Here is a 57,095-nt window from a genome sequence, read left to right as displayed (position 1 = left end):
TGACATTGAAGAGTTAAAGCTGATGCATGCAGATGCAGCAGCTTCTATCAATGAAGCACTTCAGGATGCGGCAGAAGAGATTAACGGTTATATCGGTGGCCGTTATCCTCTACCTCTTCCCAATGTGCCCAGTAATCTGAACCGCATGGCCTGTGATATTGCCCGTTACCGGCTTTATTACCAGCAACCCACTGAAGAAGTACGTAACCGTTATAAAGATGCAATTAAATTTCTTGAACGGGTACAGGACGAGAAAGCACATCTACAGATCCAGACCGCAACCAATGAAATTGTAGATGATCAGCCCAAGGGCCGGCCTACCACAATGCCCATCGGAACCAGTTATGTAGGAGGCGTGTTTGGTGATGAAACGCTAGACAAGATGCCTTCATTTAAATAAGGAGGAGGTATGGCTGGTGTTGTAATAAAGATCGATGCTGATGGCGAGTCAGCAGTAATGCAAGCACTCCATCGTCTTTCAGGTCTTGAAGAAACGCAACAGAGACTGTTCGATACGATTGGCCAAACAATAGTAAGCAATATCCGTAATAGATGGACGCAGGGCGAAGGACTTGAAGGGAAATGGCGTTTGTCTGGCCGAGTTAAACGTGAAGGCGGTACCACTTTGCGTAAGACCTCACGGCTGATGGATTCCATTACTCATAATGTGCTGCAAAGTGGAGTAGAAATTGGTACTGACGTGATTTATGGCGCAATTCATCACTTCGGTGGTGAAATACGTCATGAAGCCAGAATGCGTCGTACCTATTTTCGTCAGGGACGTGATGGCACGGTGGGTAACAGATTTGTCCGTAAATCCCGTTCTAACTTCATGCAGGAATCTATGGGTAAGGCTTACATCATCAATATGCCAGCCCGTCCATTTTTGGGTTTAACCGAACAGGATGAGCAGGATGTATTAAATGATATCGTGGAGCATTTAACTGATGAGCGATAAAAACTTCTTTGCGGTGCGCGATGAAATTGCAGAGAAACTCAACGGGATTTCAGGTCTTAAAAAGATTTATACCCCGGCCAACTCTGCAAATGTTACAGAGCTATCACAGGTTACACCAAATGCCCAGGTCTATTACCGCCGTATCCGAAAGCTGGATGATGTTGCAAAGTCATCAATGAACATGCTGGCCCAGCAATGGGAAGTTACGGTGGTTGAGCGTCATGCTTCGGCACAGCTTAATGATGGCTCTGCAGTTCTGGATCGTGCTGGTGCACTGACGCAACAAGTCCTGGAATTATTATCTGGTTGGCAGCCTGCTTCAAGTGCACGACCTTTAAACCTGATTGCAGTTGAAGAGGACTACTCTCCAACATGCGTCTATATCACTCTGGTGTTTGAATCCAAAATGTTTATCTAGGAGCCAGTCATGGCAGCAAAGCAATATGTAGCCCAGCAACCTTTAGGGCGTTTCAAAAAAGGGGATTTCGTGGGTGGACTCACCGATGCTGAAATCCGACAGCAATTAGATGCTGGTACGATCAAAGAGGTAGAACAGCCCTCTGAAGAGCCGAAACCAGCTGCAGCAAAAACTACAAAAGAGGTAAAAGCAGATGGGAAATAAACCAGATGTTATTTCGTTACAGGGTGAACTGTTTTTGGCTAAAATTATTAATGGTGCAGTATCAGGTATGTTTCCGGTAGGAAGTATGCCAGCCCTGCAGCTTCAAATTACTTCGGATTCAACCGATCACTATGAGTCCAAAACAGGTTTTCGTACGAAAGATGCAGTACTACGCAAACAGACAGGAGTATCTGTAAGCGGTACCCTGGAAGAGGTAACCAAGCAAAATCTTGCCATGGTGATGAGTGGTAAAGTTACTGAAGTATCTGCAAGCACTATTGCTGATCGCTCACTAGGTACTGTTGAAGCTGGGACCATGGTTGATCTGGGTGAGCGTAATCTGTCAGAAGTTAAGTTTAAAGACGGCGCTGATACAGATATTGATACCAGTACCTATGTACTCGATTCGGCATTCGGTACAGTGATTTTTAATATTGCACCGACTGGTGACGTTAAGTGGTCAGGTAAAGCCGGAAAATTAACACGTACTGCGATTGCAAACGATATCGGCAATGAATACCGCTTCTTCTTTAAAGGTGTTGATACCTATAAAGGAGATAAGGTTGCCGTGACTTTATGGCGTGTGGAGTTTTCACCGGAAACGGAATTTGATCTGATCAATGAAGATTTCTCTAGTTACGATATTGAAGGTGAATGTCTGGCTGACATTACCAAGGTAAATGATGCTGAACTTAGCATGTTTGGCCACATTGATCGTTTTAATGTAGCAGTTTGATACTAAAGCTGAGTAACTGAATCCAAAATACAGGCACAGGGGCGCATAAGCGTCTTTTTTTGTGCCTGTGTTTATAGCATATCGTCTTGTATATGGCTCATATACAAACCTATGTAATTTACTACCCTGATGACAGAGAAGTATATTTTTTAAAGCGAAGCCGGCCTAACAAGTCGGCTTTTTTAATGCACGGAACTTAAGTAACAAAACAAGAAAATTGGACGATTAGACAATTTTCTAACTGAAAAAATAAGCCTTGCAGTAATGCAGGGCTTTTTTTTACGCCTGTTTTCAGGCAAACCACTGGCTAGGCTGATCCCCGAAAAGAAGATGGTCGTTTCGACTATTCATTGCATCTTCTTGCCAGTGCTTCTTTTTTAATGAGTAGTCGGAGCAGATCAATGAATGCAATCGTAAAAATTGAAAATCAAACCCCATTTGTCGAAGTCGAATTAAATGGAAAAGTTCAGCTCGGCGTGAATGCGCGTGACCTACATAAAATGCTAGAGGTTAAGACGGACTTTTCGGATTGGATTAAGCGACGCATTAAACAATGTGGCTTTGAAGAGAATTTTGATTTTATTAAGCTCCTCAAAAAAGAGGAGCTTTCAAAAACAGGACAAAACCTAATTGAGTACATCATCTCAGTGGATATGACCAAACACCTTGGGATGATGGAGCGCAATAAAAAAGGTCATGAGATCCGCAAATACTACATCGAGCAAGAGGAATTGGCTCGTCAACTCAAGGATGGGCTACAGGTGCGCATTGGCAAGCTTTCAGCACAACTTGAGGTGATTACTCAATCTCTGTCAGGTGCAGCAAGCTTCCTATCAATCCACGGCAAACAAACTAAGCCAGCATTACTAAAAGAACTGGATAATCTAATTAAGGAGGCTCAGCCATCCTTAGATTTTAAAGATGATGAATAAACAAAAACTATTCTGGATTTTAAATACGAAATTCAAACCAACGCCACCTTCGGGTGGCTTTTTCGAGATCCCCTCATGAATAATTTTTTTCTGGCAGCTAATCGCTCTATTACAGTGAATGATGTTGAAGTACACCAGATCCAGATGAAAGATTTTGACCAATGGGCAGTGCATGCCGAAAAGGTTAAAAGCTTTCTAAAGGGAAAAAATTATTCAGATGAAATTTTAACCGAGCTTTTTAAGGCTCATTCAATTGAGGTACTGGGAATATGCAGTTTGGCCACTAAGCTTCCAGCAACCAGTTTGATCGATCTGGCCACAACATCGGAACAGCAATTTAAAGAAGTTTTATCAGCAGTACTGCAGGTCAACGGTACTTATTTTAAAGAAGACCAGCCTAAACGCCGTAATAAAAAGCAGGCAGCAAAAGACAATGATTCAACCTGGTTTGATTCATTCCAGCTACTGATCAGTGCTGGCCACACTCATACCGAAATCATGAATATGACTTATGGTGCTTACAGTGAATACCTAAAATCAGCCCAAAAGGATTACCGGAACAAGCTTTCGGCACTAACCAGTGTAGTGAGATCCGCTCAGCATGCATCTGCTAAAGAACTAAAGAAGTTTCTTGATGAGCTAAAAGAAGAAATAGTGTGAATTATGTAACATTTTCACATAATTAAATTTACCATTTCCGATTAGAATGGTCGGTATTATAAAAGTGCACTTGAGCTTAATCATGAAAAGAGTATTAACAGCGGAAAGTAGAGCAGCATATAAGAAATGGTTTAACTCATTCAGCAGTGACGAGCAGAGAGAGTTGATAAATATGGGTGTGGCATGCGGTGCCGACTCAAAGTTTTTTAAGCATGAGATACTAGACCTCCTGAGTCATCTTGATAATGAGAAACTTAAAAGCAATAGAATTTTATTCAAGAAATTTGCTGAAAGATATATTGCTTTAGTCCCTGATCATATTCGACCTCATGTGAACTGGACACTACTGGAAAATAGTCGTGATTATCGCTCCTGGTTTGCAAATAGACAGATGTTTGTTTTTAACTGTCTGGTTGTTAAAGATATTTATGAGCATAGCAAGGATAAGAATTCGAGCTACTTATTATGGGCCCCCATCATTGATGACCATACCCCGGAAACTTGTAAAAGTTTCAGTAGCAAAGTATTTAATATTCTTGATAAGGAGTTTCAAGAACATGCTGTTGAGCATTGGAGCAGACCACAAGAAGGTTGTAGATGCAGTTTGATTTCGATTACTCATGCACAGGCAGAGAAATACCTGATGGACATGAACATGAGTGCATAGAATAAAGAGGTATAAGTGAACAAGGATGTTCTTTCACATTGCGATAATTTAGACCGTTCGGTTAAGATGCTCAAAAATATCTCAAAAAAAGGCATGAGAATGAAAAAGTTAATTTTAGCAGTGGTATTGGGGATAGGTATTGCAACAAGTTTGTATGCTTCAACTGATATTAGCTCAATTCGTGGCAGTACTGAGTTTGTAGAGATTGGAAACACTCAGGCTCGTATGGTAGATGTTCTGGGAAATCCAGAGTCTTCTTTCAAACATATTATTCATGACCGTAAGGGATGGCCTCACGCAGCTGTCAGCTATATTTATTCGGTAAATGGGCAACGCTATACAATAGTTGTGGTTGATGGAAAGATTTATCGCATTATTTGGGAGCGTTAATTATGGAGTTCTCAAAACAACAATTAATTGGTCTGGCAGGCGGATTATTACTATTGCTTGGTGTTTTTCTGCCAATAGCCAGTATGCCTATTGTAGGTTCAGTCTCTATATTTAGTAGCGGACGTATTGATGGCTATATTTTACTAGGTTTAGCTATCATTAGCTTGATCTTGGCTTTTGTTAATGCTTTAAAATTATTAAGAATTACTGGCGGCATATCAATCCTAATAGTGGTAATAGATTTTATCTATCTCTTGTATAAACTAAATAGTATTAAAGGAGAGGTTGCCGATAAATTAAAAGGTAATCCCTTTGGTGGTATGGCAGAAGCAATGATGAGCACGGTACAAATACAATACGGTTGGGTGTTCTTGTTTATCGGAAGCTTTATGGTGATTTATTCCGCTGTAGCAAAACCTTTAGTTCAAAACATAGAGGATAATGATTTAGATATAAAAAGAAATTTAGCTACCCCATCATTCTCAAAGCCAAGTAGACCTAGAACTAAGCTGGTTGCTGATGACCTTTTTACCCATAATGCTGGAAAACCATTAAGTACCAGTGTGGATGAATTCAAGAACTGTCCATTTTGTGACGAGCAAATAAAAGTAGCTGCAATAAAGTGTAAGCACTGTGGAAGTATGGTAGAAGAGTGAATCTTAAATTTTTATTTATTGGTGCTCTGGTTGTTACTTGGGCTTAAATATGCAAGGGGTATTAAATAATGGCTACTAAAGTGGCACAGCAAATGATGTTTTGTAAGACGTGTGGTAAGCAGACACTACACCAAAAAAACATTAAAGAAATGAGTTGGTTGATGCATTTAGTGTTAGCTATTTTTACAGCAGGTATTTGGTTATTTATCTGGGTGCTAACATTCTTGTGGCATATGATTGCAAAACCTGCCTCATCTGTTGCAAATCGGTGGGTTTGTTCTCAATGCGGTAAATGAAAAAAGCACCCTAGGGTGCTTTTTTCATTCTCAGATCTGAGCATCATATCGAGATACTCAAATTAAGGGTAGTTAGTATCGACCTTCTAATGCATCGATTCTTCGGCCGTGGTCATTTTGATAATACTCCATGCTGTCAATAGCTTCTTCTAGTTTTTCAATTCTATCTACTAAATCTTGCAAATGATCATCCTGCTCAAAAGTCGTCTCTAATCGAAGGATAAGTTCAGCGGTTAAAGTTCTTCCGTTGTCCTTAGCAGCTTGATCGAGTTTATCTTTTAATTCAGCAGGTATTCTAAAATTAACTTGAGGATCGGTGCGTGCCATAAATATTCAAATGTTCAAATGTTCAAATTACTCAAACTATAGAGTGCTATAAATAAATAGTCAAAAATAGTTGACATGCAATAAAGCACTTGCTTTAATGTGATTGTGATGTTTTTTTAAATCACGTGCTATATAGGAGGATTTATGGCAAGACAAGACCCGCAGGTAAATGTGCGTATACCTGAAAAAACTTTAGAGCGATTCAAGATTGAAACAATTAAGGATCGTAGAACTATCACAGCTCAGCTAAATATGATCATTGAAGAATGGTTAGAAAAGCGAGAAAACCAAGAGAGTGCGAAAGCATGAAACCAACAGACAACAAAAAAGCCCAAGACTTTGACGAGCAGGGCTTAATTGATTGTCAACAAAGGAATATTAACAATGTCTAGTTTAACACAAAATTTAGCGAATCCAAATACTCAACCGTTGGTTATTGGTGATTTCCAGATTCGTCAGGATGAGAATGGTCGTTATTGCTTAAATGATCTACATAAAGCAAGTGGTGATGATAAAAAACATTTCCCTGCTTATTTTCTTCGCAACCAGCAAACCAAGGACTTGATTGAGGAAATAGAGCGATATGCAAATTCTCATATCGGTCAAAATATAAACTCTGAAAATTTGCAAAGTGCTGTAAAAGTAATTAAGGGTGGTGCGGAAAAGCAAGGTACATACGTCGTAAAAGAATTGGTTTACTCGTACGCAATGTGGATCTCTGCAAAATTCCACTTACAGGTAATTCGTGCTTATGATGCGATGGTGATGCAATTCAGGGTCAAGGCGCGTCAAGCTATCTCACCCGAACAACAAGCTTTACTTCATGAAATTGTAGATCGTCGCTCTCAAGGCAATCGCAAAATTTATGCAGAAATGTGGAGTCGCCATAATCGGCACTTTAAAATTCCGCGCTATGCAGAGCTTTTAGAAATTCATTTTGCCGAGTCAGTTCATTATCTGGAAACAATGGATTTAAAGGCAAAAGTGGAAAAACAGGAAGTTAAAGCTCTGCCTTATCCGCAAGAGGTTATCCAAGTAGCTCAGCAGATTAGCAATGAGTTTAATAACTCTCGGTATGATTCTTGGCATGTGAGTGCTAGGGATGGTGTTTTATCAGTAATGCCACTACCGCCGGGCTTTTATCCAACAATGGATATTGCTGAATTTACCAAGCGTTTTGATAGTGTGTTAGATCTGTTGTATGGAACGGATACATTGAGAATGGGGCGCTACTTCTTGAAAGAGCGCAATTCTAAATAAAACAAGAACCTCCTTCGGGAGGTTTTTTAATACCTAATTTTACCCGCTTCGGTGGGTTTTTTATTGCGAGTAAGAACATGGCCGGTAAAGAATTAACCTTTAAACTTGTGATGGAAGCTGATACTAAAAATTATGTATCGAATATTAAGGAATCTGAAAGTGTCACTAAGGCCATTTATGCCGCAATAAAACAGGAATCTGAAAGACTAAAAGCTGCATCTGAACAAGCAGCTCAGGTAGTTGGAAAAATAGTTCCTGATGATTTGCAGAAGAAGGCAGATCAGGCTAAAGGAAAGTTGAGTGAAGTCTCTCAGGCGGGTGGCGAACTTGAAGGGCAGGCTGTTCAGACAGCCGGTAAGATTGATGGTTTAGGTAATGAACTCCAAGATACGGCAGCCAAGGCAAATAAGGCAGGCTTTGAGATTGGTGAAGCTATTCCAGGTGATGCGCTTCAAATTGCAGAAATGCTGGGTACTAAATTCTTTTCTGCTGCCAAAGAAATTGAAGCATTAGGTGATAAATCGGTTATTAGCGCTGGTGAGCTACGTTCAATGTCGAGCACTGGTGAACAAGGTCTCAATGAGCTTAATTCAGCCCTAAAAGCTGCTCAGGCTGAATTGGTTCGTTTGCAAAGTACGGATGGTACCTTAAAAGATATTGAAATCGCCAAGCAGCGTGTTTTAAGTATTGAAGATGCCATTAAAGAAACGTCCAGTGCTTTTAATTACTATCAGGACGTTGCCATAAATGCTATGCGTGGCGTGGACAATGCCACACAGTCTTCGATTAATCAGTTACAACGTTTTAGCTCGGTAGATCTTGGCCAAGTAGTAGGTGAAGCCCAGACTGCGACCCGTGCAATTCAGTCAATGGGTGAAGGGGCCAATCTCAGCACTAAAGAAATTGAGCGAATTGGTAGTATCGGCACTAGCAGTATTAATACGCTTGAAAGCGAGCTGCTGGCAGCTAAGAATGCTTTCTCCGCATTAGAACAAAGTAGTGAAGCTGTTACTCTTGATGAAATTAAGGCTGCAGGAGAAAAGATCAAAGGTCTTGAACAGGCAGTTGATCTGACCAAAGCAGCATTTGCAGATTTTGATACACAAGCATCCTCTGCAATGCGTAGTGTATCGACCAGTGCAGATAAGGCTTCAACCAGCGCAAAGCAGACCGGACATGAAATCTATGAAGCTTTAGGCATTAAGCCGCCTACAGTTATTAATGATGCAATTACTGCGCTTGAACGAAAACTAGAGGATTTTAAGGCTAATAGCAAACTTCCTGCAGAAGAAGTTGAGCGTGTAACTAAAATTACCGAGCAACAGATTGAGAAGCTTAAAGATGAGCTTCACGGTGTTGAACCGGCGGCAGAAAAAGCAAATTCAGGTGTTTCCAATCTTTCTAAAGGGATGGGAGCGGCTAGATTTGCAGCGACTGCTCTTGCGGGAGCTATGGCCGCCGTTGGTATTGGTATCGGTGTGAGGGAAATTGCTCAGGCAGCGGATTCGTATACTACACTTTCAGCACGAATCAATATTGCAACCAGCGAAGGTGGTAACTTTCAGCAAGCTATGGCGGGTGTGCATCAAGTGGCACTTGCTACCAATTCAAGTTTAGAAGCTACTGCCAGCCTGTTTACCAAGGTGAATGATGTTGGCAAACAGATGGGAATGACCCAGCAGCAAAGTCTGGAACTGGTAAAAACCATCAATATGGCCATTCAAACAGGAGGTGGATCAGCACAGGCCAGTGAAGATGCTATTGTCCAGTTTACCCAAGCACTGCAATCTGGAGTACTCCGTGGTGATGAGTTCAACTCAATCATGGAACAGGCTCCAGGAATTTCTAAAGCCTTGGCTCAATCCCTTGGTGTGACTACAGGTGAGTTACGTACTATGGCAGAAAACGGCGAGTTATCTGCTGAGCGCGTAATCAAGGCCTTACAGAAACAATCCGCTGCAATTGAAGCTGACTACAATAAGTTTCCAACTACGATAGGTAATGCATTACAGCGTATCCAGACCCAATGGCAAATCCTGATTGGTACCATGGATCAGTCCACTGGCGCATCTGCAACAGTTGCACAATGGCTGGTAACTATTGCTGACAATATGGATGTCGTTGAACGGCTTTTAACCGATATTGGTAATGGTTTTATCTGGGTCGGTGATCAGCTTAAAAAAATTGATCCGGCAACTATCGAGGCTCTTAAAGAAGCCTTAAGTACTGCCTATGAAACTTTAAAGTCTTTAGTTGAATCACTTGGAGAGGTTTTTGGAACAGCTACTCAAGTTTTAGATACTGCACTTACGTCTATATTTAATTTCAATAGTGGCATAGACAGTGCCGTTGATAAAACAAATGGTTTTACAAAAGCACTTGAGGCAGCAGGTGTAGTATTTGCCTTATTTAATGACGGTTTTAAAGGCATAGCAATTGTTGTAAATCTTTTTGCTGGCGCTATGTATGAGGCTACTGGTGCATTTATGTACTGGAAGTCTAAATTTATGTTTGGTGATGCAAAAGAGGCGGCCTTTAAAGAATTTCAAGATCTTACCGCCAAAGCTCAGCAGCTTTATCATCAAGCAGATGAGTTGGCTATTAACCATGAAGTCCAGGTTATACAAGCTTTAGACAATATTGCGAAAACGCGAGAACAGAAGAATCAGGAGGCAATAGCCGGAAGTACTGCAACGTTTGCTGAGCTGATTGAACAAAACAAGGGACTTAACCAGAAAACCAAGGAGTTAGCAACAGAACGTGCTGCGCTCGATACACAGCTGAACCAGGCTAGAAAGGATGGGAACCAGTCAACAATTGATGCCATTATCCAGAAATCTGGCGAGTTAGAAAATCGAGAGAAGGAGCATGCCACCAGTAAAGCTAAGCTGGATAAAGACATGCTGGTTTCTGCCCAAGCTTATGCTGAAGCTGCCATTAAAGCTAATGGTGGGGTCATTGACGGTACCATGCAGGCTGATCTAATGACGAAGGGTTATATCGTCACAATGGATAAGGCAGGCAAGGTTAGCGTGGCGGCTTGGGGGGGTGCTGCTCAGGCTGCAGATAATGCAGCCAAAAAGGAAGAAGCTGTCAAGCTGGCCAAAGAGAATCTACAAAAGGCAGATGAGGCATATCTGGCTTTTCAGAGACAATCCGCCGTTGAACGTGCAGTTCTGGAACAACAGATTGCCGAGGCTAAGCGCACTGGTGATTTAAGTGCATTGAAATCTGCACAAGATTCCCTTCGGGGTATTGACCAGAAGGAAACTGAACTTGCCAATAACCGCAATGTACGTGCTGCGGAACTGGATGCGGCTAATTCCGGATCTGGACAGGTGGCAGAAAATGCATATTCGAGAGCTTCTCTTGCAGCCAAGCAGCTTGGGGTAGATATCGATGTTGCGTTAAATCGAGTCTCTAAATCCTTTACTGAGCAGGGTAATAATGTCACTGATCTGAAAGGTAAGTTAGCTTCTGCAGGTATTACCGGTAAAGCGGCAGGAGATATAATTTATCAGTCTTGGTCAAACTGGTTACAGACGGCTAAAAGCCAAGCTGAAATTGATTACGCAAGGTCCAAGCTTGAAGAATTTGGTGATCAAGGTGAAATCTCAGCTGAACAAGTCGAACAGGGCCTAATTGCTATCAAGATGCAGGCTTTAGAACTGCCGGATGATATTGATCCGGTGACAGAGGCATTTAAACGGCTAGGCATTGAAACCAAGGAGAATTTAAAGCTTGCTGCACAACAGGCTTTGATGGATTACATCACTGTCAGAGATAGCGGAAAGGCGACTGCTGAAGGTATCCAGAAAGCATATGAGAAAGCTGCTCAGTCTGCAGCAGCATCGGGTGATGCAGGTGTGATTGCTGCGACTAATGCTGCGAATGCAGGCCGCAATCTGGAAATCCAGATTGATGACAGCGGTCAGGCTGTAGTCAAAACCATGAATGACTGGGCCAAAGCCAATAATCGGGTAGAGAACTCAGCCAGTGCCATTGGTGATGGTTACCGTGAAGCTGGCCGGGTCGCAAGAGAGGAGGCCAAATCCTCTACTGAAGCCTGGTCAGAAGCGCTTACTGCCATGCAGGGCAAGCTTAAAGCCTCTAAAACTGGAGTCATGGCTAAAAACGGTTATTCAGTTGATGAGATTGAGCAGCAGCTGACTGAAATGGGTTATGGGGGCAATGTTAAGCAGAAAGCTAAAGAACTGTTCCAGACCGCTCAACAGGGTCCAGGTGGTTATTACCGTTCAGCCTCTCATGAATATGCTGCGCGTTATGGTGTCTCTGCATACGACAACCAGAAACAGACGGGCAATTATATGTACATTGCCGAGCAGCTGGAAAAGCTGGAAGAGTATGCAGGCAAGTCGGGCAGTGTAGGTGCAAGCTCCAAAGCTAAAACAGTTGTGCCTGAGGTGAATATCAACAGCCTGGCTCCGGATGTGAGCTATCCTAAAACCAGTTTACCGGTATCAGATCCAGCCAGAACCGTACGTTATGAGTTTGATCTAGGCAATGGTAAAACCGCAACAATGTATGGATCGCCTAATGATGGTGATGAACTGGAATCAATGCTGAGAAAACTGGAAATGATAAAAAAGAGTAGCTAATGAAATTAATACGAGTGTCTACATCAGAAACCGTCCCGCTTGAGGACGGTTTTTTATGGTCTGATGAATTTGAATGGAAGCCCATCGAGCAGAAACAGAGTCGGGCTATTGATGGTTCTCTAATTATCCAGGAGGGCCGTAAAAAAGCAGGTCGTTCAATTGTGCTGCAACCGGCAGATAACACGATGGGCTGGATCAAACGCCGTGATTTACGCACGGTTCAAGCCTGGTCTGCTTTATCTGAACAATTCATTCTGGCTTTTGAGTATCAGCACGACAGACGTGAATTTCATGTGATTTTTAACCATGAAGCCGGGGCTTTGGAAGCTGCCCCAGTGAAGGGAATTCCATCTGTATCTGACGATGACTATTACAACGTGACTTTACGTTTTATTGAAGTGGGGGAACTATACAGTGGCAATTGAAACTAAAAATCTGGTGCTCTATAAGTCCGAGCGCCTGAGCGATACAGAAGATGGTGGCGGCAAGTACTCTGGCCAGATGATTGAAGATGGCCAGAGTAATAACCTGTTTAATGATGTGAGTGAGCTGGACCGCACCATGGGGGATGTGTCACTGCGTAAACTGTTCCCCGCCGTGACAACGAATGATACAGACCTGCTTATGGGGGCTACGGTCTTTATCTCGGAAAACCCAAAAGATCCCAATGTCTCAGCTTTGCTGTTTAGTACAAAGTCGTGGATCGATGAGCGCAAGTCCGCCCAGAACCGGATTGAAAATTATCTGGCCAAGGGGGGACAGGCAGCAGGGAGTCCACTGGATACACATTATGCCGGTATGAAAACCCTGCAGGTGGCGATGTTTCCAAGTGAAGTCGAAAGCTCGGTGGGCAGTACACTGGTATTGGTCTCGAAAGAAGGCCAGGCACTGCAGCATGAGCAGTATGTTCGCATCACCAAAGTTGAGACCCGTATTGCCAAGATGATCATCGATGATAAGGAAGTTGAATATAAAATTGCGACTTACAGCATTAATGATCCACTCGATCAGGATTATGTCGGGCTGTCTGCCAAGCAATGGTACAGCGGCGATAAGTCTCAAACGATTTTACGGGATACTATCGTAGCCGATACCGGCAAGTATTATGCATCCAGCAATCTCAAGTCTGCTGCAAAAGTCGGTGAGTTTACCGTAAATGCGGAAAGTATCTTTGCCCAGCTGGTCCCATCTGCCCAGACTGAAACGCCAATTGTGGATGTAAACGCAGCCGGGGAAAGTATGGTACTGGTACCGGGTAACACTGCTGCTATTACTGCAACTTACTTGACCACCATTGGTACCGCTCAGAATCTGTATATCGGCTCATCTGTTATGCCTTCCAGCATGTCTTTTAACCTGTTTGGCCAGCAGATCACTGACCAGGGCGGACTGCTTAAAAACATGCAAGGGACGCAAGTCGGAACGATTGATTACCAGCGCGGTGTGATCCAGTGGACACAAGCTGCAGGTGCAGGATCTGCAAACTTAAGTATTACCTTTAAGCCTGCTTCAGCACCCAACCAGTACTTTCAGTCGGAAACCCGGCCCGTCACTCAACAAAACCAGAGTGCCAACTGGACCGGTGTACTGGTACCACCACCCGCCCCGGGCAGCCTTTCAGTTTCTTATATGTCACAGGGTAAGTTTTATGAACTGAAAGATGACGGCTCTGGGCGGTTGTCTGGCTCGAGTGCTTCGTTTGGTTCAGGCAATATCAATTATGAAACCGGTTCCTGGTCTATTACGACGGGTGCCTTACCGGATGTGAATACACCGATTTTACTGTTATGGGGTACACCGCTGGCTACATTTATACGCTCAGGTCTTGCGGTTGAACCGGCAGCATTCGAGTTTGATTTGCAGCAGGCAGGAATAGCCTCAGGCAGCGTGACAGTAAAATGGCTGCTCGAAGGCAAGAGTATGACCGCGACTACTAACACCTTAGGTCAGTTTAGTGGCGATGCCACGGGTACCTTTAACTATGCCAGCGGTCAAGGCCGGCTGGTACCGAATAAACTGCCGCAGAAAAACACGGTCTTTACTATCAATTATAGCTATGGCGTACCGCTTGATCAGATTGTTGAAAATGTCATGCCAACTGATCAAAAGCTGAAATTTACCATTGGTTCAGGTGCTGCAATACAACCCAATAGTGTTGAGTTAAGTGTACCGGTTGCTGATCAAATCGGTTCAGTCATCGGTACGGTGGTTTTAACTGATATTCCAGTGAATGCCGAGGTGGGCAATCTGGTCAATAGTCAGGGCAAGGTACAGGGCACCATTACCTATGCAACAGGTGCGGTAGAAATTATTCCTGAAGCGACCAGCTCGGTTTTCACCAAGTCCTATATACCAACTGCGGTTTATGGAGCAGCATAAATATGTCATTTTATTTACCCGCCACTTCTCAAATTAAGGAAGAAGTAGTGCAGCTCGGGGCATACCGGGCGACCAGTATTAGCGTGAAATACCGGGATAGCTCAGGCGTAAGTGCCGGGGTCAAACAGATTACTGGTGACAAGCTACGTTTTGATTTAACCCGGGGTTTTGATGAGCAGATCCTCTCCGGAGCAGTGCGTTTTATGCTGGGTTCAGACACTTATCTGGACCGTACTGGCACCTTGGTACGCAATGTAAATCCAGCCAATAACAGTGGCACCAGTTCCGGTAGCATTCAGTATGGTACCGGCAAGATTGAAATCGCTAGCTGGACACCGAATACGGATAACCAGCTGGTACTGCAGTCTCTCACTACAACTACAGATATGCCCCCGGTCAACCGTATCAGCTTTAGAACGCCGGTCAGTCCACTGCGTCCCGGTTCATTAACAGTCGTCGTAGCCACTTTAGACTATGGCCAGCTGACATTGCGGGCTGATGACGATGGCATCATTGAAACCAGCCGGGCACATGGCCAGATTAATTACGATACCGGTTTTGTGGATCTGTTTTTTTATACTAAAACCAAGATTACTGAGGCTAACCGTCCTGGGCTGGAGAGTGAACCCTGGTATGACCTATTACTGGAGTATCAGGAAGGCACTGAAACTTATATCAATATACCGGTCTGGGTTGCGCCGGAGACTGTACGTTATAACGCGGTGGCTTATACCTACATCCCGCTGGATGCCGAAATTCTGGGCTTGTCTGCTACCCGTCTGCCGCTGGATGGCCGGGTACCGATCTTCCGGGTGGGTGATATCGGTATTGTCAGTTCCAGCAAAATATTTGAACTGCCAGATCATATCGCTGGCCAGACTTATGAGTTGCCAGATCAGCGCATTTCATGGGCCGAGCTTGAAGATGCCGACGGGGTAAAAGTGCCATTCGATATGTACAGCGTGGACTATGACTATGGCAAGTTTACGCTAGGTGGTGATTTTGCTTTAAATGCGCTGACCGCACCATTGACAATGAAATATCGCTATCAGGACATGTTGCTAATCCGTGATGTGCAGATCAACGGCCAGCTGACATTTACTAAGCCACTTACACATAACTATGATGCTGAAAATACCATTGTCGGTTCAGCGCTAGTCATTGGTGATATGCAGGCCCGGTCTACCGGTAAATTTGTACAGCAGACCTGGAACAGCCTCTGGCGAGATGAGCCATCTGAAGGGGCGATTTCAGCCAATTACAATGATGCCTTGTATCCAATTAAAGTTACAAATAATGGCGCGATTCAGGAACGCTGGGCCTTGGTTTTTACTGGAGATCAATCGTTCCGCTGCATCGGGGAATACTCGGGTCAGATTGGTACAGGGACTGTGAATACGGACTTTGTACCGATCAATCCGGTCACCGGTGTACCATATTTTGTGGTGAAAAAGGAAGGCTGGGGGCAGGGCTGGGTAAGTGGCAATGTACTGCGCTTTAACACGGTCGCTGCAACTTTCCCAGTCTGGGTGATCCGCACGGTGAAGCAATCTGAGCCTACAGCAATTTCAGACCAGTTTCAGATCATGCTGCGTGGTGATATTGACCGCGTTATTTAAAATTTAAATCAGCTATGACCGCTTTATGCGGTCTTTTTTTATGGATCAAATAAAATGGTAACAGAAGTAGATGTGCAATTTTTTAGCCACTTGAATGGTTTAACTTTAAATAATGAATGGGGTGAAATGATCCGTATGTTGGATAAAACCCTTGTGAATGGGGTTGAATTACCAGCAATCACGGCGGCCTCAATAGATGTGGATGGAAGCGTCCATTTAACCTTTTTTGCAAATCATAAAGCATTAATTTTGCAAGTGGTTGAGCTTTCTGGTTTTGCCCCGTCGGTGCTTAATCAGCGATATCGCGTAAAAGGTGTGCCGTCCGCAAATCAACTGATTTTAAAGCCTAAAAACCCAATTACAGAAACAGCAATAATCACAACTGGTGGGGCAATTTTACCACCATTGGGTTATGAGATTGTTTTTCGCGACACTGGGGATGTCAAGCGGGTCTATCGTGCGAAAAATGCCACAGAAAAGCACCCATACATCCGGGTTGATGAAACCTTGTCCGATGGCACAAACACATATAATTCCACTTATGCCAAATATGCAATGGTCGGACTATTGGAGCACATGGATCACATAGACGACTATCTAAAACCCGATGTTCACCAAATCCCAGTTAAGTCAGGAGAGCTAGATAAAAACTGGAAGATTACAGGCACAGGATCAACTGTAAAGCGTGGCTGGTCGCGGTGGTATTGGTCGAGAAATTCAGAAACAGTTGGGTATAGAAATGATAACTCAGCCCCGCCAGCCGGAAACCGTGGTTTTACGTTAGTCGGGGATTCAGACGCCTTTTATTTTCTGGTATCCATGGTATCAAGCACCGATGGATTAAAAGGTAAGGTTTTAAACGGGGCGGGGATTTATATTGATCCAGATGACAACACCTTAATGCCACCCTGGTTTTTAATGTCTACTGTTGCTGACATGGCGGCTGATTTCAATTTTAGTTTTTTTTACTCTGCAAGCACTTACAACGGGATTTTGCCACTATCTCATTCTGAGCAACATTCTTACTTTTACATCCCTAAAAAAACACTTGACGGATTAACCAAAGCCCAAACATTGGCCCGGCCAATTCTTCTTAATTATGCCAGCGGAGCATCCACCATATATAACAAGGGGGCTAACAGTTTTATGAATGTGCCTTTTGGTGATTCTGATGGATATTTGCGCGGCAGTTTGCCACATATTTTGTATAGTTGCTCAGCCATTTCTGTAAATGAAACAACGCCAGTTTTATCTAATACTTCAATGTATGTTACAGAGGCAGCTTTCACGGTAAACCTAGGCGGCGGGTATAGTTTTTATTTAGGGGAGTTTGAATGAAACCGGTAAGGAGGCAAGTTTTTAAAACGGCGCCCGCTTTTCAAATTATTCCTATTACACCAGTAATTTGTAAAATTAGCGGGTCAGTAAAAAAGCTGGGGGTTCAGTATAGTGACGCAGTGGTTGGACTTTTTAATAAAGATAACTACATGCCTATAGCCTTCAGAAGACCTAATAAAAATGGGGATTATAGTTTTTTAGGGCTTAACCAAGATTTAAAAACCTTTGTTGTGGCTTTTGATTTAAAGCAACAATTTAACGCAGTTATTCAAGACAACATGAGGCCGAAATGAGTAAAACTTCAGTTAATGCTCGGCTTGCTATGATTCAAGCCTTTGCAAACTTTATGGATGACGGTAGCCAAAGCGCTACCGTTATTTTTTATGAAGGTGTGCAGCCTGCCAGTCCTGCTATTACAGCAGACTCAAACAATGCTTTAGTGACACTCACATTTCCTGAGCCATGTATCAAAGAAACTACAGCCACTTATGTTGAGCTTCATCCAACTGATACGGCAACGGTGATTAAGTCAGGCACAGCAACATGGGCACGTATTTATAACGGTGCTGGTGAGGTAGCTGCTGACCTAACCGTAGACATTGATATCACCCTGGCGAATACCAATCTTGCACTGGGTGGTTCATTGTCGATTACATCAATAAAACTCAGACCTTGAATTAAAAGGGTGCTCATGTGGATTTTAAAAATAAGCTCGGCACCGTTGATGCTCACAACCTAAACCTAAATTTTAAGCCTGATAATACCGATAGTCACAATATCATTCTGAATTTTGAGCATCTGGCCGATGGTTCAACCAATCTTAATTTTGGTGATGATGTTGCAGCTGTAATCGATACAGTACTCGAAACTGAATTTTCATTTGAAGTTACTGCTATCTATGCCGACAGTAGTACCAATACTGCAGTTATAGATACGGTATTAGATACTGAACTTAGCTTTGATGTAGTTGCTGTATTTAGTGAAAATACACATGTTGTTGGACAGATCGAAACTGTCTTAGACACTCGTTTTAGCTTTGAGATTAATGCTGAGTTTGCTGAAAATCTGTGCACGATTGATACAGTGCTGGATACCGGATTCAAGACTGAGATTGCAGCAATTTTCGATATCAACTTTATTCGTGGCATTGAGGTTTATCTCATAGCTGGCTATCAGGGAGCTTTGCCTTGTTTAAGTGTAATTGAAATCCCTTGGGCTAAACCGGTATTACGGGCGCATCACAGCGCCTTTTATTTTGAGCACAGTTTAGGGTTAAGCAACCAGGCATTACTTGGCTTTGAAAAGGCTGCCTTGCTGTACCGCTCGGTTCAGTTACAGCATGAGCAGGCGACTGGTTTATCTAGTGATACGTACTTTATCTGGCAAGAAAACAAAAGACTGGCCAAAGCGCGAACCTTGGTATTTGAAGAGGGCAACAAGCTCAGGATTAACCGTATTACAGATTGGGAGGAGCTGGTACGGAAGCGCCGAAACTTTACCTATTCGCATCAAGTAGCCCACGTCTTTGAAAAGTGTTTTGCATTCGAGTGGGATAAAGGTCTTGAACTGATCACGACCAGTAGCATTGCATGGGATAAAGCCAAAGCCATTCATTACCGAAAGCATCCGGTTCAACCTTGGCCACAACCTGAGCTTCCTGAATACGTGGGCAGGACTGACCTCAACTTTACTTGCTTGTGCAGTGAGTCAGATCCACACAACCTTATTTTAAACTTTGGGGCAGATGACTGTATTCCAGCCCTGCCAAACCGCAACTGGTGGTATATCGTGAATGAATTATCCGTAAGCCGTCTGGACAATGGTCAGAACATCCAAGTGTATGATGGCAGTTATAGTACAGATCGTAGCCGCTGGTGCTGGTCATATAGCCTGAGCGTACCTGCGTCTGAAATACCAAAGCTCGAACCGGTTAATGGTCAGCCTGTGATTTTAAGAGTTATGGTGAATGGTACCGAACATCACATGCTGCTTGAAAACCGTAGCCGCTCACGTCGCTTTGCCGAAACCACTTATACCCTGAATGGCCGTAGCCAGTCCGCTTTACTGGACGCTCCCTATGCACCGACACGCTCATTTACCCAGGAGAATGAAAGGACCGCACGGCAGCTCTGTCAGGCTGAACTGGATCGGGTCAACAGCTCAACAACACTGCAGTGGGGGCTGATCGATGAGCTGAGCTGGATTGTCCCAGCGGGCAGCCTAAGCTATTCCAACATGACCCCCATTGCTGTAATCAAAATGATAGCCGAGTCTGCAGGTGGCTTTGTCTACAGCGAGAAGGGCAGCGATACCATCACTATAAAGCCCAAGTACAAAAAAACATTCTGGGATTCAATCACGGTTGAAGAATATGACCGGCTGATCCCTGAAAGCCTGGTCACAGAGCAGTCTACCGATTATGAGCCTTATCCTGATTATAACGGGATTACTTTGACCAATGACCGCTCTGGCTTAAGTGGCCAGATTAAACGTACTGGCACTGCAGGTGATACTTTGCTGGAAACAGCGAACAATCCACTGTTTACCGTTGAGAGCATGGGGTCTTATGGCAAAGCAGTTCTGGCCAAGTCAGGTCTGGTCGAAACCCACAATCTGGTGATGCCGATTGGTCCGGATGTGAGTGAATGTGTACCTGGTGATTTAGTGGCATTTAATGCTGAATGGTGGGGCATTATTGAGGGGGTGAACGTGTCATTCAATCATGCGGTGATTAACCAGAGTATTAAAGTGGAGAGCATCAATCGTGAGTAATCCATTACAGCGTTTAATCGACTTATTGCCCAAGGCTCCAGAGTTCATTGGCACCATCACCTCAGCAGATCATCCCAATTATAAGGTTTTAGTGGTCGATGGTAGCGGATTGGTTCTGTGCACCAGCAGTACCAAATACTCCACCGGTACCCGGGTATTTGTATCTAACAACGAAATCAAGCGTCCAGCGCCTGAAGGCAGGGTGTTACAGATAGAAATTTAAGAAAGCTAAAACAGTTTAAGCACCCTACGGGGTGCTTTTTTTATATCTAAAAAATGAGGGAGAGCTCATGCAGGAGCATGAAAAAACCGTCCTGATGCTGGTTTTTATCGGCGCAGTTATTGGCTTGGCCAAACTGCTGGCATCAGATGAAAAGCTGACAACACGGCTGGTATTGGGCCGTTCCATTCTGGGATCAGCATCTTCAGTACTGGCAGGAGGTGTACTGCTACAGATTCCCGATATTCATCCACTGGCACTCATTGCCATCGCAACGGCCTTAGGAATTATGGGCAGTTCATTTATCGAAAGCTGGTTAAAAAACAAAGTAACTCACTGGAGTGGAAAATGATTTTAATGAATGAAAATGCATTGAGATATCTTGCGGTAAAACTACCCTATCTGGGCGCAGTCATTTCACTGTTGCTCTTTGTACTGCAATGGGCACTGGATTATCACATTATTCCTTTGCAGTACCATTTTATTATTACATGTCTGGTATTGCCGGGCTTGGCTCATATCGGTAAAAAATTTGCACAACCGGAACTTGCTGAAGGTCCACAGTTGACAGGTATTAATACGCTGCTGGCTGCTACTCCACAGGTTACCCAAAGTTATGATTTACCCTGGATCATTGAAGCTAAAAAGCACATTGGTTTACGTGAGAATACCAGCAAGACAACCCATAACCCGACTATTCTAAAATGGCTAAAGAGTCTTAAAGCGTGGTGGGCTGAAGACGAGACAGCGTGGTGCGGCACTTTTATTGCGTGGTGCTTAAAACAGGCCGGAATAGCTTATCCAAAACACTGGTACCGCGCATTAGATTATGTGAATTATGGTACACGTCTATATAAACCGGCTTATGGGTGTGTGGCAGTGAAAACCCGAAAGGGTGGTGGCCATGTGTGCTTTGTGGTTGGACGTGACCAGAAAACTGGCAAGCTGGTCTGTCTAGGCGGCAACCAGTCTAATATGGTCTGCTATGCACTGTATGCCGAATCCGAATTTCAGGAATTTCGCTGGTATGGCAAAACTTCACGACCGGCTGAGCATCGCTATAATCTGCCCCTTATGTCAGGAGTAACAGCGACTCAGGTTACTGAAGCGTGATTACTTATAGAAAAGCCCGCTGATGCGGGCTGTTTCTGTGTTAGTTTTTTTACTTTTTAATATTATTTAAAATTTTTAAATCTAAATTAAAGTCTACTGCTCTACCTAGACGTGCAGAATTTCTCATCTGATAAACTTGAATAGTATAAATGCCAGTTTCTGGCAGAATGATCTCACCTGTGGAGTCTGCTGATGTCGAGCCAATATAAATTGCCTCCGCTTCACCTGGTTTGTCACCCGGAGCATAGACATTAACGTAAGCTAGGTCTCTTGTACTTAAAATATTAAATTTTAAAATTTGTCCACGCTGAGCACGCACTGTATATCGCGCATCATTATACCCTTTAAAATTCCCCTTAATCTTTGTGCCATACGTACCTTTTTTAAAAACTATAGGTGTTTCGACAGGTTTTGCAAATGTATGAGCTACTCCAATTGAAGATAAGACTAAGATTGCAACTTTTAAAATATTTTTCATATTGGCATCCAATTTAAGTTTAAAAATATAAATATTTTTGAATTGGTTTCTATTTTAAATTTCAATCGAATCATTAATGTTTAAATTCGTTTATAACAAGTAATCAATACCTATAGGATTTGGTACGATTACTTCAGCTGCAAATAGTAACTGTTATCTGTAATAGATGGTCATTGAGGTTGATACTTTTATTACCGTCGTCTTGGACAATGAGTGCCATTCCCACCTGGTAGGCAATCACAAGCACTACCATCCTTATCCCGATCTAATCGCTTATAACCAGGTTTCTTGGCATTGAAATAGTTTTGTGCTTCTTTGTGCGTCTTAAAGTCAGCGCACTTTACAGCGAAAGCAGAAGTAGTCGATAACCCCAATAAAATTATCATTAAAAATTTCATTATATTCATCCGTCATTTTTTTCTTAAACTTATCACAACTTTTATGTAGATTATCTGCTTTCAACTAAAGAAGAATAAAAATGAAGATTTCAAAGGGTTTCTGGGGAATGCTCTCAGTCATATTGGTTGTAGGTATAGCTTTCTACAGTTATCTAGCTATTGCATCCAAACCTGAAATATTAAATGGGTATAAAGAAGGTAGTGAAGAATATAAAGGTTATACCTTTGCAAGAGACAACCAGCTCAAGTCTAAAGAAGAATGCTCAATAGCAACTATAGAATTTCCAGAACTTCCCAAAGTCAGTGTCAACTTTATGAGTGGTTGTAAAAGTTATTTTAAAAAGCCTTCCAAGTAAGGGCTAACTATTTGTATGAATTATTTTTTATATATTTCTAATACTAGAAATATCACTTATTTTAATTAAAATAGATAAGACCATGATTACTATATGAAAAACTATACTAGGAAAATACAAAATGCTTAAAAACAAAGCCGCCTTGAGTAGCTCTATTTTTATTAATAAAATTTAATTTTTCTATTGAAATATATAAGAATTATTTTAATTGATTTCATTGTTAATAGAAGTCTAGATAGTAGCTAATATATAAAAGTAATTAAAAGTAACTTTAGGTTAAAAATGTAATTCTTATGTTTTTAGTAATTTTAGAATTTTTTGTTTAATAGTTAGTTAGTTTTTTAAACAATTTACATTTTTTTATTTTGAAACATTACAAAGATATATCGTTAGCACAATCAGGTATTCTATATAGGCTAGATAGAATTCTAGTTGTTAATTTTAAACTTATAGGAAGTATTATAATGACTAATCAACAGAATGATCAACAACGTCACCAGAACCAGCAAGGTCAGCAAAACGATCAACAACGCCAAACAAATCAACAAATGCCAGGTCAGCAGAATCAACAAAACGATCAACAACGCCAATCAAATCAACAGATGCCAGGTCAGCAGAATCAACAAAATGATCAACAACGCCAATCAAATCAACAGATGCCAGGTCAGCAGAATCAACAAAATGATCAAAATCAAAAAAATATGTAACATATAGTGTTATATAAAGTGAATTTGATTCTTTAGCTAGTAAAGTCCTCCAAGTGAGGGCTTTTTATAAAACTTAAAAACTATATAAGCTTAAATTTCTTATTCACAAAATATAAAGCTAATATGATTCCTAACCAGAATAAGTAATCTAGAATAAAGTAGTTAAAGAGGAACTCATCTAGATCCCAAAAAATAAATAATGCGCTTATACTGTTACCAGGTGAGGTAAAATCTCCATCAATTAAAAAGACAAATGGAAAGCCGCCTGCGAGTCTTGGTACTTCCTCAATTCTGTCTACAATTGTACGTTCAACAGGGATATATCTTTGATAAAGCAATGACATCGAGGTTAATATAAAAGCCAAGATACCGATGTAGCATGCATACAATATTTTTCTCATAAACTTGACCTAAGGCTTCATTATAATTCTAATAAGATTTAGATTACCTCAATTAGGGCTTTTTGATAACTTTGATCCATATCTAAATTTTCTTAATTACTATATTGATTTTTATTTATGCGTTACAGTTTGCGTTACAAGAGTTTTTATTATTAAATTATATTTTATATAACAATTACTTATAATTTTAATTAGATGCACGCCGAGCGCACCATTTTTATATATGATAAGAATCGATAACATCCTATAAACCTCGCTAGATAAGGCTTATTAAGAAGAATGACTATGAACAGCCGAAATGATGGCTTATATACTATATATAACGGTATTTTTGCCATGCAATCATATAAAATTTTTCTTATGAAGAATAAAACCACGCAATATAGCAACCAGCACAGCAAAAAGAATAATTAAGAATATTTGTTCTGCTGTGTTTAGGTTGGGACTATCTATAAAGTAGTGTTGTATAATAAATAAAAAAGCTAAAATAACTATAATAACCAGTATGATAGAAAACACAAGGTATCTCACTAAACTACATATATTCTATATATAATATTATCTGAAGACTGAATATTGTCAGGCTACAATTAGATTATAAAGATAGAAAATTTCTTCCATTCCACTAGAATCACAGAGTTTAAGTAATACTTTGATACCTATTACAAGGCACAGTAATTGTATTATTAAAAATATATCTGTATTGATAAAAGTGAAACTCATAAAATTATGAGGAGCTGTCATGAGAATCTTGAGATGGCTATCATTTATCGCAATTGTAGTGATATTGACTCTGATTTTTTGCCTTTACGGAGACTTGGCAGGAGATTCTGTCAGATCAAAAATTTTTTAATAAATTAAACCTCTTAATCAGAGGTTTTTTCAATTTTAAACCCTAAGTTTTTACATCAGGTCATAGTAGTAGAACTAATTAAGACTTTTTATGTCTTGTATTATATTTAATTGATATTATAGCCCTCCTGAAAAAAGGGGCATTCTTCATGCAAAAAGGCTTAGCAGGTGAATTGTTTGGTGTAAATATTTATTTACCTATTTCACGTATTGAGGTGAAAGCCTTAATACAAGCAAAAAATGCTCTGGCAGAATATTTAGTCCGTGATAAGTATAAATCACTTTATGAAGTTCATTTACAGCTAGACAGACAGATCCATGTATTTGCTCATCGCTTAGAAAGGGAAGAGGCAGCCCGCTTTTACAGGTTTTTTCTAGAAGAAGTCACAAACTCAAATAGTAAAAAATTGGAGCTAAATCCAAATTATACCTTTTCAAAAGCAATTCCATCTTATGGATTCGAATTTAAATCTCAATATAATATTAGAGTAGATAGTCTTCTAAAAAATTATTTAGGTTGTATTTTATCCAGCTTAATTTGCATAATTTTTTTATTGTATAGTGCAATCGTTAATTTTAATTTTTAAGTTAAAAGTAAATAAGTTGCTTAAGATATTGAAAAAAATTAATATGTTATTAATGCTGAAAATGACGTTATATCACGAGTATTTTTAGCTTTAGATAGAAATTATGCGGAATCTTTTTATTTAGGGTATGCAGGGAAGCGAGCGTATATCCAGAATCCTATTTTTGAGAATTTTAAATCTTATAAGGGAGCTTAGGTGAAAAAGTTATCATAGCATTCTGTGTTGTATGAAGATGTCTTGATACCTTACTCAACCAAGATCATAGATGGTATTGGCATATTTATTATTTTCACAAATATTCGATGTATTATTTCATGAGTTAATCTAATTTGAGCTATTCGATAGCAGCAAGTAAGAGTAAAAAATAAACTAAAAAATCGTCTGTAAATATATTTTAAAATTACGAACTAAGGAATGAATATAGGGTAATCAGTCATCTTTGACCTGTAAAAATGACTGATTTAATAAGTCATTTTCAATGCTGTCTTAAATGTTGTATAGACTGATTAATCTGTTGCATGGCGCGGTTAAGCTCTGATGGTGGAAGTCGGCTTTCTTGCAGATACGTCAGCCATTGCATCTGACAAAGTTTTAAGTGTTCAATGTGGTGTGCTTGCTGAATACGTTCAATAAGCTGTTTGGCCATTAAGCCACAATATTGTCTTAACAGACTCGTCATTAACTCTTTTATAGCTAGAAACCCTAAGAGCTCAACATTTATTTTAGCGTTAGAAGTGGACCGCTCTGAATATATAATTTCATTTTGCCTGTCATTACTTATTAATATTATCGGGGCTGTTTCTATTTCAAATTGGTCTGCTGATATGAGTTTTTCTTTTTGCTGACCTTCAAAACTGATCAGTCCCATATTATAAAGCTGGTCTAGTACCTCAGGTTCTGCAATTCGTTGCTTGAATTGTGGCGTAAGTATATCAAAATCTGGTGTACCAATCAGAATAAGTAAACGTCTCTGGCGTACATTTAGATGAATTGATCTGTTTTTTAAAACTTCTATACCTAATGGTGTTTTTTGATAATCAGACATTGCCCCGACTTCCCCTAATCAGTCAAGGCAACCCTACATTAAAAAAATTAAAGTTTGATGAATAAGTTTTTAAATATCAGCACCTAAACTAGGGTCTGTTCTAGGGCCTTACGTAGATAAGGATCCAGCTCTTCTTGACGTAGCAGCCAGTTTACATAGTCGCCAGGTAATTCTTTAATTGCGGTACCACGGTGTTTGCCAAAATTCAGAATACGGGGTATCCGTGCGTCTTCTGATGCAGTATAAAGTTCTTCAATACTCTGAATATTTAGATGGTAAAGAATATGCATGAGTATATTTGCAGTTAAAATAATATCGGCATCTGCACGGTGAGCACCTTTGAGTAATTCTCTTGCTTTATCACTTCCTTTACTGATCATATAAATCAGTGCAGAGATGTTATGTGCCTCAGCATCGGGCCAAACCTTGCGGGCCAGCGCCAGAGTGCAAATAGCTTTAATATTTGAGGTGTCTATGCCACATTTTTCAATGGTACGAATATCATAATCAATATTATGACCGATAATATAGACAGTTTCGGAAGGTAAACTGAAGTCCTTATAATGAGGCTGACCAGCAATATCGGTTTCTAGAATATGATGTACTGCCATCGCGGCATAAGAAATTGATTGTTCACCAATACTGTAGAGCTGGTCAAATAACTGACTTTTGTCTAGGCTCAAACGGCCTTGAGCAATTTGGACAGGCGCGTAGGCAATTTCAATCGGTAGTCCATTGAGTGTATGTGTTTCAGTATCGAGAATAATGGCCTGCATGTTGAAAAATATGCCTGAACAAAAGAGAAAGTCAAAATCTAACATTATTATTTCTATTCTGACAATTTAAAAACCTGTCAGGGCTTTAATTGAAGGGTTTTTAGCTCATCATTTATCAAGTTGAGCCACAAATTACGTCGCTTCTAGAATAATTTGACTTTCATTCACCTTATTTTGAAGAAAAAAATCCTTCAATCTGGTTTCTAAAATTTATATATGAGAATAATTAAACAATTTTCTTGCTATTTTTTATAGAAATTGGGAACGGGTGTCATGAAGAAGAAAGAACACCCTAAAAATCAGTGAATGATAATAACTTAAAATAAGGATATAAAATAATGAAAAGACATATATTGACCTGTACTGTACTTGCAATAAGTATCAGTTTGACGGCTGTAATGATAGTGATGACAATGATAACCAGAATTTCAGTACGCCTGTTCCTTCCATTCCAGTAAATAATATAGATAACCCGGTATTAGCTACGCCTGTAGCCTATACCAAAACAGATGTGGTTATTGCCGGTGAAAGCGTGGTCATGACTTATAAAATGCTTGGCATTAATAATAAAGGAACACAAGCTACTGCGTTAGTTTTCACCCCGGAGGGAACACCTCCAGCAAAAGGATAGCCGCTAGTTGCATGGGCACATGGCACGACGGGTTTGGCTGATCAGTAAGCACCGAGCCGGAGTAGTCTAAATCCGGTTATTAAAAATATGATTAACGGCCTGCTTCAGTCTGATTATATGCTGGTAGCACTTGACTATGAAGGGCTCGGTGAACCTTGTGGAAATGAACTTCGTTCTTACTGCCAAATGGGATCATGGCAGCGTTTACGGGTTGAATATTACTAATATTATCTCGGATGTAAAATCTCTAATGCCAAGTCAATAACCTGAATTTAAAGCGATGACTCATGTTTTTTAATATGAGCCATTTTTATTTAAAACTGAGTAAAGTTCATTCTGTTTAATAATAAACTTCATGTTACAATACGCGCCAATCTTAGCACGGCTTAAAAGCCCTAAATTAATAGGACCTCGCTAATGTTTGCCAATATCTCTATTGCTGAATTTGATCCGGAATTAGCTCAGGCAATTGCTGCCGAAGGTGAGCGCCAAGAAGCGCACATCGAGTTAATTGCTTCTGAAAACTATTGTTCTCCAGCGGTTATGGAAGCGCAAGGTTCAAAACTCACTAACAAATATGCAGAAGGCTATCCAGGCAAACGCTACTACGGTGGTTGTGAGCATGTTGATGTTATTGAACAATTGGCAATTGATCGTGCTAAAGAACTTTTTGGTGCTGACTATGCAAACGTTCAGCCCCATGCAGGTTCACAGGCAAACTCTGCTGTTTACCTGGCTTTGCTGAATCCGGGCGATACCGTTTTAGGTATGAGTCTTGCTCATGGTGGCCATTTAACCCATGGTGCAAAAGTAAGCTTCTCCGGTAAAACCTATAATGCAGTGCAATATGGCCTGAACCCGGAAACTGGCGAAATCGACTATGAAGAAGTTGAGCGTCTGGCTTTAGAGCATAAGCCACGTATGATCGTTGCAGGCTTCTCTGCATATAGTCTGGTCGTTGACTGGCAGCGTTTCCGTGAAATTGCTGATAAAGTTGGTGCTTATCTGTTTGTTGATATGGCCCACGTTGCAGGTCTGGTGGCAGCAGGTGTATACCCGAACCCGGTTCAAATTGCTGATGTAACCACAACCACTACCCATAAAACTTTGCGCGGCCCACGTTCTGGTCTGATTCTGGCAAAAGCGAATGAAGAGATTGAGAAAAAACTTCAGTCTGCTGTATTCCCAGGTAACCAAGGCGGTCCATTAATGCATGCGATTGCGGCCAAAGCAATCTGCTTTAAAGAAGCTATGTCTGATGAGTTTAAAACCTATCAGCAACAAGTGGTTAAAAATGCTCAAACCATGGCGCAAGTGTTTATTGAGCGTGGTTATGATGTCGTTTCTGGCGGTACATCTAACCATCTATTCCTGTTATCACTCATTAAACAGGATATTACAGGTAAAGATGCAGATGCATGGTTAGGCGCAGCCCACATTACTGTGAATAAGAATTCCGTGCCAAATGATCCACGTTCTCCATTTGTTACCTCGGGTATCCGTGTAGGTACACCAGCAGTCACTACTCGTGGTTTCGGTGAAGCTGAAGTGCGTGAACTCGCTGGCTGGATGGCTGACATTTTAGATAGCAAAGGCGATGAAAATGTTATTGCTGATGTAAAAGCGAAAGTGGAAGCGGTTTGCGCTAAATTCCCGGTTTATGCTCAGTAAGTGATTTCTTTAAAAAAGCTCCCATAAGTGGGAGCTTTTTTAGTGTTATAAACTGTGCTTTATTTTAAGTTCATATATCTATAATAAACCCATAAGCAGTTATTTATAAATAATATTTTTAAAGTAAACTTATTCAAAATCTAAAGATCAATAGCTTTAGCAAGAAATTTTTAATCTTATAATATTTTATTTTTATTCTCTTAGATTGTTTGGTAGTTAAACTTATCTCTTTCACTATATAAAGGTATATCACCTAAAAGTGAATAATGAGAAAAGTAATAATAAAAAAATCACTCCGAGTACCCAAGGTAAAAATTTCCATATCATGGGTTGTTTCTCTTCCATAGTTTCACTAGAGAGGGGAGAGATTTCTGTTTTAAGTGTATTATTAGAGGTAGAGATAAGACTCTGCTCATATTGTTCGGGCTTTAGTTTTTTACATTCTTCACTTAAATAATTATAAAATTGTTCTGATTCACTCTCTTCGAGTCTGTAGGCAAATACATGAATCTTGTCGTTAAGTTGCAATGTAATATGGTCGCTACTAAGATTTTTCTCCTGTTTTAATTGATCTCTTAGTTCGTTTCGGGCTATAAGCGCTTTTCTTATTTCTTCTCTTTGCAGAGGTCGGTGGATTTCTACACCAAATAGCTCACCTAATAGTTCTAATTCCATTATGATCTACCATTTATTGTTGTTGTACGCCGTGTCTATAGCAATATAAAGCAATAGCTTACTAAGACAATGACATTGTCTAACAATTTAAACTTAAGGCAAGAATAAAAAAGTTAAAAGCACTATTTTATATTTAAGATAACTGGCTTATTTTGTATGGTAAAAATATGAGTTCTGTTTTTGCTCACATCAAAAATTTTTTAATAGAGGAATTTCTGCTAATAAGAAAGTTTATAAAAAATTTGTATTCAATATTTTAGTAAAAGAAGATAATCAGAATAACTTGGTTAATAAAATAATATGAGCAATATAGAAAGTCTAGCATTTTATATTCGCGCCCTTTTTATAAAAGTCTAAGACAATATCCAGATCAAAAAGTAAACCTTCAGGGGTATATTCATTTGAATGTAGTTTGAGTAATGCAGGCATATATTCAGTTTTATATACGGTAGGGTAATCTTTGCATAAAATCTGTATCCGTTTTTGTTGAGAGGTCTTAGGATTGTCTAACTGATCCAGATATTTTCCAATTTTCTCACCTGCCTGATCAAGCTGAGCGGCGAGAGGAGAGCTGGAGTTCAATGGTTGAGCCGTGTCTGTCTCTTGTGGCTGCCTTTGACAAGCTGCGATTGATAAAGATAAAAAAACAATCATAAGAATTTTTTCTTTCATATTCATTTTTATTTTGGGGAAGATTAAAAAAGTATAGGATGAAAATAATAAAAGAAAATATATGATTGTGGTGGAATAGTAAGCCAAAAGTATAAGTTTAATTTCGGTAACTTATATCAGTATTTGAGAAGCTATAAATTAAATGGTTGAGAAACTTGGTTTAAGATGTTACATCTATGAATAGGCTTAACTTATTGTTTAAAGGTTAGCGTTCTTCATTTAACTGGATACAGTAAAGGATAACTTTTTTCATTCTTTACATTTTATATGTTTTGTGGCTCCTCTTAAGGGGAGCTTTTTGTTGTTTTATAAAAAACAATAGGGTGGAAAAATACTTTTCTGATAAGTAATTAATTATTTCTAGACCAGAAAATATACATCTATAGCGTTGCAATATTTATTTAAAATGGAAGGAGTCAGTTTATATGGCTAAACCAAATATTATTATTTCTTCACAGGACTTGCATCGTCTTGAAACCATGCTCGAGCATCAATCTCATATGACTCAGACTATAGAACATCTGGAAGATGAACTTGCTCGGGCTGAAGTAGTGGAGCCACATGAAATACCGGCTAATGTGGTCAGCATGAATACCCGAGTGCTGATCACGATAGCCCCTTCAACTGAACCGACTGAAATCCAGCTGGTTTATCCGCATGATTTTCGCGGTGATAAAGGACAAGTCAATGTACTTGCTCCTATAGGTGCTGCTATTTTAGGGCTGGCAGAAGGCCAGGAAATTGAATGGCCGCAACCTGATGGTCACCTTATGAAAGTAAAAATTGAAAAGGTACTGTATCAGCCTGAGCGAGAGGGTGATTATCGTTAGATCAAATGCCGTGAAATTTCACGGCATTACTCTTTGTAGTTATTCAATTAACTATGACAAAACTTAAACGTAAAAACTGCTATTTCGGCTTGTAGTCTGAAAGATTTGGTTTAAATTGAAAATATAGCTTTCAGCTTCACTTCATATTGTTCTGTTATTTTATTATCAGTCTATTTTACTGTTTGAGGCGATACCCGGCGTCTATATGCAGCATTTCCAAGAACTCATTCCATTGTCCAAGATTGAGGTTACTCCTCAAGAAACTTTGATCATAAAACGCAATGATCTGGTTCCTCTGATTCATGATCAATACCGGTTAAATCATTATGCCGAGCATCTGGTTCAGGCACAGTCCGTACTCCTCAATGGAGTAGACCCTGAATTAACCCGGCAGTTAAGCCAGACTATTGAACAGCTGATTCAGGCTTTAGCTGACTCTAAAAAATATCTGAAAAAACGTAATTTCAATGCATTACAGAAATGGCTGGGAATTGATATCGAGTATCAATCAAGGCAGGTGGAATATTATAGAAATCTGGACCGGTTACTTGCTCAGGCTGATCATTTGAGTCAACAGTTACAGATTGAGATTCAGAAATCACAGGCGCGTTTTCAGCAATTACTGGGTTTACGGGAACAAATGGCGAAATATATTGTAGCTGCACAGGAGTTTCTTAATGAATATCCAGCCTTTATTAAAAACCAGCATCCATTAGATAATTTTGCAGAAAGATTATCTAAAAAAATTAATACATTACAAATGTTACAGGCAGGTAATGATATTGCCATTACACAAATACGTCTTTCACAGCAGCTTTCTTTTAGTCTTTTAGACCGGTTTAAGGAAGCTCAGCAAGTACTGATTCCTGCTTGGCAATACCATGTGCAGCAGACAAATTTAAAGCATTCTGATGCAGAATTAGAGAAGCTGGATAATAGCCGGGAAAATCTGATCAGAACATTGAAGAAGTCTTTAGAGAAACATTAAAGTAAACCGAAGCAGGGTGAATTATGGCCGATCTGGAAAAAAATGATTTAACGATAGTTACTTCGAGAGACTTATCGGAGCAGGATTTTCAGCAACTAAATTTACAGGAAATAGGGTTAAAGGATTCAGACTTTACAGAAGTCCAGAATGCCCATAAAGAGCTAAATGATATGAGTCATCATACTGTCGCTGAATATGGGAAAAATATTGCGACTAAAACCTCTTCTTATACGGATGAATTGCTAGATTTAGTCCAGAACAAAGACCTTGATGCTACCGGCCAGAAACTCAATCAGGTAGTACAGGTTGCTCAGCAGCTGAATACTTCCAGCATTTTAAACAAACCCAAAAGTTCAGGTTTTCTGGGTAATTTGCTGGGTAAGATTAAAGGTGCCAAACAGAACTTTGACCAGCAGTTTCATACTACTAAAGAGCAGATTGATGTTCTGGTAAAAGAAATTGAAATTTCACAGACCGGGCTAAAAGCCCGGGTTGATACACTGGATAAAATGTTTAATGGGGTACAGGATGAGTATAGGCAGTTGGGTATTTATGTCGCTGCGGGAAAACTTAAACAGCAAGATATTCAGCAGCAAATCGCTAAGCTCAGTGAACAGCCTCAAGACCAGCCGATTACACAAAAGATTTATGATTTAAATCATCTGGCAAATAATCTGGAGAAACGTATCAGTGACCTTCAGGTTTTACAGCAATCTGCTATGCAGACTTTGCCAATGATCCGGATTATTCAGTCCAATAATCTGATGCTGGTGGACAAGTTCTATGCCATTAAAAACATTACCTTACCCGCTTGGAAAAACCAGATTAGTTTGGCTATCTCTCTTAACGAGCAGAAAAATAGTGTACAGCTTGCCAATAGTATTGATGATGCAACCAATGAATTACTACGCCGTAACGCAGAGCTTTTGCATCAGAACTCTGTAGATACTGCTAAAGCCAACCAGCGGTCAGTCATTGATATTGAAACCCTTGAACATGTTCAGAATACCCTCATTAAAACAGTAAATGATGTGATTCAGGTACAGAAAGAAGGTATGCAAAAACGTCAGGAAGCTACCAGCCGCTTGCGTATGTTACAAGATAATCTGAATCAGCTTGTGCTTGAATCAAATTCGGGGACAAATAAACCTTAAGCTGTTTTTGTTATATTAATAGCCTAAGTATACCTGATTAATCTTTGGAGATATTATTTGCCACCTTTAGATGAATATGCGTTGAGTTCTAAACAGATCGAAACAGGAATGCTGGTATTGAAAAAGCGTCAGCATAAAGTAATGCTGCTTTGCGTAACGACCAGTACTTTATTTATTGCAAGTGTGGTTGCCATATTTTTACAGCAGAATTTTATCTATAGTTTTTTTGGTCTTTCTCAACAAGTAGAACAACTACATTTACCTTTAACTCTCGAAGCTAGCCTGACAGATCTTGCACCACAGCACGATTATTTTTTTAATTTACTGTCATGGTTTGGCTGGTTATTCTTAAAACTGTTTGCAGCTTTCTTTGGTGCATTTTTCACAGTTTATTTTCTCAGAAAATTTCATTTTTTTTATATTCGCTTTCAGTCATTTATTTTAAAATTCGTTGGATGGCTCATTGCATTTATCATTATCTGGTCAGGTTTGACTTATGTGCAATATGACCTAAACAATGAAGAAAAAGAAGCTGCGCATGAGCTGGTACATTATGAGCGTAATATTCAAGATAGTGCGATTGCACACTACTTGGCTGAGGAAAATGTAGAAAAACCGGTTCAAGCTTATATACTCGCGCAAACGGCCTTATTGCACCAGCCTGCAGATAAAAATACAGCTATTCCCTATATAGTGGAACTGGTCAAAGCAGAGAAGACTGATCCAGACTTTATTGAGTATGGTTTTAAACCAGAACAGCTTTGGATCATGCAGCACCAGGTTTATGGAAAGGCTTTAACACCGTTAGCTCAAAGTGTTGAGCCACAGGTAAGACAGGCTCAACAGCTTTCATATTGGGCAAATATTATAATCATAGCTATAAGTTTAATGAGCGCTGTTTTAAGCCTGATATTTTATTTACTGTCTCGCCGTCTGCAACTGAGAACCGAGCGAATTACACACCGCCTAAACAGCTAAGTCATGAAAAACAAGATCAGAACAGGCCCGAAAAACCGGCTCTGTTCTTTAATCACAATTCTTAGAACCGATTGTATTTATAAAAACATATTGTTTTACCTATTAATGGCTTTGCAGTATCATCAATTCATTCCTTAATATTGACTCCTTTGGAGAAGTTAGCAATGTTAGACCAAAATACTTCAGCACAACTTAAAACATTACTCGAACGTCTGGAAAGCCCGATTGAACTGGTTGCCTCTTTAGATGGCTCTGACAAGTCAGATAAAATCAAAGAGCTGGTCAATGAAATTGCCGCCCTGTCTGATCAGGTGACTGCACGCCTTGATGGCCAGCACAGCCGCCGCCCAAGCTTTGGTGTGGCCAAAGCGGGCGAGCAGCCCCGGGTATTCTTTGCCGGCCTGCCGATGGGGCATGAGTTCACCTCGCTGATTCTGGCCCTGTTGCAGGTTTCCGGATACGCTCCCAAAGTCTCTGACGAGGTACTGGCACAGATTAAAGCGCTCAACCTGACTGCTGACTTCGAAGTATTCGTGTCACTGAGCTGTCATAACTGTCCGGATGTGGTGCAGGCCCTCAACCTGATTGCCATCTATAACCCGGGCACCACTGCCACTATGATTGACGGGGCCTTCTTCCAGGAAGAAGTCGAACAGCGCAAGATCATGGCGGTTCCAATGCTGTTCCAGAACAGCCAGCACATCGGTCAGGGACGTATGACCCTGGAAGAGATTATTGCCAAGCTGGACAGCGGTGCGGCGGCCAAAGATGCAGAGAAACTTAATGCCAAGGCAGCCTTTGATGTCCTGGTGATTGGTGGTGGTCCGGCCGGGAATACTGCTGCCATCTATGCAGCGCGTAAAGGTATCCGTACCGGGATCGTGGCTGAACGCTTCGGTGGACAGGTGATGGACACCATGGATATTGAAAACTTTACCTCGGTCACCAAAACCCAGGGGCCAAAGTTTGCTGCGGCCATGGAAGAGCATGTGCGTGAGTATGAAGTCGACATCATGAACCTGCAGAAAGTTGCCAGCATTAAAGGTGCAGAAGAAACGGCCAGTGGTCTGGTTGAAGTGACTCTGGACAATGGTGCCCGACTGGAATCTAAAACAGTGATTCTCTCTACCGGTGCACGCTGGAGACAGATGAATGTACCGGGCGAGCAGGAATATGCGACCCGTGGTGTTGCCTACTGCCCGCACTGTGACGGTCCGCTGTTCAAGGGCAAACGGGTGGCGGTGATTGGTGGCGGTAACTCCGGGGTTGAGGCAGCGATTGATCTGGCCGGTATTGTTGAGCATGTCACCCTGCTTGAGTTTGCTGATACTTTACGTGCAGATCAGGTATTGCAGGACAAGCTTGCGAGCTTGCCGAACACGACAGTAATCAAGTCTGCGTTGACCACAGAGGTGGTGGGAGACGGCTCACAGGTGACTGCGCTGCGTTATCAGGACCGGGTATCTGGAGAGGACAGGGAGATTGAACTGGCGGGTATCTTTGTACAGATTGGTCTGCTGCCGAACACTGACTTTCTGAAAGGGTCAGAAGTCGAGCTGAGTAACCGCGGTGAGATTGTGGTGAATGAGCGTAACGAGACCAATGTAAAAGGTGTATTTGCGGCGGGTGACTGTACAACGGTACCGTACAAGCAGATCATCATTGCTACAGGTGAAGGTGCAAAAGCGTCGCTTTCTGCTTTTGATTACATTATCCGCTCCGGTCAGTAACCAGATAGACTGAGGGACTCCGGTTTCTCAGCTTGATAATTTTATTTATGTTTTACCTCTTTACGGAATCTGGTCTCGCTAACAGCCAGGTTCCTTTTTTATATTCAATACATTAAGAATAAATGCAGAAAAGCCAAAGTGCCCCCACACTTTGACTTTTATCTGTTATATAGCTTTGGCTATAAATCTCTACTTTTAATATTTAGGGTTTTATTCGTTTTGCTTTTTAAACAGGTTCAGATGTTTAAATTTTTCCAAAAGCTGTTCCTGAGTTTCTATATATTGAGGATTAGGCTCGATACAATCAATTGGACAGACAGCCATACAGGTTTCGTGTTCATAAAATCCTACACATTCAGTACAGCGTTCTGCATCAATTTCATAGATTTTTATACCCTCATAAATAGCATCGTTCGGGCATTCTGGTAGACACATATCACAGTTAATACATTGCTGCGTAATATGAAGAGCCATATTATTCTGCTGTATATGCTAATGAGGCGGCAGAGATATCTACAGCCGAGTTTGGAAGATTACGAATGAGTAGGGCATATTGTATATCGACTTCTGCTGGTATAGGAATCTCGACAATATGTCCTGAACCTTTAGCCTCCATAATCAGGTTCCCATTTTTATCTTTTATTTCAGTCAGAGTAAAAGTGATATTACCTCGCGTAGTCATCAACTCTAAAGAATCGCCCACCGTAAAACGGTTTTTTACATCAATCTGGATGTAATCACCATTCCGCTCCAAAACTTCACCACAGAACTGCTGATGATCGAAGCGAGATGAGCCGGTGGTATAATTTTGATATTCACTATGTACATGTCGACGCAGAAAGCCTTCAGTATATCCCCGGTTGGCGAGACCTTCTAACTGTGTAAATAGTGATGTATCAAAAGGTCGACCTGCCAGTGCATCATCAATTGCTTTGCGATAGATCTGGGCAGTGCGTGCACAGTAAAAATAAGATTTGGTACGACCTTCGATCTTGAGAGAATGTACCCCTATTTTAGTTAGCCGTTCTACATGCTGTACCGCACGTAAATCTTTCGAGTTCATAAAGTAGGTGCCATGTTCATCTTCTTCTGCTGCAAACATGTCTTCTTCATTGCGCTGTAACAGTACGGGCTCTTTAACCTGTTGCTGGCCAAGCATATGTTGCTGGTCTACTTCAGTCTTGTTACAGCAACCTTTAGGCAGATCTTGTAGAGCAATTATGTCACCTGTTTCATCTTCAATAGCATTATGAATTTTATACTCCCAGCGACAGGCATTGGTACATGCACCCTGGTTTGCATCACGCTTATTCATATAACCAGACAGCAGGCAGCGGCCTGAATAAGCCATACACAGGGCACCATGTACAAAAACCTCAATTTCCATATCGGGTACGTTTTGTTTGATTTCTTCTATTTCTTCAAGAGAAAGTTCACGTGATAGAATCACGCGCGTAAGCCCCATGGTTTTCCAGAATTTAACAGTCGCCCAGTTTACTGCATTAGCTTGCACAGAGAGATGAATGGGCATATCAGGAAAATGTTCACGTGCCATCATGATGAGGCCCGGATCGGACATAATGAGTGCATCCGGCTTCATGGCAACTACAGGTGCCAGATCACGTATAAAATTTTTAAGCTTGCTATTATGTGGCTGAATATTCACGACTACATAAAACTTTTTACCTAACTGATGTGCCTCTTCAATACCTGTTTTTAGGTTGTCATGATCAAATTCGTTGTTACGAACACGCAGACTGTAACGTGGTTGACCTGCATAGACTGCATCTGCGCCATAGGCAAAAGCATAACGCATATTTTTAAGTGAGCCGGCAGGAGAGAGAAGTTCAGTAACGTAAGAGAGAGTCATGGCAATAAAGCAAAAGGCATAAATAAAATATGGCTTTATTGTATGGATTTGAAAAAAGGATTCAACCCAGTAAAACAGTTGGGATTTTTAGAATTATCAGGTTAAGAAAGTTTCTGATTTAAGTCTGGCGAATGAAATCTTAAATTTTAGTAGAAAGTTTTTTTTATAATAAAAACCGGGCATTATCACCCGGTTTTTTATTTAACTCATCTTATTTTTCAACAAAAGCCCGTTCAATAACGTAATCGCCCATTTCACCCATACGCGGCGATTCTTTCAGGCCATGCTGATCTAGCAAACCGGCAACATCACGCAGAAAGTGCGGACTGCCGCACAGCATTGCACGGTCATCTTCACGATTAAATGCAGGCAGATTTAAATCTTCAAAAATTTTCCCAGATTCGATCAGAGCGGTTAAACGGCCTTGAGTTTTGAACTCTTCACGGGTTACAGTCGGGTAGTACACCAGTTTATCTTGAATATCTAAGTCCTGGAAAAACTCATTATTTGGTAGTTCATTTAAAATCAGGTCCTGATAAGCCAGTTCAGAAATGTAACGTGTACCATGTACAACAATAACTTTCTCAAAGCGTTCATAAGTTTCAGGATCACGAATAACAGACAGGAAAGGAGCTAGGCCAGTTCCTGAGGAAAGTAGCCATAGATTTTTGCCTGGCAGCAGATCATCAAGTACCAGTGTACCTGTCGGCTTGCGTGAGACCAGAATCTCATCACCCACCTGAACTTTCTGCAAAATTGAAGTAAGTGGACCATCTTGTACTTTAATCGAGAAAAATTCCAGTTCTTCTTCATAGTTTGCACTGGCGATAGAATAAGCTCGCATTAATGGCTTGCCATTGACTTCAAGTCCAATCATCACAAACTGCCCATTTTTAAAACGTAAACTCGGATCACGAGTTGTTTTAAAACTAAATAGCGTGTCATTCCAGTGGTGAACGTGAGTAATCTTTTCGACGTTAAACGCAGCCATTAAAGGTCTCAATTATCTATCAAATTAAACAGCTTGCTATTCTAATCTAAAAACATTCTCGATAAACTGAATATATTTAATTGTGTTTATAAGCAAAAGTGATGAAGCCTACTGTATCACTCCCTATTATCGGGTATATGAAATCTCCCTATCAGGAAAAGTTTGGAATACCGCGCCAGCCCAATCTGGTTCAGATTGAGTCCTATATTGATATGTTACCTCCCTATAATGATCTGCTGGCATTTGCAGGTATTGAGGCATTTAGCCATCTATGGCTGGTATGGCAGTTCCATGACAATAAGTCTCAGGACCAGACTGATAAGTTTAGGCCTCAAGTGCGTCCACCACGTCTAGGGGGTAATAAAAAGCTTGGGGTGTTTGCAACCCGAAGTATGTACCGTCCAGCGCCAGTGGGCCTGTCAGTGGTACAGCTTAAAGAAGTAAAAAAAGTGGGCAAAGCACTGCGAGTGTATGTTACCGGAAGCGATCTGCTTGATGGCACCCCCATTCTGGATATCAAACCCTATATTCACTATTCAGATGCTATTCCCCATGCACAGAGCGGTTATGCGCAGGAAGAGCCACTTCGCAAAGAAGTAAGCTGGTCGGAAGAGGCTTTAATAAAACAGCAAGTGCTTGAGCTGAGCGATCAACTTATTCAGGAGTTAAATGATGTTTTATCATTTGATCCACGTCCGGCTTATCAGGAAGATCCTGAACGTATTTATAAGATGAAGTTTGCTTATCTTGATATTAGCTTTAGCGTACAGGCAGAGCAGATTATTATTATTGACCTTGTCTGAAATTAGTTCAGATTGGATTTGATACGGCGTTTATGTTCAAACATCTTCTGATCGGCTTCTGTGACAGCAGTCAATAAGCCTTTAGAGGGATGCCGCATAACATAACCAACAGCGGCACTAACGCCACCTTCTTCCAGTGCTTTTAACATCCGCTGCAATAGAAGTTCTGCGCCTGCCTGGTTGTTCTCAATACTGAGAATACCAAATTCATCACCGCCAAGCCGAGCAACAATATCATTGCTACGAGCATTATTCTTTAATATCTCAGCAGCCTGTCGAATAAAACGGTCTCCTGCTACATGCCCCAGGTTGTCATTTACTTCTTTTAGACCGTTCAGATCAATAATAAAGACCGCAGCAGGATGTCCATGCCGTTTACAGCGTTCTTCTTCTGTATTGACCAGCCGGTCCCATGCCCGACGGTTATATAAACCGGTCAGTACATCACTTAAAGCTTCAACCTGTAGGCGCTCATACTGGCGGATCTGCTCATTTTCACGTAGTTCAACCTGTAAAATCCGGCTAAGCAGGCCACCGAAAACTTCAATCAGGTCAGCATCATGGACAATTGAATCAGGTTTGGGGTGAGGATCAATGGCACAGAGTGTGCCGAACAGACTGCCATCTTCATTAAGCAACGGCTGGCCAATATAAGCTCTGATACTGACTTGCTTGGCAATAGGCGCCGCTGCATATAAGGGTATATCTTCAGAGCGGGGTACAATTTTAGGAGCATCACCAGTAACCATATGTGCACAAAAAGAATCTGCCCAGCGAAAGACCTGACCAGGCTGGATGTCATAACCCGTCGTTTCACTTTGTAAAACAATCCAGTTATCACTTTCCACCCGTGTAATCATCCATAAACTGAAGCCGAAGCGTTTATGCAAATAACCTAATACGGCTTTACCGGCTTCCTGAAAACTTCCGAAATTCGCATTGCTCATCCATTGAACCTATAGTGTAAATACCTGGCGAAGAGCTAGTTATTTATTTAATTTAAAGTATTTTATTTAATTAAAAAACTGGTATTAATGATTTTAAAATAATCTAAGTATAATAATTGAAGTTTAAGGTAGAAGTGATAATATTTTGTCTTACAAGATTAAGACTTTACTTCTAAAAGCTTTTTATATCTTTAAAAAATAATATTTTTTATATTAACTATAAACAATCCATTAATTTTATATGGCCCTGTACTGCATCAGAAAATAACTCTGTTATAGTATTTAAGGATGCAGGGGATATAATAGTGAAGTTTAATTTTGAAATAGATACAGTCTGGTGCCTGGACCATTTACAAAAAGACGGCCGGATTACCGAGCGCGACAAACATTTGGTTCAGACCACCCAGCGGCAAAAACAGCATTTTAAATGGCATCCCCTGCAATGGATTGCAAATTTTAATCTCAAAGATCAACAGCATCCATTGTTATCCCTGACATTAACTCGCTTATGCCAATGGCTGGCCGAAAAAGCTGAAATTCCTTTCTATGTTATTGATCCTTTAAAGGCGGATGTAACTGCACTGACTGGAATCATGTCGCAGGAATTTGCTGTTAAAAATCATATTTTAGCAGTTGAAGTTCAGGCAGATCAGGTATTGATTGGTACAGACCAGCCTTTTATGACTGAATGGATTACTAATCTTGAACGAAGCTTAAGGCCTAAAAAAATCCAGCAAGTGCTCCTTAACCCTGAACAGTTGCAGCGGTATCTAGTGGAATACTATCAGGTTAGCCGCGCGGTCAGCTCTTCTCAAAAAAGCAGCACACACGATCGTACTAATAAAGGCGTAGAGGCACTCTTACAGCTGGGTGATACTCAGAATCCTGATGCTAATGATCAGCATATTGTAAAATTGGTGGACTGGATTTTACAGTTTGCATTTGAGCAGGGAGCCAGTGATATTCATCTGGAACCACGTAAAGATAACGGCAAAATCCGCTTTCGGATAGATGGGGTATTGCATACGATTTACAACATGCCGGCCAGCACACTGACGGCAGTAATTTCCCGGTTAAAAATTTTGGGGCGTCTGAATGTTGCTGAAAAGCGCAAACCGCAAGATGGCCGTCTGAAGACGCGTACACCTAAAGGCCAGGAAACGGAACTGCGCTTATCGACCTTACCTACGGCGTTTGGGGAAAAACTGGTTATGCGGATTTTTGACCCTGAAGTCTTGGTCCGTAGCTTTCAGCAATTGGGTTTTGAAGGGCGTCTGCTTAATGCATGGCAGGAAATGACTCAGCATAGTCACGGTATTATACTGGTGACTGGCCCGACTGGTTCAGGGAAAACCACAACGCTATATTCTTCCCTAAAACAGCTGGCAACCGAACAGGTTAATGTCTGTACCATAGAAGACCCGATCGAGATGCTGGAGCCAAGCTTTAACCAGATGCAGGTTAATCATGGAATTGACCTGGGTTTCGCAGACGGGGTACGTGCCCTGATGCGACAAGACCCTGATATTATTATGGTTGGCGAAATCCGAGATCAGGATACAGCCAATATGGCAATTCAGGCAGCCTTAACTGGGCATCTGGTCTTGTCAACTTTGCATACCAATGACGCGCCTTCTAGCTTAACCCGTTTACATGATCTCGGTGTGCAGCCTTTTTTGACTTCAGCCACAATCTTAGGCGTATTGGCTCAGCGCTTGGTTCGTACCTTATGCCCTCACTGTAAAGAAGAGGGGCAAATTAATGAACATCAATGGGAACATTTAACTTTTGACTATATTATGGAAGTTCCAAATACAGTCTATCAGGCAGTGGGCTGTGAAGTCTGTCGTAACACAGGTTATAAAGGCAGAATAGGTCTTTATGAGTTTATGCCAGTAAGTCTGGCACTCAAACAGCAGATCAGTCTTGATGCATCGCTCGATCAGATTCGTCAGCAGGCCAAAAAAGAAGGGGTGGAGCCATTGCGTATTGCAGGCGCCCGAAAGGTAATTGCAGGCTTAACCACACTCGAGGAAGTATTACGCGTAGTGCCTTTAAATTAATAAAATAATTTTAATTTCTTAAGATTCAATTCATCTTTAGCTGTTTTAATACTCTTATTCGATAATGAGTAAATAAACGAGGTAAAGTGCGTATGAATATGGCGAAACTGGCTTTGTTAACAGGTGCTCTAAGTATTGGTGGCGTGGCTATGGCAAATACTGCCGTGAATCATGCAGCAATCAAAACGGCCCAGGTTACTACGGTAAAACAGGCACTGACCGCAAAAGATGATACCCGTGTGCAATTGCGTGGTCAGGTGGTAAAAGCCTTAGGCGATGAGAAATATCAATTCCGTGACCGGACTGGCACAATTACTGCCGATATTGATGATGAATTATGGCAAGGTAAACCTATTTCTCCAACTACAACCGTAACATTGACCGGCGAAGTTGATATCGATTATAAACCGACTAAACGTGTAGAAATTGATGTAGATTCAGTGAAATTTTAAAGTTTTTAAGCTGTAGTTGTTTCGTGTTTTGTTAATCCTCCTTAGAAACCACATTACTTGCCATTTTAGTAATGTGGTTTTTTTATTGGGCTTTGAATATTTCAACTTTTCAGGGCACTATCAAGATACATAAAAACAGAGATATAAAATAAGGATGAGAATTTTACTGGTTGAAGATGATACCTCTCAAGGTGAAAGTATAAAGACCTGGCTGGAACTGGACGGTTATAGTGTAGATTGGGTAGAGCGGGGAGATTATGCGATGACTGCTCTTAAACAGCACGACTATGAATGTATTTTGCTCGACCGGGGGTTGCCTTATGCCAGTGGTGATGAAATTTTAAAGACCCTGCGACAACATCAGGCCCAGACTCCTGTTATTTTTCTGACAGCCCGTGACAGTATCAGTGACCGGGTGGAAGGATTAGACCTCGGTGCCAATGATTATCTGGTCAAGCCATTTAGCCTGGAAGAACTTTCAGCACGTATACGTAGCCAGATGAGAAACCTGCAAGCGGGACAAAGCCAGACACTGATATGGAATAATATTTGTCTGGATCCGAAAGCAAAAACGGTACAGCAGGAAGGCGAAAGCCGTGACCTGACAGCCAGAGAATTCCAGATTTTGTATAAGTTGATGCAACATCCGAATCATGTGGTGACACGTGAACAGCTGGAAGAGTCGATTTACGCTTGGGGGGATGAAGTCGAAAGTAACGCCATTGAAGTCTATATTTATCAATTACGCAAAAAGTTAGGTAGCCACACAATCAGGACTATTCGTGGTTTAGGTTACCGTATGGGCGAAGCCTAAATGAATGCAAAGCCAGATTCTTTACAGTCTCAACTCATCCGTACTACTATGCTGGGCAGTATTTTGGCGGGACTGCTGGCCTTTTTGCTGCTGATTGGTATTGCTGTTTATCATGCCATGCAGGTTCATGACGAGATTATGGACGAACTCGCAGATACATTGTTGGTTTCTGATTTGTCTGCGAATTCGGGACAGCTTGACGAACTGAGTAATGAATTTGATATTCAGTATCAACTAAACTGGCAAGGGCGTACGCTGGCCCATTCTACCCACTTACAGCAACAGCTTTTTAACGACCTGCCACAAGATTTTGGACTGGTCTGGAAAAATGGTCACTTGTGGCGTAGCTATACGGCGCAGACTAATGATAAACAGTTGAAGGCTGAACTGATCCAGCCCTTGGCTGTTCGTTTTAAGGATATTATCAGAAGTATTCTGATTTACGCTGTTGTATTGTTGCTGGTCTGGCTGGTTCAATGGCTATGGAGTCATTTTGGTATACAGCGGCAGTTGCGTTCCTTAAAAAAGCTCAGTCGAACGATTGCCCAGAAGTCACCATCCGATTTACAACCCATTGAACAGCAGCCATTGGTACAGGAGATTGAACCTGTTATAAATTCGCTGAATCAGTTATTGAGCCGGCTGGATCGGGCATTGACTGCCGAGCAACGCTTCACAGCCGATGCATCCCATGAATTGCGTTCACCCTTATCTGCAATTGCTATGCGTTTACAGGTTTTAAAACGTAAATATAGCCACATTCCTGAACTTGTTCCTGACTTGTTAGCTATTCAGAATGATGTGACCCGTAGTACCCGGGTGTTGGAAAATTTGTTATTACTGGCCAGACTTGACCCTGCTGCATATCAGCAGATGCCTGGTAGTCTGCTACAGCTCCAGCCACTTATTGATGAGGTTGTATACTCACTGGAACTTTTTGCACAGGAGCGTCAAGTAAGTATTCATCAAATAGCTGCATTACCACACGCAGAAATATATGGAAATCAGGAACTCTTATTTACCTGTATCCGTAACCTGATTGATAATGCAATCCGCTATGCACCTGAACATGGTGCAGTTTATATTACCTTAAAAGACGAGCAGCATCACTACCGGTTAATGATTGAAGATAACGGAGCAGGGGTAGATTCAAATACTTTAGAGCGTTTAGGCGAGCGTTTCTTTCGTGGATTAGGTACACGAACATCAGGCTCAGGTCTAGGCCTCTCTATAGCGCGAAAAATTATGGAACTACACAGAGGCTATATCGAATTTACCCCTTCAGACTATGGTGGTTTAAAGGTTACCTTATTATTTTTAAAAGCCCATCAGATAGAATATAAATAAAAAAACAGTATGGGAGAGCCATACTGCCTGTTTCCACGTTTATTATTTTTTGAAGCTGTAAATAGTTATTTGGTTAGAATTAAACGATTGTTGCGGGTCAGACGTAAGCGGTACTCTTCACCCGCATGCATAATACGGATTTCACGCCCGAGTGCAAAAAGATTGCTGGATTGTAGCATTGGCAGAGAAGTGCTGGCTTGAGTCTGGCGTGCAAATAGGTTGAATGGTGCGTTCATTTGTTATAGCTCCGTGGTGTGCAAGAATTCAAATAAATGATAATCATTATCGAATGAGTCTGTCAAATAGAATTTTAAGAATTTATAAACTTCTTATTTTTGCTTACACTAAGTAAAAGCTTATCTCGGATTATTCAATGTCTAAGCCTATCGTGCATGTTGCTGTCGCTTTATTGTTTCATCGTTCAAAAGTATTGGTTGGCTGGCGAGAAGCTAAGCAGCACCAAGGTAACAAGTATGAGTTTCCAGGTGGAAAAGTTGAAGGGAATGAAACTCCTGAAGAAACCTGTCGGCGTGAAATTTATGAAGAAGTCGGGGTTGGCTTGAGTGACTGGCATCCTTTTAGCCTGATCTGTCATGAATATGACGATATTACAGTACATTTGCATCTGTTCTTTGCACATGTACCAGAGGAGATGTTAAACCAGATTCAGAAACCATGGGCTTGGTACACACGTGAAAAATTACAAACACTTGATTTTCCAGCTGCTAATCAGCCAGTGATTGAGCGGTTATATTGGCCACATTCAATCAGGATTGGTACAGCACTTTCAGCGATAGAGCAATTAGCTCAAGATATGCTCTTTTACTGGCGGCCTGAAGAGGCTGAAATTGATAAAAATTGGCTTTTGGAATATAGCATTCAGCAACTAAATAAATTAATAGTGCCTTATCAAGTCTGGCGGTCTCTTAATGTTGAACAGCAACATCACATCGCTGCTGTACATTTAAAACAGTCTGAACAGATGTCTCTGAAAAAAGGCGAACTATGTATTGGGATTCGTTATATTGCTGCCTGCCATGATGCTGCTTCAGTACAGCATGCTGTTCAAATCGGGTGCGAGGCTGTACTTATTAGCCCTGTACAGGCTACTCCGACTCATCCAGAAGCACCAGCATTAGGCTGGGATGCATTTGCAGAACTTGCTCATCAGGCCGATGTGCCCGTTTTTGCTCTAGGCGGATTGTCTAGAGAGGATCTGGAGTGTGCCCGGCAGTACGGCGCCTATGGTATTGCCGGAATCCGTCATATCTAAGTAAAGAAACCAGTTTAAACAGGTCAAGAAGCTAGAATGTATTCAAAGCTGTTTTGGCTTCTTGAATGCTTTTACTGTTTTTCTGAGATTGAGCCGCTTTTAAGATATTTAACCAGAGCTGCTTTTTCATTGGATTGCTCTGTGCATAGCTTAAGCCCCGGCGAGCCAGTGCTTCCGCATTAGCTGGCTTGTTTTGTCTATTAGCAATCATTGAAAGATACAAAAAGGTTTCAGCGGACTGAGGAGCCAGTCTTTGTGCTTGCAATGCATAGCTTTCAGCCTGAGACCATTGGCCCTGTTTATAAGCAGTTTGTGTCTGCAACATCATTTTCCGGAATGCAGGAAGTTCACGACCATCCTTGAACTGCTGTTGAACCTTTTGCTCAGGCACCACTATCTGCACCTTCTGGCGTTTAATTTCTTCCGGCTCATACGGAGTAATTTTTACGCCCGAAGATGTAGCCTGCACTTCAGGAACAGGTCTTGGTGCCAGTTTCTGTTCTTCAGGCTGAGGTAGAGGCGCCGTCTGACAGCCAGCCACTCCAAGCAATGCTAAGGCAAATATGCCAGGTTTTATATGATTCACAAATTTTCTCTATAGCATTTAATTTTCATAACTTCCGCTTGAGATGATTCGGCCTTCAGAAGACGGTAACGTCTGTTCCATTTCAGTCTCGCTTTCACGGATATAGTTTTCGATACTATCTTCTTCAGGCGCAGGTGCGTCGTTATGTTCGGTATCAGGTGTGTAAACTGGTTCGACCTGATAATGTGAAAGGCCACAGGCAGTAGCTCGGCGTGGTACTGTATGACGCAGTATAGGAATGTACATGGCACCTTCACAGCCCTGAGCAGATAAATAACCGGTAGCGCGGTCAATCCAGTGCCACTGTACATTATCAGTCTGGCGCAGATTGACCGGTTCCTGTTTCAACTGTTTCATTACATTAATCCATACCGGCAATGCACCTGTAGAACCAGTAAGGCCCGTTACCTTGTTATTGTCTAGCCCTAGCCATACTACTGCCAGATGATTGCCTGAATAGCCTGCAAACCATGAGTCACGTGTGTCATTGGTGGTACCTGATTTACCGGCCAGTTTAAGGCTGGCTGGAAAACTGTTATATGCAGAACGCCCAGTACCAATGTTCATGACCTGCTGCAGGCCATAGTTTAGAATATAGGCACTCGACGGGTCGATGGTCTGCTGTACATCCAGTCCGTAACGGTCCAATAGCCGGCCATCTGCATCTACTACTGTACGTATGGCACGTGGTGGATATTTGAAACCACCAGTCGCGAAGTTTTCATAAATACTCATGACTTCCATTGGCGACATTTCGACAGCGCCCAAGAAAATAGACGGAAAGGCTGGAATGTTTGAAGTCACTCCAAATTTTCTTAACTGATTGGTAAATGTCGAGAGGCCAAATTCCTGACCAAGTCGTACAGCAGACAGATTATAAGAGTTAGCCAGCGCCTGCATCATGCTGACTACACCATATTCACCACCCGCATAATTCTTGGGTGTCCATTCCTTGCTTTTATCTATTGGAATACTGATAGCAGCATCCTGAATCGAACTGGCCCAGGTATAACGCCCTGACTCAATAGCACTCAGATAGATCACCGGTTTTAAAAGTGATCCTACTTGACGTTTGGCATCAAGAGCACGGTTAAAGCCAGTAAAATCCTGAGTTGAACCAACAGCAGCTATGAGTTCTCCATTCTCCGGATGAGCAATCAGTACTGCACCCTGCAGGTTTTTTAAACGGCCTGGATTACGCTTGGATAAACGTTCTACAGAATTTTTGAAAGCTGTCTGCACACGGGTCTGGGCAATCGGGTCAAGTGTTGTAAAAATACGCAAGCCTCGATTGGTCAGGTCGCCATCCTGATATTCGGTACGTAGCTGACGGCGTACGATATCGAGAAAATCTGGAAATTTGGCTGGTCCTAAAGTTGGCTTGCTAATTACATTTAATGGGCGGGCACTTTCTTCTTCATATTCAGCTTCAGTCAAGTAACCCATCACCTGCATGTTTTTTAGTACTACATTGCGGCGTTTCTTAGCCGCTTCAGGATTACGCCACGGGTTATATAAGGAAGGACCCTGTACCAGGCCTACCAGGAAAGCCTGCTGTGAAATATTCAGTTCACGTAAAGGCAGACCAAAATAGAATTGGGAAGCCAGACCGTAACCATTAATTGAATAATTACCATTCTGGCCCAGATTTACTTCATTCAGGTATGCTTCCAGAATTTCATCTTTGTCATAATGAAGTTCGATGAGCATGGCCATCAGGGCTTCATTAATCTTTCGTTTATAGGTTTTTTCAGGTGACAGGTAAAAGTTTTTAACCAACTGCTGGGTCAGAGTAGATCCACCCTGGCGGCGTCCACCAGTCAGGTTGCTGACCAGAGCCCGGGCAATGCCTCGCACTGAAACACCATGATGATGATAGAAGTTCCGATCTTCAGTCGCAATTAAAGCTTCAATGAGCGGTTTTGGTACACGGTTCAGTTTAATCAGAACCCGGTCTTCATTATGCTGCGGATAAATACCGCCAATCAATAAGGGCTCCAGACGGGTAATACCACTTGTAGAGGGTTTGGTTGTGCGTACTTCGCTGATCTTCTGGTCATTAAAAGTTAATTCCAGAATCTGTTCTGGTTCTACGCTATCACCAAAATCAAAGCCCCGGGTATGGACATATAAGGTATTCCCCTGAGATACATATGAACCTGACTTATCATAACTACTTGCCGATTTATAGCCGAGCAATTTAAGTTCTTGGGCAAAGTCTTGCTGATTGACCGGGGCATTGGTATAGATTTCCAGAGGGCGAGCAAAAACTTTCGCCGGAATATCCCAGCGCTGTCCTTCAAATTTGTCCCGGATAATATTATCTAAGCGGATTAAATATATTCCAAAGGCGACAAAGCCCCCAATAATAAGCACTGAAAAAATGAGTGCAATCAAGCCAATACCACGTTCAAACTTCATAAACGGAAGACATTACCCAAATAAATTTTGCTAATCATGCGAAGCTTTCACCAATTTTGCAATGCTTAAACTGTGAATAAACTCAAATTGGGAACTTGCTCACTTTTACTGTTGCGGTTTTTGAATGTTTTTTTAAAACAACTTTGATAGTGTTATTATAACCAAGAACCGTAAAGGAGTCCGGCGATCTCGTGCAAATAACACATAAGACTTTTCGTAATATTGGCTTATTAGGACGTCCCGATAAATCCTCTGTTGTAGAGACCTTGTGTTTGATTCATGACCACCTGGTGAGTCGCGGTCTGCATCCGGTATTTGATCAGGAAACTGCACAGCTGGTGCCCTATACAGATCCGCAAACAGTCAGTCGGGCACTGCTGGGTGAAATTGTTGATCTGGTTATTGTCGTAGGTGGAGATGGTTCGCTGCTCCACGCAGCACGTGCTTTGGTCCATCACAATACACCAGTAATCGGTGTTAACCGTGGACGTTTAGGTTTTTTGACCGATATAAAACCCTCTGAAGTAATTTTTAAGCTGGATCAGGTGTTGCGTGGAGAATTCCAGCTGGATCGCCGTTTTCTTCTGGAAATGGAAATTCGGTCACAGGGCAATATCATCTATAATGCAATTGCTCTAAACGATATTGTGCTGCATTCAGGCAAGTCAGTTCATATGATCGATTTCGAGATGAATATTGATGGACAGTATGTCTATCGTCAGCATAGTGATGGACTGATTGTTTCTACCCCGACTGGTTCTACAGCTTACGCACTCTCAGGTGGTGGCCCGATTGTACATCCGGGAATGGATGCTATTGTATTGGTGCCAATGCATCCCCATACATTATCATCGCGTCCAATTGTTGTGGGCGGACATAGTGAAATTAAACTGGCTATACGTGAAAATCGTGTGATGCCAATGGTGAGTGCCGACGGTCAGAACAGCGTTTCCCTGAACGTCGGAGATTGCCTGCATATCCGTAAATATCCCTTCAAGTTAAATTTGCTGCATCCACCTGGTTATGACTTTTATATGGCATGTCGTACCAAGCTGGGCTGGAATCAGGATTTTGACTCTTTTCATCAACAGGATTGATCATGAATATTGAACAGATGCTTGCCGTTTTAAATCCTGAGATTGTAGAACGTCTGAGAACTGCCGTTGAAATCGGCAAATGGCCAAATGGCGAGCCACTTACTCAGGAGCAACGTGAAACCTGTCTGCAGGCTGTGATTGCCTGGGAGGTTAAACACCTGCCTGAAGAGGAGCGCACTGGTTATATTAACCGTGGCAGCAAAAAAGAAGATGAGCACTGTGACTCACATGAGCCACAACAGGATGAAGAATTTAAACCGATTCGTTTTGTTTAACTTTATATATAGGCAAAGATAATCCAGTCTTTGTACTTAAAAGCTTTTACTGAGGCCTTAGATTTAAGTCAAAGTAAAAGCTTTTTTATTGTAACTTTCAGCTTTCCATACAGACATCAATAATGCTGTCCTCTTCAAAAACCACGCATATTACATATTGGCTAATTTCATCTGGCAAAGAAAAGTCCAGATGGTTTTCATAATATGTCATCTCCTCTATGTCTAGCTCATCATCTGGAAGCGTATTACTTTTAAACTCAAGTTTTTCTACAACTTGAATTAAGCTTGGTTGAGCGGTGTGAAAGTATTTTTGCCAGTAAGATGTCTCAATTTCATCAAGATGATACTGTATGAACTCTAAAATGGCATTATAAAAAGGATGATTACTATTTATAGCAGCCTGCTGTAATACAGCGCATGCAGATAGCTCTTTAGTCATGTTTTACTCTTTATTGTTATATATAAATTTCTATAAAAATACTCAGGCGTTATGACTTTGACCTACCAGAACTGGTAAGCCAAAATAATTTTTTTACATTTAGGAAGAGTGCCGTGTAGCCCATAGTTCTTTAGCTTTTAACATGGCTTCGTCATAGGTACTACAAACACCCATTGTATATAAAGCAATTCCCATTGTTTCTGTGACAGCTGTTTCACCATATACATGAGTTTGTTTGCCTTCCCAGACTGCTTTAAATTTCTCCAGATTTAACTCTTCTTCAGCAAGGCTGCGTTCCTGTGTCAGTTTGGGCAGTTCATATTCATACAGCTCACTATTTTTAATACCACAAATCAGTGTGCGCGCATCCGGGTTACGCTCAAATTCGCCACCTTCACCCTTGATGACAGCGCTATTCTGGTAGCCTAACCGTGATGCAGTCTGCTGATGAGAACTGCGATAAGCCGGATGGAAAATTGCCTGTAATGTAGCCTTGGCATTAAATGGATTAATCAGGCGTGCCAATGTATGAATAGGGGAACGCAAGCCCATAACATTTCTGAGCGAGATCAAATCACTTAAGACAGGGGAAATCGCCTCAAGGGGAAGATAGGCAAAATTATGTTGTTCGAGTTCGTATTGAACATCCTGTTCACTTTGACAGATGGAATAGCCTAAGTATTCTAGCACCTGTTCAGTATAGAGCCGGTTAAGGGTATGACCTGATGCGCCATGCATAAATACTTTATAACCCGACTGGGCAAGCGTTAATGCTGCCAGCAGAAACCAGGGATAATGTTTTCGTTTGCCGGCATATGAAGACCAGTCCAGATCAACGGATAAAGGGGCAAAATTTAGCTGATCACGGGTAGCCTGTACAAAACCTGCCAACTCATCAACAGATTCCTCTTTTACACGTAACAACATCAGAAATGCACCGAGCTGAACATCCAGAACTTCTTGTTTGAGGATCATGCTGAATGCCTGATAGGCTTCTTCATAAGTTAATGACCTCGCACCATTTTTTCCTTTGCCAATAATCCGGACATATTGCGCAAAAGGATGCTCAAACTCTTTATAAAGATTTTTACGGGTGTTCATTGACAATTTTAATTAGATAATAAGTAAGTTTTTCCACTATGACATAAAACAACAAGGTGTGTAAAACTTTGGTGGGGTTAGACTAATGTCTAATAAGGAATTGTATACAGATTAGCCAGACTTAAAAATAACCATTCCATTATGATATTTCCTTCAAGTAAAATCCGCCTCAGATAGACTTTGTTAAGTTAATTTAATCTTCTCCTGCATTAATAGATTCTACTATTTATAGGTCTGAAGTCTAAGTCATTGATGTTAAGTCCCAAATTCGTTTTTTAAGGCGAATTATTTTCATGCTGAATATTTCCTGTATAGGTAAAAAGTTCTTTACCTTTTTGTTTTTACATGAAATTTCAGGGCTGTGTATTCCTAAGGATAGACCTTGCGCTGGGTATTGACCATGTCCAGAGATATGTAATGAAGAAAAGTTATGGCTAAAAAACCGATTTATAAATCACTTTATTTTCAAGTGATTATTGCGATTATCGCAGGTGTTCTTGTGGGGCATTACTTCCCGAGTACTACTGTCCTCATGAATGGTGTTGAGCAGCAGGTACCAGGTTTGGGCGAACAGCTTAAGCCGTTAGGTGATGGCTTTATTCGTTTAATTAAGATGATTATTGCGCCTGTGATTTTCTGTACTGTGGTAAGTGGTATCGCAGGTATGGAAAGTATGAAGTCAGTGGGTAAGACTGGTGGTGTTGCCTTACTTTACTTCGAAATTGTCTCGACAATTGCCCTGCTGATTGGTCTGCTGGTAATTAATATTGCCAAGCCTGGCGTAGGTATGAATGTTGATCCGGCAACTCTGGATACTGCGGGTATTCAGAAATATGTCGCTTCGGGTGAGTCGCAATCTACAGTCGATTTTCTGCTGCATATTATTCCTGAGACTGTAGTTGGAGCATTTGCAAATGGTGAAATTCTTCAGGTATTACTCTTTGCTATCCTGTTTGGTTTTGCTTTGCACAAACTTGGTGATGCCGGTAAGCCAGTACTTAAGTTTATTGATCAAATCTCGCATGTGTTCTTTAACATTGTAAACATGATCATGAAGCTGGCTCCGATTGGTGCTTTCGGTGCAATGGCTTTTACTATTGGTAAATATGGTGTAGGTTCACTGGTTCAGCTTGGTCAGCTTATTCTCTGTTTCTATATTACCTGTCTGCTGTTTATTTTTATCGTGCTAGGAACCATTGCACGCATTAGCGGTTTCAGTATTCTTAAAATGATCCGCCTGATCCGTGAGGAGCTTCTGATTGTACTAGGTACATCTTCTTCCGAGTCAGTTTTACCGCGTATGCTGAAGAAACTGGAAATTGCAGGTTGTGAGAAGTCTGTAGTGGGTCTGGTTATTCCAACGGGTTATTCATTTAATCTGGACGGTACTTCAATTTACCTGACTATGGCCGCGATCTTTATTGCACAGGCGACCAATACCCAGCTGGATGTAACTCATCAAATTACCTTGCTGCTGGTTCTGCTGATTTCATCTAAAGGTGCAGCAGGGGTAACCGGTTCGGGCTTTATTGTTATGGCAGCAACCCTGTCTGCTGTAGGTCATATTCCTGTCGCTGGTCTGGCACTCATTCTGGGTATCGACCGTTTCATGTCTGAAGCGCGTGCCTTGACTAACCTGGTGGGTAATTCACTGGCAACTATTGTAGTTGCCAAATGGGTAGGCCAGCTAGACAAAGACAAGCTGAATGAAGCTCTGGCTAATCCGGGTGAGGTAGACCGTCAGATGCTTGAGCAGAAAGCAGGACATATTTAAAAATATTTGAACAAAAAGGAAGCTTCGGCTTCCTTTTTTTTAGCTTTATGAACAGCAATAAAAACTCATCAGGTCATGACATCTTTTCGGAAAATAACTAGCATGAGTAAAACAGAAGCTGACTAACAAACTGATAAAAGGAAATAAGACATGCAGCATGATGCCGATCTGGAATTATTCCGTGATAACTTTAGACGTTTTATGAAAGAGCATATTGCACCCCATTATGAACAGTGGGAGCGTGACGGAATCATGCCACGGCATGTCTGGAACCTGTTAGGTGAAAATGGCTTTCTCTGTGTAGATGTACCTGAGGAATATGGCGGCTATGGCGTGCCTACCTATTATTCACTGATGTTGGTAGAAGAGTCAGCCCGGGCTGGTTATAGTTCACTATCGACAGGTATATCCTGTCATTCAGAAATTGCTGCTCCTTATATTCTGAATATTGGTAGTGAGGAACAGAAGCAGTACTGGTTACCTAAAATGGTGAGTGGTGAAGTGGTGGGTGCAATTGGCATGACTGAACCGGGGGCTGGTTCTGATTTGCAGTCAATGCGAACCAACGCAATTTTGCAAGATGACAGTTATATATTAAATGGTTCCAAAACCTTTATTTCTAATGGGCAGCACGCAGATCTGGTAGTATTGGCTGCTAAAACCGATCCACAAGCCCGAGCTAAAGGTGTTTCGCTTTTACTGCTTGATACCCATCTGGATGGTTTTAAGAAAGGAACCAATCTGGACAAGATCGGTTTGCATTCACAAGATACCTCAGAGATGTTCTTCGATAATATTAAAGTACCCCAAAACCAGTTACTTGGTCAGCCGGGGCAAGGCTTTGCTTATCTGATGCAGGAGTTGCCACGCGAGCGTACTGCGATAGCTGCTACTGCTCTGGGTGCTATACGGGGCAGTATTGATGTAACTACAGCTTATGTTCAGGAGCGCCAAGCTTTCGGTCAGCCGATCGCTCAATTCCAGAATACCCGCTTTGTACTGGCACAGGCCAAGATTGATGAATTGGCTACAGCTGCATTTTATGAGCGAAATGTAGAGCTCTATCAGCAGGGCCAGCTCGATGTTGCTACAGCTGCCGCTTTAAAAAGTTTTAGTACCGATATGCAGATGAAAGTTGCTGACAACTTGCTTCAGCTGTTTGGTGGTTATGGCTATATGTCCGAATATCCGATTTCACGTTTCTTTGTAGATGCCAGAATCCAGCGGATTTATGGTGGTACCAATGAAATCATGAAAGAGATCGTGGCGCGTAGCCTGCTTGGAAAATAAAGATAAGATAAAAAAGCCTGCTTCCGCAGGCTTTTCTATTTTAGTGGCGTGAAATTAAGCACTCTGCAATTGCTGTTGTAAATTACGAAGCTCGGCCCGAAGGATTTTACCTACCGTTGACTTGGGTAATTCAGGTAAAATTTCTATCACTTTTGGAACTTTGTAGGCGGTAAGATGCTCTTTGCAGTGCGCCAGTATTTCATCAGTGGATAGAGACGGATTACGTGTAGCGATATAAGCTTTCACAGCTTCGCCAGTCTGTACATCTGGCACCCCAATAACCGCCACTTCAATAATGTCCGGATGCTCGGCAATGACTGCTTCGATTTCATTTGGATAAACATTAAAACCTGAAACCAGTACCATATCTTTTTTACGGTCCAGAATATAACAGAAGCCATCTTCATCGAGCTGGGCAATATCACCTGTATGTAACCAGCCCTCTACAAAAGTGTCAGCACTTTCTTCCGGCCGGTTGAGATAGCCCTGCACAATATGCGGACCTTTTACACAGAGTTCGCCCGCACTACCGAGAGGGACTTCATTTCCCTGAACATCTACAATTTTAATTTCAGAACCAGGTAATGGAAAACCGACAGAACCTTGACGAATTATGCTAATTGGAGGATGCAGCATGGCTGCGCAACTGGTTTCAGTCATGCCAAACCCTTCAATAATATTACCTATTTTAGCTTTCCAGTGTTCAGCTGTAGCTGGTCTTAGTGCTGTTCCGCCAGAAATGGCACAAGTGAGCTCTGGCGGATTTTGCACAAACCAGTCTTCAGCCAGTAATCCTGCATATAATGTATCAACTCCGGTCAACCAGGTAATCTTAAACTGTTCAAATGCCGGCCTTAAATTGCTGACAGGACGCGGTGAAGGAACCAGAATATTATGCGATCCGCCTTCAAAGAACATCAGAAAATTAACACTGAATGCAAAAATATGATAAAGCGGAATAGCAGTCAGAATACTGTCTTGCTGATTAAAAGCTGAATTGTGCGCACGCAAATAATCTCCGGTCATGCGTACCAAGGACAGTAAATTCTGATGCGTAAT

Annotated in this window: 61 protein-coding genes (2 of these 61 running past the window's edge); 44 read left to right on the top strand and 17 right to left on the bottom strand. The window is 41.4% G+C overall.

Translation table 11 applies throughout. The features are described from left to right. From ACRAD_RS09170 to ACRAD_RS09120, 11 genes are all read left to right on the top strand, one after another. Positions 1-400: the 3' portion of a gp436 family protein gene (locus ACRAD_RS09170; RefSeq protein WP_005026825.1), read on the top strand. It extends 41 nt beyond the left edge of the window; the window shows 400 of its 441 coding nt (coding positions 42-441); its start codon lies beyond the left edge, outside the window; its stop codon occupies positions 398-400. Between the two features lie 9 nt (positions 401-409). After that, positions 410-958, top strand: a complete 549-nt coding sequence (locus ACRAD_RS09165; protein WP_005026822.1) for a phage virion morphogenesis protein — start codon at positions 410-412, stop codon at positions 956-958. Beyond that, complete coding sequence (locus tag ACRAD_RS09160; RefSeq protein ID WP_005026820.1) at positions 948-1,376, top strand: phage tail terminator protein; 429 nt, start codon at positions 948-950, stop codon at positions 1,374-1,376. Before ACRAD_RS09165 ends, ACRAD_RS09160 begins: the two co-directional genes overlap by 11 nt. 9 nt (positions 1,377-1,385) lie before the next feature. Continuing rightward, the gene (locus tag ACRAD_RS09155) at positions 1,386-1,580 is read left to right on the top strand and encodes a hypothetical protein (protein WP_005026818.1); all 195 of its coding nucleotides are present in this window, start codon (positions 1,386-1,388) and stop codon (positions 1,578-1,580) included. Next, a complete protein-coding gene (locus ACRAD_RS09150) occupies positions 1,570-2,316 on the top strand; it encodes a phage tail tube protein (protein ID WP_005026816.1) in 747 nt (248 codons plus the stop codon). Before ACRAD_RS09155 ends, ACRAD_RS09150 begins: the two co-directional genes overlap by 11 nt. Before the next feature lie 401 nt (positions 2,317-2,717). Continuing rightward, positions 2,718-3,248, top strand: coding sequence for a phage antirepressor Ant (locus ACRAD_RS09145; protein WP_005026814.1), 531 nt, complete (start codon positions 2,718-2,720; stop codon positions 3,246-3,248). Positions 3,249-3,323: 75 nt separating this feature from the next. Further along, complete coding sequence (locus tag ACRAD_RS09140; RefSeq protein WP_005026812.1) at positions 3,324-3,908, top strand: hypothetical protein; 585 nt, start codon at positions 3,324-3,326, stop codon at positions 3,906-3,908. Between the two features lie 82 nt (positions 3,909-3,990). Continuing rightward, the gene (locus ACRAD_RS09135) at positions 3,991-4,575 is read left to right on the top strand and encodes a structural protein (RefSeq protein WP_005026810.1); all 585 of its coding nucleotides are present in this window, start codon (positions 3,991-3,993) and stop codon (positions 4,573-4,575) included. A gap of 15 nt (positions 4,576-4,590) precedes the next feature. Continuing rightward, positions 4,591-4,965 (top strand): hypothetical protein, encoded by a 375-nt coding sequence (locus tag ACRAD_RS09130; protein WP_005026808.1) that lies wholly within the window; start codon positions 4,591-4,593, stop codon positions 4,963-4,965. A 2-nt stretch (positions 4,966-4,967) separates the two neighbouring features. After that, positions 4,968-5,621: a zinc ribbon domain-containing protein gene (locus ACRAD_RS09125; protein WP_005026806.1), complete on the top strand. Its 654-nt coding sequence runs from the start codon at positions 4,968-4,970 to the stop codon at positions 5,619-5,621. A 68-nt stretch (positions 5,622-5,689) separates the two neighbouring features. Further along, positions 5,690-5,917 carry a hypothetical protein gene (locus ACRAD_RS09120; RefSeq protein ID WP_010700298.1) on the top strand — a complete coding sequence of 76 codons (228 nt, stop codon included), beginning with the start codon at positions 5,690-5,692 and terminating at the stop codon, positions 5,915-5,917. A gap of 72 nt (positions 5,918-5,989) precedes the next feature. Here the strand turns inward: ACRAD_RS09120 and ACRAD_RS09115 are convergent, their stop codons facing one another. After that, positions 5,990-6,244, bottom strand: a complete 255-nt coding sequence (locus tag ACRAD_RS09115) for an Arc family DNA-binding protein (RefSeq protein ID WP_005026805.1) — start codon at positions 6,242-6,244, stop codon at positions 5,990-5,992. A 144-nt stretch (positions 6,245-6,388) separates the two neighbouring features. Here ACRAD_RS09115 and ACRAD_RS09110 point away from each other — a divergent pair, with 144 nt between their 5' ends. From ACRAD_RS09110 to ACRAD_RS09050, 13 genes are all read left to right on the top strand, one after another. Then, the gene (locus tag ACRAD_RS09110; protein WP_005026801.1) at positions 6,389-6,553 is read left to right on the top strand and encodes a hypothetical protein; all 165 of its coding nucleotides are present in this window, start codon (positions 6,389-6,391) and stop codon (positions 6,551-6,553) included. Between the two features lie 75 nt (positions 6,554-6,628). Further along, positions 6,629-7,504: a KilA-N domain-containing protein gene (locus ACRAD_RS09105; RefSeq protein ID WP_005026792.1), complete on the top strand. Its 876-nt coding sequence runs from the start codon at positions 6,629-6,631 to the stop codon at positions 7,502-7,504. A 77-nt stretch (positions 7,505-7,581) separates the two neighbouring features. Next, positions 7,582-12,123: a tape measure protein gene (locus ACRAD_RS09100; protein WP_005026790.1), complete on the top strand. Its 4,542-nt coding sequence runs from the start codon at positions 7,582-7,584 to the stop codon at positions 12,121-12,123. Next, positions 12,123-12,548, top strand: coding sequence for a hypothetical protein (locus tag ACRAD_RS09095; protein ID WP_005026788.1), 426 nt, complete (start codon positions 12,123-12,125; stop codon positions 12,546-12,548). The genes ACRAD_RS09100 and ACRAD_RS09095 overlap by 1 nt, the downstream gene beginning before the upstream one ends. Continuing rightward, positions 12,538-14,502, top strand: a complete 1,965-nt coding sequence (locus tag ACRAD_RS09090) for a hypothetical protein (RefSeq protein ID WP_005026786.1) — start codon at positions 12,538-12,540, stop codon at positions 14,500-14,502. Before ACRAD_RS09095 ends, ACRAD_RS09090 begins: the two co-directional genes overlap by 11 nt. A 2-nt stretch (positions 14,503-14,504) precedes the next feature. After that, on the top strand, positions 14,505-16,121 hold the full coding sequence (locus ACRAD_RS09085) for a hypothetical protein (protein WP_005026785.1): 1,617 nt from the start codon (positions 14,505-14,507) through the stop codon (positions 16,119-16,121). 54 nt (positions 16,122-16,175) lie between these two features. Next, on the top strand, positions 16,176-17,459 hold the full coding sequence (locus ACRAD_RS09080; protein ID WP_005026783.1) for a hypothetical protein: 1,284 nt from the start codon (positions 16,176-16,178) through the stop codon (positions 17,457-17,459). Further along, entirely contained in the window at positions 17,456-17,752 is a 297-nt protein-coding gene (locus ACRAD_RS09075) for a hypothetical protein (RefSeq protein WP_005026781.1), read from the top strand. Before ACRAD_RS09080 ends, ACRAD_RS09075 begins: the two co-directional genes overlap by 4 nt. Next, positions 17,749-18,135: a hypothetical protein gene (locus ACRAD_RS09070; protein WP_005026780.1), complete on the top strand. Its 387-nt coding sequence runs from the start codon at positions 17,749-17,751 to the stop codon at positions 18,133-18,135. Before ACRAD_RS09075 ends, ACRAD_RS09070 begins: the two co-directional genes overlap by 4 nt. 17 nt (positions 18,136-18,152) lie before the next feature. Next, entirely contained in the window at positions 18,153-20,231 is a 2,079-nt protein-coding gene (locus ACRAD_RS09065) for a hypothetical protein (protein WP_005026778.1), read from the top strand. Then, positions 20,224-20,454 carry a hypothetical protein gene (locus ACRAD_RS09060; protein ID WP_005026776.1) on the top strand — a complete coding sequence of 77 codons (231 nt, stop codon included), beginning with the start codon at positions 20,224-20,226 and terminating at the stop codon, positions 20,452-20,454. Before ACRAD_RS09065 ends, ACRAD_RS09060 begins: the two co-directional genes overlap by 8 nt. A 67-nt stretch (positions 20,455-20,521) precedes the next feature. Next, entirely contained in the window at positions 20,522-20,803 is a 282-nt protein-coding gene (locus ACRAD_RS09055) for a phage holin family protein (protein ID WP_005026774.1), read from the top strand. Then, positions 20,800-21,564: an NlpC/P60 family protein gene (locus ACRAD_RS09050; protein ID WP_005026772.1), complete on the top strand. Its 765-nt coding sequence runs from the start codon at positions 20,800-20,802 to the stop codon at positions 21,562-21,564. The genes ACRAD_RS09055 and ACRAD_RS09050 overlap by 4 nt, the downstream gene beginning before the upstream one ends. Positions 21,565-21,613: 49 nt before the next feature. Here ACRAD_RS09050 and ACRAD_RS09045 read toward each other — a convergent pair whose 3' ends face one another. Together ACRAD_RS09045 and ACRAD_RS09040 are read right to left on the bottom strand one after the other, a co-directional pair. Further along, complete coding sequence (locus tag ACRAD_RS09045; RefSeq protein ID WP_005026770.1) at positions 21,614-22,042, bottom strand: hypothetical protein; 429 nt, start codon at positions 22,040-22,042, stop codon at positions 21,614-21,616. Positions 22,043-22,233: 191 nt separating this feature from the next. Then, entirely contained in the window at positions 22,234-22,440 is a 207-nt protein-coding gene (locus ACRAD_RS09040) for an excalibur calcium-binding domain-containing protein (protein WP_005026768.1), read from the bottom strand. Between the two features lie 80 nt (positions 22,441-22,520). On the opposite strand from ACRAD_RS09040, the gene ACRAD_RS09035 reads away from it, so the two are divergent. From ACRAD_RS09035 to ACRAD_RS09020, 3 genes are all read left to right on the top strand, one after another. Further along, positions 22,521-22,796, top strand: a complete 276-nt coding sequence (locus tag ACRAD_RS09035) for a hypothetical protein (RefSeq protein ID WP_010700294.1) — start codon at positions 22,521-22,523, stop codon at positions 22,794-22,796. A 464-nt stretch (positions 22,797-23,260) separates the two neighbouring features. Next, the gene (locus ACRAD_RS09030) at positions 23,261-23,503 is read left to right on the top strand and encodes a hypothetical protein (protein ID WP_005026764.1); all 243 of its coding nucleotides are present in this window, start codon (positions 23,261-23,263) and stop codon (positions 23,501-23,503) included. Between the two features lie 1,402 nt (positions 23,504-24,905). Next, the gene (locus ACRAD_RS09020) at positions 24,906-25,343 is read left to right on the top strand and encodes a hypothetical protein (RefSeq protein WP_005026758.1); all 438 of its coding nucleotides are present in this window, start codon (positions 24,906-24,908) and stop codon (positions 25,341-25,343) included. Between the two features lie 475 nt (positions 25,344-25,818). Here the strand turns inward: ACRAD_RS09020 and ACRAD_RS09015 are convergent, their stop codons facing one another. Together ACRAD_RS09015 and ACRAD_RS09010 are read right to left on the bottom strand one after the other, a co-directional pair. Then, the gene (locus ACRAD_RS09015; protein WP_005026756.1) at positions 25,819-26,388 is read right to left on the bottom strand and encodes a hypothetical protein; all 570 of its coding nucleotides are present in this window, start codon (positions 26,386-26,388) and stop codon (positions 25,819-25,821) included. A gap of 83 nt (positions 26,389-26,471) precedes the next feature. Beyond that, positions 26,472-27,164, bottom strand: a complete 693-nt coding sequence (locus ACRAD_RS09010; protein ID WP_005026754.1) for a DNA exonuclease — start codon at positions 27,162-27,164, stop codon at positions 26,472-26,474. Between the two features lie 718 nt (positions 27,165-27,882). On the opposite strand from ACRAD_RS09010, the gene ACRAD_RS16760 reads away from it, so the two are divergent. Then, positions 27,883-28,020, top strand: a complete 138-nt coding sequence (locus tag ACRAD_RS16760; RefSeq protein ID WP_010700292.1) for a hypothetical protein — start codon at positions 27,883-27,885, stop codon at positions 28,018-28,020. A gap of 192 nt (positions 28,021-28,212) precedes the next feature. Continuing rightward, complete coding sequence (gene glyA, locus ACRAD_RS09005) at positions 28,213-29,466, top strand: serine hydroxymethyltransferase (RefSeq protein ID WP_005019534.1); 1,254 nt, start codon at positions 28,213-28,215, stop codon at positions 29,464-29,466. Between the two features lie 249 nt (positions 29,467-29,715). Here the strand turns inward: glyA and ACRAD_RS09000 are convergent, their stop codons facing one another. Beyond that, positions 29,716-30,141 (bottom strand): hypothetical protein, encoded by a 426-nt coding sequence (locus ACRAD_RS09000; protein ID WP_005026752.1) that lies wholly within the window; start codon positions 30,139-30,141, stop codon positions 29,716-29,718. Positions 30,142-30,459: 318 nt separating this feature from the next. Continuing rightward, positions 30,460-30,819: a hypothetical protein gene (locus tag ACRAD_RS08995; RefSeq protein WP_005026751.1), complete on the bottom strand. Its 360-nt coding sequence runs from the start codon at positions 30,817-30,819 to the stop codon at positions 30,460-30,462. Positions 30,820-31,238: 419 nt separating this feature from the next. Here ACRAD_RS08995 and rnk point away from each other — a divergent pair, with 419 nt between their 5' ends. The 5 genes from rnk to ahpF all read left to right on the top strand — a co-directional run bounded on the left by rnk (position 31,239) and on the right by ahpF (position 36,493). Then, on the top strand, positions 31,239-31,643 hold the full coding sequence (gene rnk, locus ACRAD_RS08990) for a nucleoside diphosphate kinase regulator (protein ID WP_005019540.1): 405 nt from the start codon (positions 31,239-31,241) through the stop codon (positions 31,641-31,643). A 205-nt stretch (positions 31,644-31,848) separates the two neighbouring features. After that, positions 31,849-32,631, top strand: a complete 783-nt coding sequence (locus tag ACRAD_RS08985) for a hypothetical protein (protein WP_005026748.1) — start codon at positions 31,849-31,851, stop codon at positions 32,629-32,631. Between the two features lie 23 nt (positions 32,632-32,654). Beyond that, complete coding sequence (locus ACRAD_RS08980; protein WP_005019543.1) at positions 32,655-33,785, top strand: toxic anion resistance protein; 1,131 nt, start codon at positions 32,655-32,657, stop codon at positions 33,783-33,785. A gap of 57 nt (positions 33,786-33,842) precedes the next feature. Then, positions 33,843-34,763 carry a hypothetical protein gene (locus ACRAD_RS08975; RefSeq protein WP_005026745.1) on the top strand — a complete coding sequence of 307 codons (921 nt, stop codon included), beginning with the start codon at positions 33,843-33,845 and terminating at the stop codon, positions 34,761-34,763. Positions 34,764-34,927: 164 nt separating this feature from the next. Continuing rightward, the gene (gene ahpF, locus ACRAD_RS08970) at positions 34,928-36,493 is read left to right on the top strand and encodes an alkyl hydroperoxide reductase subunit F (protein ID WP_005026743.1); all 1,566 of its coding nucleotides are present in this window, start codon (positions 34,928-34,930) and stop codon (positions 36,491-36,493) included. Between the two features lie 210 nt (positions 36,494-36,703). Here ahpF and ACRAD_RS08965 read toward each other — a convergent pair whose 3' ends face one another. From ACRAD_RS08965 to ACRAD_RS08955, 3 genes are all read right to left on the bottom strand, one after another. Next, positions 36,704-36,967, bottom strand: coding sequence for a YfhL family 4Fe-4S dicluster ferredoxin (locus ACRAD_RS08965; RefSeq protein WP_005026741.1), 264 nt, complete (start codon positions 36,965-36,967; stop codon positions 36,704-36,706). A 1-nt stretch (position 36,968) separates the two neighbouring features. Next, complete coding sequence (gene trhP, locus ACRAD_RS08960) at positions 36,969-38,363, bottom strand: prephenate-dependent tRNA uridine(34) hydroxylase TrhP (protein ID WP_005026738.1); 1,395 nt, start codon at positions 38,361-38,363, stop codon at positions 36,969-36,971. 211 nt (positions 38,364-38,574) lie between these two features. After that, a complete protein-coding gene (locus ACRAD_RS08955) occupies positions 38,575-39,354 on the bottom strand; it encodes a ferredoxin--NADP reductase (protein WP_005026736.1) in 780 nt (259 codons plus the stop codon). Positions 39,355-39,455: 101 nt separating this feature from the next. Here ACRAD_RS08955 and tsaA point away from each other — a divergent pair, with 101 nt between their 5' ends. Then, positions 39,456-40,157 carry a tRNA (N6-threonylcarbamoyladenosine(37)-N6)-methyltransferase TrmO gene (tsaA, locus tag ACRAD_RS08950; protein WP_005026734.1) on the top strand — a complete coding sequence of 234 codons (702 nt, stop codon included), beginning with the start codon at positions 39,456-39,458 and terminating at the stop codon, positions 40,155-40,157. A 2-nt stretch (positions 40,158-40,159) separates the two neighbouring features. Here tsaA and ACRAD_RS08945 read toward each other — a convergent pair whose 3' ends face one another. Beyond that, a complete protein-coding gene (locus ACRAD_RS08945) occupies positions 40,160-41,104 on the bottom strand; it encodes a GGDEF domain-containing protein (RefSeq protein ID WP_005026732.1) in 945 nt (314 codons plus the stop codon). 305 nt (positions 41,105-41,409) lie between these two features. Between ACRAD_RS08945 and ACRAD_RS08940 the strand changes: the two genes are divergently transcribed. The 4 genes from ACRAD_RS08940 (at position 41,410) to ACRAD_RS08925 (ending at position 45,780) form a co-directional block, all read left to right on the top strand. Then, positions 41,410-43,167 (top strand): GspE/PulE family protein, encoded by a 1,758-nt coding sequence (locus ACRAD_RS08940; RefSeq protein WP_005026730.1) that lies wholly within the window; start codon positions 41,410-41,412, stop codon positions 43,165-43,167. A 92-nt stretch (positions 43,168-43,259) separates the two neighbouring features. Continuing rightward, a complete protein-coding gene (locus tag ACRAD_RS08935; protein ID WP_005019560.1) occupies positions 43,260-43,619 on the top strand; it encodes a NirD/YgiW/YdeI family stress tolerance protein in 360 nt (119 codons plus the stop codon). Positions 43,620-43,773: 154 nt separating this feature from the next. Continuing rightward, complete coding sequence (locus tag ACRAD_RS08930) at positions 43,774-44,433, top strand: response regulator transcription factor (protein WP_005026728.1); 660 nt, start codon at positions 43,774-43,776, stop codon at positions 44,431-44,433. Beyond that, positions 44,434-45,780, top strand: a complete 1,347-nt coding sequence (locus ACRAD_RS08925) for an ATP-binding protein (RefSeq protein WP_005026723.1) — start codon at positions 44,434-44,436, stop codon at positions 45,778-45,780. Positions 45,781-45,845: 65 nt separating this feature from the next. On the opposite strand, the gene hemP is transcribed toward ACRAD_RS08925, so the two are convergent. After that, positions 45,846-46,016 (bottom strand): hemin uptake protein HemP, encoded by a 171-nt coding sequence (hemP, locus tag ACRAD_RS08920; protein WP_005019570.1) that lies wholly within the window; start codon positions 46,014-46,016, stop codon positions 45,846-45,848. 137 nt (positions 46,017-46,153) lie between these two features. Between hemP and ACRAD_RS08915 the strand changes: the two genes are divergently transcribed. Beyond that, positions 46,154-47,053 carry an NUDIX domain-containing protein gene (locus tag ACRAD_RS08915; RefSeq protein ID WP_005026719.1) on the top strand — a complete coding sequence of 300 codons (900 nt, stop codon included), beginning with the start codon at positions 46,154-46,156 and terminating at the stop codon, positions 47,051-47,053. A gap of 31 nt (positions 47,054-47,084) precedes the next feature. Here the strand turns inward: ACRAD_RS08915 and ACRAD_RS08910 are convergent, their stop codons facing one another. Continuing rightward, on the bottom strand, positions 47,085-47,639 hold the full coding sequence (locus tag ACRAD_RS08910; RefSeq protein ID WP_005026717.1) for a tetratricopeptide repeat protein: 555 nt from the start codon (positions 47,637-47,639) through the stop codon (positions 47,085-47,087). 18 nt (positions 47,640-47,657) lie between these two features. Beyond that, positions 47,658-50,060, bottom strand: a complete 2,403-nt coding sequence (gene mrcB / locus ACRAD_RS08905) for a penicillin-binding protein 1B (RefSeq protein WP_005026715.1) — start codon at positions 50,058-50,060, stop codon at positions 47,658-47,660. Between the two features lie 191 nt (positions 50,061-50,251). Between mrcB and ACRAD_RS08900 the strand changes: the two genes are divergently transcribed. Continuing rightward, positions 50,252-51,157 (top strand): NAD(+) kinase, encoded by a 906-nt coding sequence (locus ACRAD_RS08900; RefSeq protein WP_005019578.1) that lies wholly within the window; start codon positions 50,252-50,254, stop codon positions 51,155-51,157. Positions 51,158-51,159: 2 nt separating this feature from the next. Next, positions 51,160-51,432, top strand: coding sequence for a YeaC family protein (locus tag ACRAD_RS08895; protein WP_005019580.1), 273 nt, complete (start codon positions 51,160-51,162; stop codon positions 51,430-51,432). Positions 51,433-51,529: 97 nt separating this feature from the next. Here the strand turns inward: ACRAD_RS08895 and ACRAD_RS08890 are convergent, their stop codons facing one another. Together ACRAD_RS08890 and ACRAD_RS08885 are read right to left on the bottom strand one after the other, a co-directional pair. Then, complete coding sequence (locus ACRAD_RS08890; protein WP_005026712.1) at positions 51,530-51,871, bottom strand: hypothetical protein; 342 nt, start codon at positions 51,869-51,871, stop codon at positions 51,530-51,532. Between the two features lie 99 nt (positions 51,872-51,970). Further along, positions 51,971-52,972, bottom strand: coding sequence for a glycosyl transferase family protein (locus tag ACRAD_RS08885; protein WP_005026710.1), 1,002 nt, complete (start codon positions 52,970-52,972; stop codon positions 51,971-51,973). Positions 52,973-53,402: 430 nt separating this feature from the next. Here ACRAD_RS08885 and ACRAD_RS08880 point away from each other — a divergent pair, with 430 nt between their 5' ends. Together ACRAD_RS08880 and ACRAD_RS08875 are read left to right on the top strand one after the other, a co-directional pair. Continuing rightward, the gene (locus tag ACRAD_RS08880; protein WP_005019585.1) at positions 53,403-54,746 is read left to right on the top strand and encodes a dicarboxylate/amino acid:cation symporter; all 1,344 of its coding nucleotides are present in this window, start codon (positions 53,403-53,405) and stop codon (positions 54,744-54,746) included. A gap of 150 nt (positions 54,747-54,896) precedes the next feature. Continuing rightward, on the top strand, positions 54,897-56,036 hold the full coding sequence (locus ACRAD_RS08875) for an acyl-CoA dehydrogenase family protein (RefSeq protein WP_005019587.1): 1,140 nt from the start codon (positions 54,897-54,899) through the stop codon (positions 56,034-56,036). Between the two features lie 54 nt (positions 56,037-56,090). Here ACRAD_RS08875 and ACRAD_RS08870 read toward each other — a convergent pair whose 3' ends face one another. Then, a protein-coding gene (locus ACRAD_RS08870; protein ID WP_005026707.1) for a long-chain-fatty-acid--CoA ligase crosses the window boundary here: on the bottom strand, positions 56,091-57,095 show its 3' portion. It continues 714 nt past the right edge of the window; the window shows 1,005 of its 1,719 coding nt (coding positions 715-1,719); its start codon lies beyond the right edge, outside the window; it ends in the stop codon at positions 56,091-56,093.

It is taken from the genome of Acinetobacter radioresistens DSM 6976 = NBRC 102413 = CIP 103788, from assembly GCF_006757745.1.
Classification (GTDB): domain Bacteria; phylum Pseudomonadota; class Gammaproteobacteria; order Pseudomonadales; family Moraxellaceae; genus Acinetobacter; species Acinetobacter radioresistens.
This window is presented reverse-complemented; position numbering and strand designations above follow the sequence as displayed.

What these genes read in the sequence shown, in the direction of transcription:
- ACRAD_RS09100 (WP_005026790.1), top strand. Translation starts at nt 7,582, where the DNA reads ATGGCCGGTAAAGAATTAACCTTTAAACTTGTGATGGAAGCTGATACT.
- ACRAD_RS08890 (WP_005026712.1), bottom strand. Translation starts at nt 51,871, where the DNA reads ATGACTAAAGAGCTATCTGCATGCGCTGTATTACAGCAGGCTGCTATA.
- ACRAD_RS08925 (WP_005026723.1), top strand. Translation starts at nt 44,434, where the DNA reads ATGAATGCAAAGCCAGATTCTTTACAGTCTCAACTCATCCGTACTACT.
- ACRAD_RS09055 (WP_005026774.1), top strand. Translation starts at nt 20,522, where the DNA reads ATGCAGGAGCATGAAAAAACCGTCCTGATGCTGGTTTTTATCGGCGCA.
- ACRAD_RS09125 (WP_005026806.1), top strand. Translation starts at nt 4,968, where the DNA reads ATGGAGTTCTCAAAACAACAATTAATTGGTCTGGCAGGCGGATTATTA.
- ACRAD_RS08980 (WP_005019543.1), top strand. Translation starts at nt 32,655, where the DNA reads ATGGCCGATCTGGAAAAAAATGATTTAACGATAGTTACTTCGAGAGAC.
- rnk (WP_005019540.1), top strand. Translation starts at nt 31,239, where the DNA reads ATGGCTAAACCAAATATTATTATTTCTTCACAGGACTTGCATCGTCTT.
- ACRAD_RS09080 (WP_005026783.1), top strand. Translation starts at nt 16,176, where the DNA reads ATGGTAACAGAAGTAGATGTGCAATTTTTTAGCCACTTGAATGGTTTA.
- ACRAD_RS08985 (WP_005026748.1), top strand. Translation starts at nt 31,849, where the DNA reads ATGCAGCATTTCCAAGAACTCATTCCATTGTCCAAGATTGAGGTTACT.
- ACRAD_RS09120 (WP_010700298.1), top strand. Translation starts at nt 5,690, where the DNA reads ATGGCTACTAAAGTGGCACAGCAAATGATGTTTTGTAAGACGTGTGGT.
- ACRAD_RS09145 (WP_005026814.1), top strand. Translation starts at nt 2,718, where the DNA reads ATGAATGCAATCGTAAAAATTGAAAATCAAACCCCATTTGTCGAAGTC.
- mrcB (WP_005026715.1), bottom strand. Translation starts at nt 50,060, where the DNA reads ATGAAGTTTGAACGTGGTATTGGCTTGATTGCACTCATTTTTTCAGTG.
- ACRAD_RS09095 (WP_005026788.1), top strand. Translation starts at nt 12,123, where the DNA reads ATGAAATTAATACGAGTGTCTACATCAGAAACCGTCCCGCTTGAGGAC.
- ACRAD_RS09155 (WP_005026818.1), top strand. Translation starts at nt 1,386, where the DNA reads ATGGCAGCAAAGCAATATGTAGCCCAGCAACCTTTAGGGCGTTTCAAA.
- ACRAD_RS09035 (WP_010700294.1), top strand. Translation starts at nt 22,521, where the DNA reads ATGAAGATTTCAAAGGGTTTCTGGGGAATGCTCTCAGTCATATTGGTT.
- ACRAD_RS09030 (WP_005026764.1), top strand. Translation starts at nt 23,261, where the DNA reads ATGACTAATCAACAGAATGATCAACAACGTCACCAGAACCAGCAAGGT.
- ACRAD_RS08955 (WP_005026736.1), bottom strand. Translation starts at nt 39,354, where the DNA reads ATGGCTGCGTTTAACGTCGAAAAGATTACTCACGTTCACCACTGGAAT.
- ahpF (WP_005026743.1), top strand. Translation starts at nt 34,928, where the DNA reads ATGTTAGACCAAAATACTTCAGCACAACTTAAAACATTACTCGAACGT.
- ACRAD_RS09015 (WP_005026756.1), bottom strand. Translation starts at nt 26,388, where the DNA reads ATGTCTGATTATCAAAAAACACCATTAGGTATAGAAGTTTTAAAAAAC.
- ACRAD_RS09010 (WP_005026754.1), bottom strand. Translation starts at nt 27,164, where the DNA reads ATGCAGGCCATTATTCTCGATACTGAAACACATACACTCAATGGACTA.
- ACRAD_RS09000 (WP_005026752.1), bottom strand. Translation starts at nt 30,141, where the DNA reads ATGGAATTAGAACTATTAGGTGAGCTATTTGGTGTAGAAATCCACCGA.
- ACRAD_RS08935 (WP_005019560.1), top strand. Translation starts at nt 43,260, where the DNA reads ATGAATATGGCGAAACTGGCTTTGTTAACAGGTGCTCTAAGTATTGGT.
- trhP (WP_005026738.1), bottom strand. Translation starts at nt 38,363, where the DNA reads ATGACTCTCTCTTACGTTACTGAACTTCTCTCTCCTGCCGGCTCACTT.
- ACRAD_RS08965 (WP_005026741.1), bottom strand. Translation starts at nt 36,967, where the DNA reads ATGGCTCTTCATATTACGCAGCAATGTATTAACTGTGATATGTGTCTA.
- ACRAD_RS08880 (WP_005019585.1), top strand. Translation starts at nt 53,403, where the DNA reads ATGGCTAAAAAACCGATTTATAAATCACTTTATTTTCAAGTGATTATT.
- ACRAD_RS08915 (WP_005026719.1), top strand. Translation starts at nt 46,154, where the DNA reads ATGTCTAAGCCTATCGTGCATGTTGCTGTCGCTTTATTGTTTCATCGT.
- ACRAD_RS09020 (WP_005026758.1), top strand. Translation starts at nt 24,906, where the DNA reads ATGCAAAAAGGCTTAGCAGGTGAATTGTTTGGTGTAAATATTTATTTA.
- ACRAD_RS09045 (WP_005026770.1), bottom strand. Translation starts at nt 22,042, where the DNA reads ATGAAAAATATTTTAAAAGTTGCAATCTTAGTCTTATCTTCAATTGGA.
- ACRAD_RS09135 (WP_005026810.1), top strand. Translation starts at nt 3,991, where the DNA reads ATGAAAAGAGTATTAACAGCGGAAAGTAGAGCAGCATATAAGAAATGG.
- ACRAD_RS09085 (WP_005026785.1), top strand. Translation starts at nt 14,505, where the DNA reads ATGTCATTTTATTTACCCGCCACTTCTCAAATTAAGGAAGAAGTAGTG.
- ACRAD_RS16760 (WP_010700292.1), top strand. Translation starts at nt 27,883, where the DNA reads ATGATTAACGGCCTGCTTCAGTCTGATTATATGCTGGTAGCACTTGAC.
- ACRAD_RS09115 (WP_005026805.1), bottom strand. Translation starts at nt 6,244, where the DNA reads ATGGCACGCACCGATCCTCAAGTTAATTTTAGAATACCTGCTGAATTA.
- ACRAD_RS09150 (WP_005026816.1), top strand. Translation starts at nt 1,570, where the DNA reads ATGGGAAATAAACCAGATGTTATTTCGTTACAGGGTGAACTGTTTTTG.
- ACRAD_RS09105 (WP_005026792.1), top strand. Translation starts at nt 6,629, where the DNA reads ATGTCTAGTTTAACACAAAATTTAGCGAATCCAAATACTCAACCGTTG.
- hemP (WP_005019570.1), bottom strand. Translation starts at nt 46,016, where the DNA reads ATGAACGCACCATTCAACCTATTTGCACGCCAGACTCAAGCCAGCACT.
- ACRAD_RS09160 (WP_005026820.1), top strand. Translation starts at nt 948, where the DNA reads ATGAGCGATAAAAACTTCTTTGCGGTGCGCGATGAAATTGCAGAGAAA.
- ACRAD_RS08945 (WP_005026732.1), bottom strand. Translation starts at nt 41,104, where the DNA reads ATGAGCAATGCGAATTTCGGAAGTTTTCAGGAAGCCGGTAAAGCCGTA.
- ACRAD_RS09075 (WP_005026781.1), top strand. Translation starts at nt 17,456, where the DNA reads ATGAAACCGGTAAGGAGGCAAGTTTTTAAAACGGCGCCCGCTTTTCAA.
- ACRAD_RS09040 (WP_005026768.1), bottom strand. Translation starts at nt 22,440, where the DNA reads ATGAAATTTTTAATGATAATTTTATTGGGGTTATCGACTACTTCTGCT.
- ACRAD_RS09110 (WP_005026801.1), top strand. Translation starts at nt 6,389, where the DNA reads ATGGCAAGACAAGACCCGCAGGTAAATGTGCGTATACCTGAAAAAACT.
- ACRAD_RS09165 (WP_005026822.1), top strand. Translation starts at nt 410, where the DNA reads ATGGCTGGTGTTGTAATAAAGATCGATGCTGATGGCGAGTCAGCAGTA.
- ACRAD_RS09140 (WP_005026812.1), top strand. Translation starts at nt 3,324, where the DNA reads ATGAATAATTTTTTTCTGGCAGCTAATCGCTCTATTACAGTGAATGAT.
- ACRAD_RS09070 (WP_005026780.1), top strand. Translation starts at nt 17,749, where the DNA reads ATGAGTAAAACTTCAGTTAATGCTCGGCTTGCTATGATTCAAGCCTTT.
- ACRAD_RS08885 (WP_005026710.1), bottom strand. Translation starts at nt 52,972, where the DNA reads ATGAACACCCGTAAAAATCTTTATAAAGAGTTTGAGCATCCTTTTGCG.
- glyA (WP_005019534.1), top strand. Translation starts at nt 28,213, where the DNA reads ATGTTTGCCAATATCTCTATTGCTGAATTTGATCCGGAATTAGCTCAG.
- tsaA (WP_005026734.1), top strand. Translation starts at nt 39,456, where the DNA reads ATGAAGCCTACTGTATCACTCCCTATTATCGGGTATATGAAATCTCCC.
- ACRAD_RS08995 (WP_005026751.1), bottom strand. Translation starts at nt 30,819, where the DNA reads ATGAATATGAAAGAAAAAATTCTTATGATTGTTTTTTTATCTTTATCA.
- ACRAD_RS08895 (WP_005019580.1), top strand. Translation starts at nt 51,160, where the DNA reads ATGAATATTGAACAGATGCTTGCCGTTTTAAATCCTGAGATTGTAGAA.
- ACRAD_RS09050 (WP_005026772.1), top strand. Translation starts at nt 20,800, where the DNA reads ATGATTTTAATGAATGAAAATGCATTGAGATATCTTGCGGTAAAACTA.
- ACRAD_RS08875 (WP_005019587.1), top strand. Translation starts at nt 54,897, where the DNA reads ATGCAGCATGATGCCGATCTGGAATTATTCCGTGATAACTTTAGACGT.
- ACRAD_RS08930 (WP_005026728.1), top strand. Translation starts at nt 43,774, where the DNA reads ATGAGAATTTTACTGGTTGAAGATGATACCTCTCAAGGTGAAAGTATA.